This window comes from Paenibacillus sp. F024, assembly GCF_057814255.1.
In genome coordinates, this window is the sequence record NZ_JBVASZ010000001.1 from 460,618 (window position 1) to 515,512 (window position 54,895).

64 protein-coding genes, 4 tRNA genes and 1 pseudogene (2 of these 69 running past the window's edge) are annotated in these 54,895 nt (G+C 49.8%); 28 read left to right on the top strand and 41 right to left on the bottom strand.

All coding sequences use genetic code 11. From position 1 onward, the window contains the following. A protein-coding gene (locus ACZYR9_RS02285; RefSeq protein WP_488976821.1) for a rhodanese-like domain-containing protein crosses the window boundary here: on the top strand, positions 1-130 show its end. 164 nt of this gene lie to the left of the window's left edge; only the last 130 of its 294 coding nucleotides appear in the window; its start codon lies off the left edge, out of view; its stop codon occupies positions 128-130. On the opposite strand, the gene ACZYR9_RS02290 is transcribed toward ACZYR9_RS02285, so the two are convergent. Beyond that, entirely contained in the window at positions 127-633 is a 507-nt protein-coding gene (locus ACZYR9_RS02290) for a shikimate kinase (RefSeq protein WP_488976822.1), read from the bottom strand. The genes ACZYR9_RS02285 and ACZYR9_RS02290 overlap by 4 nt on opposite strands. Positions 634-800: 167 nt before the next feature. Between ACZYR9_RS02290 and ACZYR9_RS02295 the strand changes: the two genes are divergently transcribed. Continuing rightward, on the top strand, positions 801-1,160 hold the full coding sequence (locus tag ACZYR9_RS02295; protein WP_488976823.1) for a hypothetical protein: 360 nt from the start codon (positions 801-803) through the stop codon (positions 1,158-1,160). Here ACZYR9_RS02295 and gndA read toward each other — a convergent pair. The 7 genes from gndA to ACZYR9_RS02330 form a co-directional block, all read right to left on the bottom strand. After that, positions 1,157-2,569, bottom strand: a complete 1,413-nt coding sequence (gndA, locus tag ACZYR9_RS02300; RefSeq protein ID WP_488976824.1) for an NADP-dependent phosphogluconate dehydrogenase — start codon at positions 2,567-2,569, stop codon at positions 1,157-1,159. The two genes, ACZYR9_RS02295 and gndA, sit on opposite strands and share 4 nt — an antisense overlap. A gap of 68 nt (positions 2,570-2,637) precedes the next feature. Next, positions 2,638-3,405 (bottom strand): SDR family oxidoreductase, encoded by a 768-nt coding sequence (locus tag ACZYR9_RS02305; RefSeq protein WP_488977134.1) that lies wholly within the window; start codon positions 3,403-3,405, stop codon positions 2,638-2,640. An 18-nt stretch (positions 3,406-3,423) separates the two neighbouring features. Continuing rightward, a complete protein-coding gene (gntK, locus tag ACZYR9_RS02310) occupies positions 3,424-4,983 on the bottom strand; it encodes a gluconokinase (RefSeq protein WP_488976825.1) in 1,560 nt (519 codons plus the stop codon). Further along, positions 4,984-6,252: a nickel pincer cofactor-dependent isomerase, group 22 gene (locus tag ACZYR9_RS02315; RefSeq protein WP_488976826.1), complete on the bottom strand. Its 1,269-nt coding sequence runs from the start codon at positions 6,250-6,252 to the stop codon at positions 4,984-4,986. 4 nt (positions 6,253-6,256) lie between these two features. Then, positions 6,257-7,270 (bottom strand): LacI family DNA-binding transcriptional regulator, encoded by a 1,014-nt coding sequence (locus ACZYR9_RS02320; RefSeq protein WP_488976827.1) that lies wholly within the window; start codon positions 7,268-7,270, stop codon positions 6,257-6,259. Between the two features lie 187 nt (positions 7,271-7,457). After that, positions 7,458-8,054, bottom strand: coding sequence for a hypothetical protein (locus tag ACZYR9_RS02325; protein WP_488976828.1), 597 nt, complete (start codon positions 8,052-8,054; stop codon positions 7,458-7,460). A 426-nt stretch (positions 8,055-8,480) separates the two neighbouring features. Beyond that, on the bottom strand, positions 8,481-9,377 hold the full coding sequence (locus tag ACZYR9_RS02330) for a stalk domain-containing protein (protein WP_488976829.1): 897 nt from the start codon (positions 9,375-9,377) through the stop codon (positions 8,481-8,483). Between the two features lie 162 nt (positions 9,378-9,539). On the opposite strand from ACZYR9_RS02330, the gene ACZYR9_RS02335 reads away from it, so the two are divergent. The 3 genes from ACZYR9_RS02335 to ACZYR9_RS02345 are packed head-to-tail and all read left to right on the top strand — an operon-like array spanning position 9,540 to position 12,164. Continuing rightward, positions 9,540-10,379 carry an ABC transporter ATP-binding protein gene (locus tag ACZYR9_RS02335; protein WP_488976830.1) on the top strand — a complete coding sequence of 280 codons (840 nt, stop codon included), beginning with the start codon at positions 9,540-9,542 and terminating at the stop codon, positions 10,377-10,379. After that, positions 10,312-11,076 (top strand): ABC transporter permease, encoded by a 765-nt coding sequence (locus ACZYR9_RS02340; RefSeq protein WP_488976831.1) that lies wholly within the window; start codon positions 10,312-10,314, stop codon positions 11,074-11,076. The genes ACZYR9_RS02335 and ACZYR9_RS02340 overlap by 68 nt, the downstream gene beginning before the upstream one ends. Positions 11,077-11,117: 41 nt before the next feature. Beyond that, positions 11,118-12,164, top strand: coding sequence for an ABC transporter substrate-binding protein (locus ACZYR9_RS02345; protein WP_488976832.1), 1,047 nt, complete (start codon positions 11,118-11,120; stop codon positions 12,162-12,164). 116 nt (positions 12,165-12,280) lie between these two features. Here the strand turns inward: ACZYR9_RS02345 and ACZYR9_RS02350 are convergent, their stop codons facing one another. Then, positions 12,281-13,048, bottom strand: coding sequence for an SDR family NAD(P)-dependent oxidoreductase (locus ACZYR9_RS02350; protein WP_488976833.1), 768 nt, complete (start codon positions 13,046-13,048; stop codon positions 12,281-12,283). A gap of 235 nt (positions 13,049-13,283) precedes the next feature. On the opposite strand from ACZYR9_RS02350, the gene ACZYR9_RS02355 reads away from it, so the two are divergent. The 3 genes from ACZYR9_RS02355 (at position 13,284) to ACZYR9_RS02365 (ending at position 15,389) form a co-directional block, all read left to right on the top strand. Continuing rightward, a complete protein-coding gene (locus ACZYR9_RS02355) occupies positions 13,284-13,922 on the top strand; it encodes a YktB family protein (protein WP_488976834.1) in 639 nt (212 codons plus the stop codon). Positions 13,923-14,015: 93 nt separating this feature from the next. Next, on the top strand, positions 14,016-14,735 hold the full coding sequence (locus ACZYR9_RS02360) for a hypothetical protein (protein ID WP_488976835.1): 720 nt from the start codon (positions 14,016-14,018) through the stop codon (positions 14,733-14,735). 114 nt (positions 14,736-14,849) lie between these two features. Continuing rightward, on the top strand, positions 14,850-15,389 hold the full coding sequence (locus tag ACZYR9_RS02365; RefSeq protein ID WP_488976836.1) for a GNAT family N-acetyltransferase: 540 nt from the start codon (positions 14,850-14,852) through the stop codon (positions 15,387-15,389). 72 nt (positions 15,390-15,461) lie between these two features. On the opposite strand, the gene ACZYR9_RS02370 is transcribed toward ACZYR9_RS02365, so the two are convergent. Then, complete coding sequence (locus tag ACZYR9_RS02370) at positions 15,462-16,685, bottom strand: MFS transporter (RefSeq protein WP_488977135.1); 1,224 nt, start codon at positions 16,683-16,685, stop codon at positions 15,462-15,464. A 240-nt stretch (positions 16,686-16,925) separates the two neighbouring features. On the opposite strand from ACZYR9_RS02370, the gene ACZYR9_RS02375 reads away from it, so the two are divergent. Then, on the top strand, positions 16,926-18,395 hold the full coding sequence (locus ACZYR9_RS02375) for an aminotransferase class I/II-fold pyridoxal phosphate-dependent enzyme (RefSeq protein WP_488976837.1): 1,470 nt from the start codon (positions 16,926-16,928) through the stop codon (positions 18,393-18,395). 49 nt (positions 18,396-18,444) lie between these two features. Here ACZYR9_RS02375 and ACZYR9_RS02380 read toward each other — a convergent pair whose 3' ends face one another. Continuing rightward, complete coding sequence (locus tag ACZYR9_RS02380; protein WP_488976838.1) at positions 18,445-19,287, bottom strand: HAD family hydrolase; 843 nt, start codon at positions 19,285-19,287, stop codon at positions 18,445-18,447. Between the two features lie 146 nt (positions 19,288-19,433). Here ACZYR9_RS02380 and ACZYR9_RS02385 point away from each other — a divergent pair, with 146 nt between their 5' ends. Further along, complete coding sequence (locus ACZYR9_RS02385) at positions 19,434-19,853, top strand: DUF1885 family protein (protein WP_488976839.1); 420 nt, start codon at positions 19,434-19,436, stop codon at positions 19,851-19,853. Positions 19,854-19,998: 145 nt separating this feature from the next. On the opposite strand, the gene ACZYR9_RS02390 is transcribed toward ACZYR9_RS02385, so the two are convergent. The 3 genes from ACZYR9_RS02390 to ACZYR9_RS02400 form a co-directional block, all read right to left on the bottom strand. Next, a complete protein-coding gene (locus ACZYR9_RS02390; protein ID WP_488976840.1) occupies positions 19,999-20,298 on the bottom strand; it encodes a DUF1292 domain-containing protein in 300 nt (99 codons plus the stop codon). 218 nt (positions 20,299-20,516) lie between these two features. Beyond that, entirely contained in the window at positions 20,517-21,134 is a 618-nt protein-coding gene (locus ACZYR9_RS02395) for a stalk domain-containing protein (protein ID WP_488976841.1), read from the bottom strand. Positions 21,135-21,401: 267 nt separating this feature from the next. Next, positions 21,402-21,749, bottom strand: coding sequence for a YhjD family protein (locus tag ACZYR9_RS02400; protein ID WP_488976842.1), 348 nt, complete (start codon positions 21,747-21,749; stop codon positions 21,402-21,404). Between the two features lie 183 nt (positions 21,750-21,932). On the opposite strand from ACZYR9_RS02400, the gene ACZYR9_RS02405 reads away from it, so the two are divergent. Beyond that, positions 21,933-22,676: an MBL fold metallo-hydrolase gene (locus ACZYR9_RS02405; protein ID WP_488976843.1), complete on the top strand. Its 744-nt coding sequence runs from the start codon at positions 21,933-21,935 to the stop codon at positions 22,674-22,676. Between the two features lie 97 nt (positions 22,677-22,773). Here the strand turns inward: ACZYR9_RS02405 and pruA are convergent, their stop codons facing one another. Beyond that, positions 22,774-24,321, bottom strand: coding sequence for an L-glutamate gamma-semialdehyde dehydrogenase (gene pruA, locus ACZYR9_RS02410; protein ID WP_488976844.1), 1,548 nt, complete (start codon positions 24,319-24,321; stop codon positions 22,774-22,776). A 211-nt stretch (positions 24,322-24,532) separates the two neighbouring features. Between pruA and ACZYR9_RS02415 the strand changes: the two genes are divergently transcribed. The 5 genes from ACZYR9_RS02415 to ACZYR9_RS02435 all read left to right on the top strand — a co-directional run bounded on the left by ACZYR9_RS02415 (position 24,533) and on the right by ACZYR9_RS02435 (position 29,751). After that, on the top strand, positions 24,533-25,495 hold the full coding sequence (locus ACZYR9_RS02415) for a proline dehydrogenase family protein (protein WP_488976845.1): 963 nt from the start codon (positions 24,533-24,535) through the stop codon (positions 25,493-25,495). Positions 25,496-25,499: 4 nt separating this feature from the next. Next, positions 25,500-26,417 carry an arginase gene (gene rocF, locus ACZYR9_RS02420; protein WP_488976846.1) on the top strand — a complete coding sequence of 306 codons (918 nt, stop codon included), beginning with the start codon at positions 25,500-25,502 and terminating at the stop codon, positions 26,415-26,417. 11 nt (positions 26,418-26,428) lie between these two features. Beyond that, positions 26,429-27,622 (top strand): ornithine--oxo-acid transaminase, encoded by a 1,194-nt coding sequence (locus tag ACZYR9_RS02425; RefSeq protein ID WP_488976847.1) that lies wholly within the window; start codon positions 26,429-26,431, stop codon positions 27,620-27,622. 57 nt (positions 27,623-27,679) lie between these two features. Beyond that, complete coding sequence (locus ACZYR9_RS02430; protein WP_488976848.1) at positions 27,680-27,913, top strand: DUF3892 domain-containing protein; 234 nt, start codon at positions 27,680-27,682, stop codon at positions 27,911-27,913. 200 nt (positions 27,914-28,113) lie between these two features. After that, positions 28,114-29,751 carry an ATP-binding protein gene (locus ACZYR9_RS02435; RefSeq protein WP_488976849.1) on the top strand — a complete coding sequence of 546 codons (1,638 nt, stop codon included), beginning with the start codon at positions 28,114-28,116 and terminating at the stop codon, positions 29,749-29,751. Here the strand turns inward: ACZYR9_RS02435 and ACZYR9_RS02440 are convergent. Beyond that, positions 29,720-30,244 carry a divergent PAP2 family protein gene (locus ACZYR9_RS02440; protein ID WP_488976850.1) on the bottom strand — a complete coding sequence of 175 codons (525 nt, stop codon included), beginning with the start codon at positions 30,242-30,244 and terminating at the stop codon, positions 29,720-29,722. The two genes, ACZYR9_RS02435 and ACZYR9_RS02440, sit on opposite strands and share 32 nt — an antisense overlap. A gap of 93 nt (positions 30,245-30,337) precedes the next feature. After that, complete coding sequence (locus ACZYR9_RS02445) at positions 30,338-30,634, bottom strand: DUF1811 family protein (protein WP_488976851.1); 297 nt, start codon at positions 30,632-30,634, stop codon at positions 30,338-30,340. 240 nt (positions 30,635-30,874) lie between these two features. On the opposite strand from ACZYR9_RS02445, the gene ACZYR9_RS02450 reads away from it, so the two are divergent. Both ACZYR9_RS02450 and ACZYR9_RS02455 read left to right on the top strand, forming a co-directional pair. After that, positions 30,875-31,102, top strand: a complete 228-nt coding sequence (locus tag ACZYR9_RS02450) for a hypothetical protein (protein ID WP_488976852.1) — start codon at positions 30,875-30,877, stop codon at positions 31,100-31,102. A gap of 105 nt (positions 31,103-31,207) precedes the next feature. After that, positions 31,208-31,639: a PilZ domain-containing protein gene (locus tag ACZYR9_RS02455; protein ID WP_488976853.1), complete on the top strand. Its 432-nt coding sequence runs from the start codon at positions 31,208-31,210 to the stop codon at positions 31,637-31,639. On the opposite strand, the gene ACZYR9_RS02460 is transcribed toward ACZYR9_RS02455, so the two are convergent. After that, positions 31,634-32,575, bottom strand: coding sequence for a hypothetical protein (locus tag ACZYR9_RS02460; protein ID WP_488976854.1), 942 nt, complete (start codon positions 32,573-32,575; stop codon positions 31,634-31,636). The genes ACZYR9_RS02455 and ACZYR9_RS02460 overlap by 6 nt on opposite strands. Before the next feature lie 180 nt (positions 32,576-32,755). Between ACZYR9_RS02460 and bluB the strand changes: the two genes are divergently transcribed. Both bluB and ACZYR9_RS02470 read left to right on the top strand, forming a co-directional pair. Beyond that, positions 32,756-33,412, top strand: coding sequence for a 5,6-dimethylbenzimidazole synthase (gene bluB, locus ACZYR9_RS02465; RefSeq protein ID WP_488976855.1), 657 nt, complete (start codon positions 32,756-32,758; stop codon positions 33,410-33,412). 92 nt (positions 33,413-33,504) lie between these two features. Next, entirely contained in the window at positions 33,505-33,780 is a 276-nt protein-coding gene (locus ACZYR9_RS02470) for a hypothetical protein (protein WP_488976856.1), read from the top strand. An 84-nt stretch (positions 33,781-33,864) separates the two neighbouring features. On the opposite strand, the gene ACZYR9_RS02475 is transcribed toward ACZYR9_RS02470, so the two are convergent. After that, positions 33,865-34,293, bottom strand: coding sequence for a cell wall hydrolase (locus ACZYR9_RS02475; protein ID WP_488976857.1), 429 nt, complete (start codon positions 34,291-34,293; stop codon positions 33,865-33,867). Between the two features lie 203 nt (positions 34,294-34,496). Here ACZYR9_RS02475 and ACZYR9_RS02480 point away from each other — a divergent pair, with 203 nt between their 5' ends. Further along, the gene (locus ACZYR9_RS02480) at positions 34,497-35,201 is read left to right on the top strand and encodes a thermonuclease family protein (protein ID WP_488976858.1); all 705 of its coding nucleotides are present in this window, start codon (positions 34,497-34,499) and stop codon (positions 35,199-35,201) included. 242 nt (positions 35,202-35,443) lie between these two features. Here ACZYR9_RS02480 and ACZYR9_RS02485 read toward each other — a convergent pair whose 3' ends face one another. From ACZYR9_RS02485 to ACZYR9_RS02495, 3 genes and pseudogenes are all read right to left on the bottom strand, one after another. Further along, entirely contained in the window at positions 35,444-36,301 is an 858-nt protein-coding gene (locus tag ACZYR9_RS02485; RefSeq protein ID WP_488976859.1) for an ATP-dependent DNA ligase, read from the bottom strand. A 388-nt stretch (positions 36,302-36,689) separates the two neighbouring features. After that, on the bottom strand, positions 36,690-37,025 hold the full coding sequence (locus ACZYR9_RS02490; RefSeq protein WP_488976860.1) for a hypothetical protein: 336 nt from the start codon (positions 37,023-37,025) through the stop codon (positions 36,690-36,692). 92 nt (positions 37,026-37,117) lie between these two features. After that, positions 37,118-37,291, bottom strand: a pseudogene (locus tag ACZYR9_RS02495) (NlpC/P60 family protein); the annotation flags it as partial. A gap of 204 nt (positions 37,292-37,495) precedes the next feature. Here ACZYR9_RS02495 and ACZYR9_RS02500 point away from each other — a divergent pair. Beyond that, complete coding sequence (locus tag ACZYR9_RS02500; RefSeq protein ID WP_488976861.1) at positions 37,496-38,212, top strand: SDR family oxidoreductase; 717 nt, start codon at positions 37,496-37,498, stop codon at positions 38,210-38,212. 268 nt (positions 38,213-38,480) lie between these two features. On the opposite strand, the gene ACZYR9_RS02505 is transcribed toward ACZYR9_RS02500, so the two are convergent. Beyond that, positions 38,481-38,553: transfer RNA gene (locus ACZYR9_RS02505), tRNA-Val, on the bottom strand. Positions 38,554-38,780: 227 nt separating this feature from the next. On the opposite strand from ACZYR9_RS02505, the gene ACZYR9_RS02510 reads away from it, so the two are divergent. The 3 genes from ACZYR9_RS02510 to ACZYR9_RS02520 all read left to right on the top strand — a co-directional run bounded on the left by ACZYR9_RS02510 (position 38,781) and on the right by ACZYR9_RS02520 (position 39,740). Next, complete coding sequence (locus tag ACZYR9_RS02510; RefSeq protein ID WP_488976862.1) at positions 38,781-38,945, top strand: DUF3973 domain-containing protein; 165 nt, start codon at positions 38,781-38,783, stop codon at positions 38,943-38,945. A gap of 402 nt (positions 38,946-39,347) precedes the next feature. Then, positions 39,348-39,506 carry a hypothetical protein gene (locus ACZYR9_RS02515; RefSeq protein WP_488976863.1) on the top strand — a complete coding sequence of 53 codons (159 nt, stop codon included), beginning with the start codon at positions 39,348-39,350 and terminating at the stop codon, positions 39,504-39,506. 12 nt (positions 39,507-39,518) lie between these two features. Beyond that, positions 39,519-39,740 carry a DUF2905 domain-containing protein gene (locus ACZYR9_RS02520; protein WP_488976864.1) on the top strand — a complete coding sequence of 74 codons (222 nt, stop codon included), beginning with the start codon at positions 39,519-39,521 and terminating at the stop codon, positions 39,738-39,740. Between the two features lie 41 nt (positions 39,741-39,781). On the opposite strand, the gene ACZYR9_RS02525 is transcribed toward ACZYR9_RS02520, so the two are convergent. Next, a complete protein-coding gene (locus ACZYR9_RS02525; RefSeq protein WP_488976865.1) occupies positions 39,782-39,985 on the bottom strand; it encodes a hypothetical protein in 204 nt (67 codons plus the stop codon). Positions 39,986-40,198: 213 nt separating this feature from the next. Then, on the bottom strand, positions 40,199-40,594 hold the full coding sequence (locus tag ACZYR9_RS02530; protein WP_488976866.1) for a VOC family protein: 396 nt from the start codon (positions 40,592-40,594) through the stop codon (positions 40,199-40,201). Positions 40,595-40,745: 151 nt separating this feature from the next. Between ACZYR9_RS02530 and ACZYR9_RS02535 the strand changes: the two genes are divergently transcribed. Then, positions 40,746-40,985 carry a hypothetical protein gene (locus ACZYR9_RS02535; protein ID WP_488976867.1) on the top strand — a complete coding sequence of 80 codons (240 nt, stop codon included), beginning with the start codon at positions 40,746-40,748 and terminating at the stop codon, positions 40,983-40,985. Positions 40,986-41,027: 42 nt separating this feature from the next. Here the strand turns inward: ACZYR9_RS02535 and ACZYR9_RS02540 are convergent, their stop codons facing one another. From ACZYR9_RS02540 to ACZYR9_RS02560, 5 genes are read right to left on the bottom strand one after another with little or no spacing between them, the layout of a single operon-like run. Continuing rightward, complete coding sequence (locus ACZYR9_RS02540) at positions 41,028-41,414, bottom strand: spore germination protein GerPE (RefSeq protein ID WP_488976868.1); 387 nt, start codon at positions 41,412-41,414, stop codon at positions 41,028-41,030. A 2-nt stretch (positions 41,415-41,416) separates the two neighbouring features. After that, complete coding sequence (locus ACZYR9_RS02545) at positions 41,417-41,596, bottom strand: spore gernimation protein GerPD (protein ID WP_488976869.1); 180 nt, start codon at positions 41,594-41,596, stop codon at positions 41,417-41,419. Next, complete coding sequence (gene gerPC / locus ACZYR9_RS02550; protein WP_488976870.1) at positions 41,574-42,200, bottom strand: spore germination protein GerPC; 627 nt, start codon at positions 42,198-42,200, stop codon at positions 41,574-41,576. Before gerPC ends, ACZYR9_RS02545 begins: the two co-directional genes overlap by 23 nt. A 15-nt stretch (positions 42,201-42,215) precedes the next feature. Beyond that, a complete protein-coding gene (locus ACZYR9_RS02555) occupies positions 42,216-42,434 on the bottom strand; it encodes a spore germination protein GerPB (protein WP_488976871.1) in 219 nt (72 codons plus the stop codon). Positions 42,435-42,438: 4 nt separating this feature from the next. Beyond that, positions 42,439-42,675: a spore germination protein gene (locus ACZYR9_RS02560; RefSeq protein ID WP_488976872.1), complete on the bottom strand. Its 237-nt coding sequence runs from the start codon at positions 42,673-42,675 to the stop codon at positions 42,439-42,441. A gap of 137 nt (positions 42,676-42,812) precedes the next feature. On the opposite strand from ACZYR9_RS02560, the gene ACZYR9_RS02565 reads away from it, so the two are divergent. Then, positions 42,813-43,286, top strand: coding sequence for an Hsp20/alpha crystallin family protein (locus ACZYR9_RS02565; protein WP_488976873.1), 474 nt, complete (start codon positions 42,813-42,815; stop codon positions 43,284-43,286). Between the two features lie 90 nt (positions 43,287-43,376). On the opposite strand, the gene ACZYR9_RS02570 is transcribed toward ACZYR9_RS02565, so the two are convergent. From ACZYR9_RS02570 to ACZYR9_RS02590, 5 genes are all read right to left on the bottom strand, one after another. Then, a complete protein-coding gene (locus tag ACZYR9_RS02570) occupies positions 43,377-43,595 on the bottom strand; it encodes a spore germination protein (RefSeq protein ID WP_488976874.1) in 219 nt (72 codons plus the stop codon). A 142-nt stretch (positions 43,596-43,737) separates the two neighbouring features. After that, a tRNA-Leu gene (locus ACZYR9_RS02575) sits at positions 43,738-43,823 on the bottom strand. Between the two features lie 11 nt (positions 43,824-43,834). Then, positions 43,835-43,911 (bottom strand) — tRNA-Ile (locus tag ACZYR9_RS02580). A gap of 10 nt (positions 43,912-43,921) precedes the next feature. Further along, positions 43,922-43,998 (bottom strand) — tRNA-Met (locus ACZYR9_RS02585). Positions 43,999-44,074: 76 nt separating this feature from the next. After that, the gene (locus tag ACZYR9_RS02590) at positions 44,075-44,239 is read right to left on the bottom strand and encodes a hypothetical protein (protein WP_488976875.1); all 165 of its coding nucleotides are present in this window, start codon (positions 44,237-44,239) and stop codon (positions 44,075-44,077) included. Between the two features lie 326 nt (positions 44,240-44,565). Between ACZYR9_RS02590 and ACZYR9_RS02595 the strand changes: the two genes are divergently transcribed. Then, positions 44,566-45,558: a phosphatidylinositol-specific phospholipase C/glycerophosphodiester phosphodiesterase family protein gene (locus ACZYR9_RS02595; protein ID WP_488976876.1), complete on the top strand. Its 993-nt coding sequence runs from the start codon at positions 44,566-44,568 to the stop codon at positions 45,556-45,558. 60 nt (positions 45,559-45,618) lie between these two features. Here ACZYR9_RS02595 and ACZYR9_RS02600 read toward each other — a convergent pair whose 3' ends face one another. The 6 genes from ACZYR9_RS02600 to ACZYR9_RS02625 form a co-directional block, all read right to left on the bottom strand. Next, positions 45,619-47,346, bottom strand: a complete 1,728-nt coding sequence (locus tag ACZYR9_RS02600; protein WP_488976877.1) for a hypothetical protein — start codon at positions 47,344-47,346, stop codon at positions 45,619-45,621. 30 nt (positions 47,347-47,376) lie between these two features. Beyond that, a complete protein-coding gene (locus tag ACZYR9_RS02605) occupies positions 47,377-48,636 on the bottom strand; it encodes an efflux RND transporter periplasmic adaptor subunit (RefSeq protein WP_488976878.1) in 1,260 nt (419 codons plus the stop codon). A gap of 51 nt (positions 48,637-48,687) precedes the next feature. Further along, positions 48,688-51,798: an efflux RND transporter permease subunit gene (locus ACZYR9_RS02610; protein WP_488976879.1), complete on the bottom strand. Its 3,111-nt coding sequence runs from the start codon at positions 51,796-51,798 to the stop codon at positions 48,688-48,690. Between the two features lie 83 nt (positions 51,799-51,881). Further along, complete coding sequence (locus ACZYR9_RS02615) at positions 51,882-52,391, bottom strand: GbsR/MarR family transcriptional regulator (protein ID WP_488976880.1); 510 nt, start codon at positions 52,389-52,391, stop codon at positions 51,882-51,884. 209 nt (positions 52,392-52,600) lie between these two features. Beyond that, positions 52,601-54,769, bottom strand: coding sequence for a hypothetical protein (locus ACZYR9_RS02620; protein WP_488976881.1), 2,169 nt, complete (start codon positions 54,767-54,769; stop codon positions 52,601-52,603). 45 nt (positions 54,770-54,814) lie between these two features. After that, positions 54,815-54,895: the 3' end of an ABC transporter substrate-binding protein gene (locus ACZYR9_RS02625; protein WP_488976882.1), read on the bottom strand. It continues 1,386 nt past the right edge of the window; only the last 81 of its 1,467 coding nucleotides appear in the window; its start codon lies off the right edge, out of view — the gene reads right to left on this strand; the stop codon is at positions 54,815-54,817.

Genomic DNA, 54,895 nt, shown 5'->3' on the forward strand with positions numbered 1-54,895 from the left:
GGATGGAGAAACGATTCTAGTCTGCCGCAGCGGCAACCGGAGCAGCAGGGCCTATGAATACCTGGAAGCCCAAGGCTTTAAAGGACTTAAAAACATGACCGGAGGGATGCTGGAGTGGGAAGCGCTCTAAGCGTTCCCTGCTGCGCCGCATACGATCTCAACGATGCGGTCCACCGGTACGCCATCCGTATCCACCTTTAAATCGGCAAAGTCGTAAGCGTGCTTCCTGCTTTCCACAATGTGATTTACCCGTTCTTCTAAGTTCCCCTGAAGAAGCGGACGGTTTTGGTCCTCTCTGACACGCTCGATAATCGTCTCCACCGATGCACAGAGAGCAACGACAAAGCCGTTCTCCTTCATGGCAAGCCGGTTCTGCTCAAGCAGTACCGCTCCGCCGCCCGTAGAGATGACCTGTCCGCTTTGCTTCAATACATTACTTATGGTTTCGCTTTCCGCTTTCCGAAATGCCTCTTCGCCCAGCTCGGCAAACATTTCGCTGATGCTCATGCCTTGACTTCTTACGATCTCCGAATCCGTGTCGACATAAGTCCAGCCCAATTTGGCGGAAAGTGCCTGGCCTACCGTAGACTTTCCCGTTCCCATCAACCCGACCAGCACGATATTGCGGTTCATTCCCATGCTACACCTCTGGCAATTGTCTTTAAACTTACCCTATCATATCATAGCTTGTCCTAACGTGAATAGAAAGTTTAGTGAACACATATGATGGTTGTGAATAAATACCAGCTTAAACAGTCAAGCTGATAATGTTCCATAGATCTGAAAGGAGATCGCTTTATATGATACCCGACGCCCTCCCGAAACCGAAAGTTCCCGCCCCCCTTGCAGCGGATCTGAAGCTCCGGCAAATCTTGGACTCTTCCAAGCCGCTTTGCAAAGAAGATATTGTTTGGATGCTCGAATTTATTAAAAAAAAGGTGGCCGAGGAAGATCCCAATGTAAAGGATCTTTCCCAGCCACGGCTGCTTCAAAACTTTCGCTATTTTGCCGAAATCGCTTTGATGCTGATTCAACGGCGCAACGGATTCGATCAGGATGCCGACCGGCTGAAGCTTTGGCTGGCCGAGGCCTCTTACGGATTGCATCCGTTAAGAACCGACACGTTCCGGCAAGCCTCTCCATATGACGAGAAGGCTTAGTTTTCCATCCATTGGTAATGGAAGGTTCCTTCTTTATCCACGCGCTTAAACGTGTGCGCTCCGAAATAGTCACGCTGCGCTTGCAGCAGATTGGCCGGCAGACGCTCCGTCCGATAGCTGTCGTAATAAGCGAGCGCCGAAGCAAAGGCCGGAACCGGAATGCCGCGGGTAACGGCAGCCGATACGACAGTTCTCCATGCATCCTGATAGTTATCCACGATGCCCTTGAAATACTCGTCAAGCAGAAGGTTTTTAAGCTCCGGATTGCGGTCATACGCATCTTTGATATTTTGGAGAAAGCGGGCGCGGATAATGCAGCCGCCGCGGAAAATCATCGCGATGTTGCCGTATTCCAGATCCCAGCCGTATTCTTCGCTGGCCGCTCTCATTTGAGCGAAGCCCTGGGCATAGGAGCAAATTTTGCTCGCATACAGCGCTTTGCGTACGGCTTCGATGAAGGCTTTGCGGTCGCCGTCGAATGCAGCCGGTTTTGGACCGCCAAGCACTTTGCTTGCGGCCACTCTCTCTTCTTTCATTGCGGAAAGGAAGCGGGAGAAAACCGATTCGGTGATGATCGAAAGCGGCACGCCGAGATCAAGCGCGCTCTGGCTGGTCCATTTGCCGGTACCCTTCTGGCCGGCCGAATCGAGAATGACATCCACCATCGGTTTACCCGTTTCGTCATCATATTTGGTGAAAATGTCCGTCGTAATCTCGATCAGATAGCTGTCCAATTCACCTTTGTTCCAGTCGGCGAAAATTTCATGAAGCTCCTGTGTGTTAACTCCCAGAACGTCCTTCAGCAGCTGATAAGCTTCGCAAATCAACTGCATATCTCCATATTCAATTCCGTTGTGGACCATTTTAACATAATGGCCGGCACCGTCCGGACCGATGTATGTGCAGCAAGGATCCCCGTTTACTTTAGCGGAAATAGCTGTCAGAATCGGAGCCACCAGCTCGTAGGCATCCTTTTGACCGCCTGGCATAATCGCGGGTCCTTTCAAAGCGCCTTCTTCGCCGCCCGATACGCCGGTTCCGATAAAACGGAGGCCGTGAGCTTGCAATTCCTTGTTCCGGCGCTGCGTATCCGGGAAGAACGCGTTGCCGCCGTCAATGATGATATCCCCTTGTTCCAGATGGGGAACCAGTTGATTAATCGTATCGTCAGTCGCATGGCCTGCCTGAACCATGATCAAAATTTTACGCGGTTTCTCAAGCGAAGCGACGAATTCCTCGATGCTGTATGTACCGACCAATTGCTTGCCTGGCGATTCGGACAAAAGCGCATCGGTTTTCTCGCGGGACCGGTTATACACGGAAACGCTGAACCCTCTGCTTTCGATATTCAAAGCCAAATTTTTGCCCATGACTGCAAGCCCGATAACGCCTACCTGTTGTTTAGACATAAGTGACTCTCATCCTTCCTATCTTTATTTATTTATTGACGATTTCAAAAAGCATAGCGGCACGATCTTTAGATCGTCATCGCCCCGAAGCCCCCGTCCACTCGAAGAAGAGCGCCTGTTACAAAGCTGGACGCCTTCTCCGAAGCCAGATACACGGCAGCCCCCTGAAGCTCCTCCGCATTGCCGAACCGGTTCATCGGCGTATGCCTCATGATCGAATCCACCCGATCCTGGGACAGGATTTTGCGATTCTGCTCGGCCGGGAAGAAGCCCGGAATAATGGCATTCACGCGTACGCGCGCCGGAGCGAATTCGCGGGCCAAAAACTTCGTCACGTTGTTGACCGCCGCCTTCGAAGCCGAGTAAGTGAACACGCGGGAAAGCGGAGGCTCGGATGAAACCGAGGAGATATTGATGATGCTGCCTCCTTCACCTTTTTCAACCATATGCTTCCCAAAAATTTGACACGCCAACACTACACTCTTAAGATTTACTTCCATGATTGAATCCCATTCATCCATCTGCAGCTCGAAAAACGGCGTCGCGCTATTCTTTCCGGGACAGTTCATCAGCACGTCGCAGCGGCCTGTCCAAGCAAGAACCTGAGACAATACATGCTGCAAATCGTTCGCGCTTGTCGCATCGGCAGAGAAGCATCCGGCATTGCCTCCTGCTTCTTCTACACGCTTAGCTACTTCTTCGGATTTCTCCAGGTTGCGTCCTACAATCGCCACATCCGCGCCGTGACCGCCCAAGGCTACCGCCATGGCCCCGCCCAGCGTGCTGTTTCCTCCGATAATGACTGCCGTTTTTCCTGTAAGATCGAATAAGTTCATGGCCATGGTCTTTTCCTCCTAGGATTGCGTGTGTTTCAGTTGGAAAGCAGCAATGGCATCAAACTCGTCCTTCAACTGATGGTACACACGATTATAAATTTTTGTCAACTGTTGATATGTTTCATGGTTCTGCTCACTGGCATGGAGCGACTGCTCCACCTGCATCCAATCGTGTACGCTGGAGAAGTCATCGATCTCTCCAAGCGCCAGCATTCCCAATTGGGCCGCCCCGAGGCCGGAGCTTTCAATGGTATTCGGAACGGCGACGGGTGTACCCAGCACGTCGGCCATCATTTGCAGCCAGAAAGGCGACCTTGCAAACCCGCCCGAAGCGCGTATTTCCTTGGTCGGACCGGCAAGCTCCTCCAGCGCCGTCACGACGGAGTGAATCCGATACATAACCCCTTCGAGCACGGAACGAATCATATGTTTCTTTTGATGATATAAGGATAATCCGAAAAAGACCCCGCGGGCATTTGCATTCCAGTACGGCGCACGTTCTCCGGACAGCAGCGGAAGGAAGATCAATCCGTCCGAGCCCGGGGACACTTCACGCGCCAGCTCGGTTAAGTAATCGTACGGGTCCATTCCGCGGCGCCGGCCTTCTTCCGCTTCCGCCGTGGCCAATTGGTCGCGGACCCACCGGAACATGATGCCGCCGTTGTTGATCGCCCCTCCCACAACCCAGAAGTCCTCTTTTAAGGCGTAACAGAACAGCCGGCCTTGCGGATCCGTCACCGGCTCACGCATGACGCCTCTTACAGCGCCGCTTGTTCCTATGGTCACGGCATACACTCCCTGTTCCAAGGCTCCTACGCCAAGGTTCGCCAGAACGCCGTCGGAAGCCCCGACAACAAAAGGGGTATCTGCCGCGAGTCCCAGCGAAACGGCAGCATCCGTGCTTAGACCCTGCAAAAAGTGGGTTGTCGACACCGGATCGGACAGCTGTTCACGCCGAACACCGCAAGCCGCAAGCGCTTCTTCATCCCACTTCAGCTTGCGTAAATTGAACAACCCTGTAGCACTCGCTATGGAATAATCAATGACCAGCTTGCCGAACAGCTTGGCAAATACATATTCTTTAATCCCGATAAATTTGTACGCCTGCTCAAACAGATCCGGCCGGTGGTCGCGGATCCACATCAGCTTAAGCAGCGGGGACATCGGATGAATCGGGGTTCCCGTTTTACGGTATATTTCAAGTCCGTTGTGTTCTTCCTTCAGCACCTTCACATATTCGGCGCTGCGGTTATCCGCCCAAGTGATACAGCGGGTAAGCGGCTGCAGCTCCTTATCCACCGCAATCAGGCTGTGCATCGCCGAGCTGAAGGATACACAGAGCACTTGACCCGGCAGAATGGCGGCTTTGCTGACTACCGTCCGGATGGCTGTGAGCACCGCTTGGAAGATTTCATTGGGATCCTGCTCAGCCATATCCGGCTTGGGCGTGAACAAAGGATATTCGACGGAGTGAGAAGCAAGCACTCTGCCGCTCCGGTCAATCACAAGCGTTTTGGTGCTGGTGGTACCGATATCGGCTGAAATGATATAAGGCTTTTGTACGGACGAACCCATCATTTATATCAAGTTCCCTTCATTGTTGAATGACAAGTCGTATGGCTCGGTTAAAATTTCGATGTCCGGATGCAGTTTGGCTTCCTCCAGCAAATTCACGGAAATCTCGATTTCACCCAAGTGCAGCGTATCCTGAATCCGCACCAGGCGGCATCGGGTGTAATCCAAAATATTGCACGTTTTGACCGCGGCTTTGATGGCATAATAATCGTTTTCGAGCGTGGTCGCAATCTTAGTCGGTGCACAGACGGTAGACGTGAGGCCATTCGCATAAGTAGCAACCAGGTCCATCTTATCCACCAAACGTTGGGTTGTGAAATCGGCCGTTCCCACTCCATTTGCGTTACCTTTCGTCTCCGGCGTTGTATCGAGGACAACCATTTTGGATACTTCCGGACCGCCATGCGCATAAGGCGTAGGATAACGGCCGGTCACGTTCGGATCCATGCCGTCGCCGCTGATATTTTTCCCGATAAAATCAATGACCAGCACATCGATTTGATCAAACAAGATTTTAGGCAGCCTTGCTTTGGCGATCTCCAGCAGTTCCATCTCGCGCGCTTCGATTTGCTCCGCAGGCAGAACCTCTACGATACATGTTTCGTCATAGGCGTTTTCAACCAGCGCAATTCCGAATACGATGGGAAGCTTGTCCAGCATGAGCCGCGCCATAGCAGGGACGTTCTCCGCCATATATTTAAAACCCAGCTGATGGCACGCTTCCGCCCCCTTTTGTTTACCGAGCCCGATAGAAATCATTTTCATAATTCCGCTTTCGATAGGCCCGCGGAAGGCGGTATGCGGTTTCACACGGTTAATGACGATAATCGCGTCCGCTTCCGAAGCGTATTTGTCCACATAAACCGGCAGACCGTTTGAAAGCTGGTCAATCTTTACCACTTCCATGGACGATCGGATCGGCGCGCCCATCGCTTCCTCGGTTACGCCGAGATGATGGAGCACCTCCTTCTGTCCCTCGGCCGTCGCTCCTCCGTGGCTTCCCATGCACGGTACAATAAAAGGGTGCGCTCCTGCCTGTTTAATCGCTTCGATTGTCGTTTTGGTCAACGCAGCGATATTGGCCACGCCCCGGCTGCCTACGGCCACGGCAACCTGCTGCCCCGGCTTGATCCGGTCAATCCCGCCCGGCTTTCCCAGCTCCTTGGCCAGCTCTTCAACCGGATTCTCCAGTTTATCCCCATTAAATTTCTGGCGGATCTTAACGACTTGGGGAATTGGAATGTCTTGAAGCAGTTCCCTTAATATGCTCATTGCCTTATTGGCCTCCTGTGATGGTTTTGACGGAATCCCGAATGACGAGCTCCGTATGGAAATAGACGGTCTTATTTTCCAATTGCTTGCTCTCGATAAAAGAGAGCAGCTTTTCCGCCCCGGCCCGGCTCATCTCTTCGATCGGTCTGCGGACGGTCGTTAAAGCAGGTGTCATAAAAGCGGAAAACAAATGATCGTCGAAACCGACGACCGACAGATCATCCGGCACCGTAAGCCTTCGTTCGGTCACGGCTTTCACGGCACCGAGCGCCATATCGTCGTTGCAGCAAAATACAGCCGTGGGACGCTCGGACAGATCCAGCAGCCGGTTCATCGCGGCATAGCCGCTTTCCAGATCGTAATTTCCCTTGACGGATAAGTCTTCTGAAATCTTTACGTTATATTTCTTCAGCGCTTCAAGATAACCATCCCGCCGGGATTGGGTAGATTTGAAGCCTTCCTTGCCTTCAATGATTGCAATTCTGCGGTGCCCCTGCTCAATAAGATGCTCCGTCATCCGAAAGGCTCCGCTCTGATCGTCCGGAACAAAATTCATGACCTGAACATGCTCGATTTCTCGGTTTAATACAACAAGCGGTATGCCTTTATCCGCCGCGTGCTCAATGAACGGCTGGTCGCTTGCGCTTTGACTCATTACAAGAATGCCGTCAAAGCTTTTCCGGTTCACCTGATGAAAGCTTTTGTAGTCGTCAATCCCGCGAACGATCAAATTATATTCATCTTTAATGATGTCATTCACGCCTTTGATCGCCTCGTACAAAAAACCTGCGGAAGTCCCTGTATGCAGAGTTGAAAAAAACAGCCCCAGGTTGTATGATCGATCCAGCACCAGGCTGCGGGCGCTGTAATTGGGAGTGTACTGCAAGCTTCCCGCAATCGCTTTGATCCGTTCCTTCGTTTCCGGGTTAATCAGCGGACTATCGTTCAGTGCCCGGGAAACGGTTGTGTGCGATACGCCGGCCAGCTTGGCGATGTCTTTGATTGTGACGCTGCTCATATTCAAAACCACCTCATCTTGTATCATAACATAGATTTGCACACGTTAACAATGCTATTTTTGCAGCTTGTTTTCAGTTCAAGAGCCTCTGTTTCCGGTGCTTTTCGGCGCATGTCGGCCACACGTGATTTAGGGATAACATACGAAACGGCCTGCGCGGATACACAGGCCGTTTCACATTTCGTATTCACATTTCAAGCAGTAGCATTTCATGCCTTAGCTCCTTCAGTCTTTCTTTACAAGCCTCTGCCGTTTCGAGGTCTCCGGCCTGCATCGCTTCGTACAGCACGGCCAGTTCGTAATCGAGCTCGAGCCTCAGTACCGGAATGCGCTCATCCGGACGTCTCGAACGAAACGCCTGCATCATTTCTTCCACTGTTATCACAGGTTCTTTTTGGAATAGCACTTTATGCTCCACCCCCGAGATTTCGACCATACGAATAATTTCACCGAACATGATGTTTTCGATCAAAATTTGCCGGTCTTTGAACCGTTTGACAACAGCATGCCCCCGTGTGTCTCCAATCATTTTTTCCATGAGCTCTGCCAGCTTCTCGTCCTTAAAGGAATAATTACCGACAATCTTATACAGTTCGCCTATCCGTTGGAATTTTAATTTCACCAGCTTACGGCCGGTCCGGATGGAAACGATAAACTGTTGATCACTTTCATTCCAATACAAGGAGTATCCTTCTTGTATAAGTGTTTTGATGAAGTTACGGATTAGCCGACGATCAAATCGTAACTCAAGGTTGCAATATTCTACTTCATGACTTTTACTCACGGCAATCCCTCCTCAGGTAGAATAGCAAGATCAAAGCTTTGTCACTTGCGTTGAACACTGCTGCGACAGGCTGCGTTTATGACAACGACGACTAGCGAGTGCAAAATGCTATCTTTGATAGAATTTTCTGACTATTCTGTTTCTTACTTCTATCTTATTATGAATCATATGTTTTAGCAACTTGGATTATTGTCTTTTTTTTACGAAATCCGAACCTATTTTTTGAATGGCCTGGCTGAAGACGGCCAAGCCCATGGCTGGAGGGCAATCCAAGCGAAAAGCCGATGCCGGTCCAATAGCAAAGCGCGTGTGCAAAAAAATCGCCCGGGTACTGTTTCCCAGGCGATACGATGAGGCGCAATTTACATTTCGGCACTCGATAAGCGGTCCTAAACACCATACGCGGTTATTTCTCAAACGAGAAACTTAGGGATTTTCCCGTTTTACCGCTTCGGACTCCAGATCCGTCTTCGTGTAAATATTCACGGTATAGCTTGTATTCAGCCAGTCGCTGTTTTTGGTCACCTTAAGCCGGTCTTTCCAATAGCGCTCGAACACATAGCCGTTTTGCGCACGCACATTTTCCAGATAGTAATAATCGTACATATCTTCTTCCCCTGCAACTTTATCGATGATGATCGGCTTTTTAGTCGTGTAGATGTTGTCGTAATTGTTGATGAGCGTGTTTGCAACATGACTCCGGAGCATTTTCAGCTTCTCGGGATGAAGCTCCCCGTTAATGACGTAGGATGTGTAATCGGCAGAATACACCTCTTCAGGGGTTTGGCGCAGCCTTTTTTTCAATTCGCTCTCGCTAATGAACAAAGAGCCGGTCAAGCGTTCCTTCGCCTTATTAAGACCGTTCGTGTCCACCCCCATGCGCTTGACGTCCGACTCCCGGTAGTATGGGGCGAAGTTGGTTGAACTATTGTTGTATGTGATCAGCATCGGGTATTCCGCCCCGAGATATTTCAGTGTGATGGAATAGGGATTATAGAGCTCGATCGATTCATAATTCGGATTCGGAATCTCCGTCGGCTGCTCCGGATTAATGCGGCTGTTAATATAGATGGTCTTCGTCTCGCCTCTCCACAAGATATTCGCCCCCATCAAGCGTCCCAGCTCAGCTAACGGCAAATAGCTTTTGTCCTCATAAATAAGCGGAGGGCCAGACAATTGGACGGGCTTGCCGTCGAGCACCAGCTGAAAATCCGGACGCAAATACGCCTCCACCTTCTGCAGCACGTCTTGTGCATATACCCCTGCGGTAAAGGTACTCCCAAGTAAAGCGGTCATCCAAAAAACGCGTTTGATCCGATTCATTGTCATTCAAACCTTTCTTTTAGGAAGGAAAATTATGGACACAATATACAATATTTCGACATATATTGAACGAAATCCTGCAAAATTTGTAGTTGACAAGACTTTTAATTCAAATAAAATTAGTGGGTAATGATTGTTTTCACATCAAGGAGAGTGACCCCGTTGATTGAAATTAAGGATGTCAGCAAAACGTTTCATCAGCGTACCGGCGGCACCTTCACGGCCATAGACAACGTATCGCTTACGATCAACAAAGGCGAATTCGTTTCTCTGCTCGGACCTTCCGGCTGCGGCAAATCGACTCTGCTGAATCTTGTGGCAGGGCTAGAGCAAGCCGAACAAGGATCGATCACCGTGAATGGGAAGCCATGCAGTACTCCCGGTCCCGACCGTGTCGTCGTATTTCAGGAGCATGCGCTGTTCCCATGGCTGACTGTTCTCGATAACGTAGCCTTCGGATTAAAACAGAAAGGCATCGGTAAAAAAGAGCGTGAAGCGATGGCCATGGAGCAGATTAAAGCGGTGCACCTCAGCAAGTTCGCCGACCGCTATCCTCACGAGCTGTCCGGCGGAATGAAGCAAAGGGCGGCTATTGCCCGCGCGCTGGCCATGGACCCGGAAATTTTACTGATGGACGAGCCTTTTGCAGCGCTGGACGAGCAGACCAGACTAATTTTGCATAAAGAATTAGAGGAAATCTGGATGCGCACGCGCAAGACGATTCTATTTATTACGCATAATATCCGGGAAGCCGTTGTCCTCTCGGACCGTGTACTCGTCATGTCGACCCGCCCGGGTACGATCAAGAAGGAGTTCGCCGTGAAGGCGGCCCGCCCCCGGGATACCTCCGATTCCGTCTTGCACCACGTGGAAGCCAGCATTATGGAAGCGCTGGCCGATGAGCTGGAAAAAGTGGTAAAGGAGGAGATGGGCGATGAGTACAGCATTAAGAAGAAGCCTCTTTCTGATTCTTCTGCTGATAGCGTGGGAAGCGGGATATAGAATTTTCGACTGGGGCTGGAAGTTTCCTTCCGTGCTTCAAACCTTCCAGGCTTTCTATGACGGATTGGTTCACGGTCAGCTGCTGGAAGCCACCTATCAAAGTATGAAGAGACTTTTGATGGCCTTCATTCTCGCGATTGTGGTAGGTACCGCGCTCGGCTTTTTGTTCGCACGCTATCGTTTTATTGACGACACCATTGGCTTTCTAGTCGTTGCGTTGCAGACAATACCAAGTATCGCCTGGCTCCCGTTTGCGATTATCTGGTTTGGGATGAGCGATTTTGCCGTTATCTTCATCACTACGCTCGGGGCCACTTGGACGATGGCTATGGCGAGCCGGACCGGGATTAAAAACATCCCGACCATTTACATTAAGGCGGCACAAACGATGGGCACCGGAAACGGGCTGAAGATGTTCTATCAGGTGATGGTTCCCGCCGCATTCCCGCATATGATGACCGGCGTGCGCGTGGCCTGGGCATTCGCTTGGCGGGCGCTGGTTGCCGGCGAGCTGATCGCCAAAGGCGTAGGCCTCGGCCAATTGCTGCAGGACGGACGAAACCTGGCGGATACGGCGCTGATGCTTTGTATCGTAATGATCATCGCTGTCCTAGGAACACTATCCGACCACTTTTGCTTCAAACGCCTGGAGGATAAACTGTTGGTACGTTACGGCTTGGTCAGCACCAAAAAATAAGGATCTCATAACCGGCATACAACAAAGGAGAGAAACTACAGATGAAGAAAAAATCGGCACTACTCGCTTTAGCGCTGTCCGGCGTGCTGGCACTAACGGCATGCGGCGGTAAAACAGAAGCACCTAATAATGCCGGCGGCGATGCTGCGGCGGCGAAGACGGTTCGCCTTGGCATTTTCAAGAATGTGACGCATGCACCAGGATATGTAGCTCTGGAGCAAGGCTTGTTCCAAAAGCATTGGGGAGATAACGTCAAAATCGAGGTTCAAGCCTTCGACAACGGCTCCGACTTCTCCACCGCTTTGGCAACCGATCAAATCGACCTTGGCTTCGTAGGTCCAGGTCCTGCCACAAACCAATATGTTAAAAGCAAAAACTTCCGCATTATCTCCGGCTCCAATAACGGAGGCGCCGTACTGGTAGCAGGTAAGGATTCAGGGATCAACAGCGTGAAAGACCTGGTCGGAAAGACTATTGCCATTCCAACCAAGGGCAGCACGAACGAAATTTCGCTGCGCCTGCTGCTCGAGCAGAACAACCTGAAAGTCACGACGGATACAACCGGCGTTCAAATTATTGCCCGCGCTCCGGCAGACACGCTCATCGCCATGCGTCAAAAGGAAATCGAAGCTACGCTGATTCCTGAGCCGTGGGGAACGCAAATGGAGCAGGAAGGCATCGGTAAGGTCATTGTGCCTTGGGACCAAATTCCTCCGAACAACGGGAATTATCCGCTCACCCTTCTCGTTGCGAGCGATAAATTCCTGAAGGAAAACCGCGAAATGGCAAAGCAGGCGATCAAAGCCAACGCTGAAGCGATCGAATTTATTAAAAGCAACCCCGACAAATCCTATGAACTGATCAATAACCGATTGAAGGAGCTCAGCGGGAAAGGAATGGACGTCAACCTGATCAAGGCGGCGCTCTCCCACCTGAATCTGACGACAGACGTGAGCAAGGACGCGATTGAAGAAATGGCACGCGTCTCCATCGATGCCGGCTACATCAAAGATGTGAAAAAGGAAGAGCTCAACTTGAGCGATTTCCTCGATCTTTCATTATTGGATGAAGTAAAGCAAGGGAAGTAAAATGAAAGGGACCTGCACGGCGCGCAGGTCCCTCATTTTTTGCACTATATGCTAATAAGCCCTAGCTTCATTTGGCACACAGCGGCAAATCCCTTTCCGAAACCCGCCCCACCTCATCATCTCATGAGCATCCCCCCGTTGATTTCGATTGTCTCTCCCGTCACATAGGAAGCCAGATCAGAAACGAGATACAGCACGGCGCCAGCGACATCCTCAGGTGTTCCCTCACGCTTTAGCGGGATACCGCTCACTGTGGCCTTACGCGCTTCGTCCGTGGTAAAGGTAGCATGAAACATCGTATTTCCGATAAACCCGGGAGAAACATTATTGACTGTAATTCCACTGTAGGCCACTTCTTTTGCCAAGCCTTTGGAATAGGTCATGATTGCTGCTTTGCTTGCCGCATACAGGCTTGCCCCGGGTCCGCCGCCGTTATGCGCGGCAACGGATGTCATGTTGATAATCCGTCCCGCTCCCTTCGCTTTCATACCGGCAAGAACCCGTTTACACATGAATACCGTACTCTTCAGATTTACATTCATGATTTTCTCGTAAAGCTCTTCGGTCATCTCGGCATTATCCAACCGCTGCACCAAGTGACCTGTGTTATTAACCAATATGTCAATCGTTCCTCCAAACGCCCGTTCGACCTCGTTTACCAAGCGATCGATATGCTCTTGATCGGTTACATCCGCCTGAACCAGCACCGCTTCTCCCCCGGCAGCCCGAATGGCACCCGCCGTTTCCTCTCCCTGGTCTACATTGCGCAAGCAGTTAACGCCCACCTTCGCGCCGTTTTTGGCTAATGCAATGGCAATGGCGCGGCCAATCCCTGCATTAGAGCCTGTGACCAAAGCTATTTTCCCTGTCAAGTCAATATTCATAATTATTTCCTCCCAAGTTTATGTGCGACGCTCCTCTCCTTAATTAAACTGCAAATTCCACTTCCTGTAAATTATTTCTGATTCAAGGATAACCCCCACGGCTGGAAGTCCGTGAGAAGTGGGGGATGACTGTTGTGAATGTCGATTACCGTCGAACATTGCTGTCATTTCGTGGTCTTCTATCCTTTATTGTGTTATATTGTTTGAAGAAAAAGGAAGCATGGAGGGAAGCTGCATGACAACGTTCAAAGGTTTTAAGCAAGAGGATTTTGATACGTTTACCATTGATGGACTGGAAGCAAGGATGAAGGCCATTCAAACCCGTATCCAGCCCAAATTTCAAGCGCTCAGCGAGGATATGTTACAATCTCTTTCCGTCCGCTCCGGACAGGAGATGTTCCTACATATTGCAAAGCATGCCCGCAGGAAAGTGAATCCGCCTGTAGACACCTGGATGGCTATTGCCAATAATAAACGCGGCTATAAACAGCATCCGCATTTTCAGATCGGACTGTTCGACGACCGGGTTTTCATCTGGCTTGCATTCATCTACGAGCTTCCGAACAAAAAGGATATTGCGGAGAAGTTTTTGAAGCAGGCCTCCGAGATCAAACGGCGTTTACCGGACGATATGATGCTGTCGTTCGATCACATGAAAAAGGATGCGCTGAAGCTGTCCGATATGGATGAAGACCAGTGGAAGCAGGGGCTTGAGCGGTTTCGCGATGTGAAAAAGGCGGAGCTGCTGATCGGACGCAATTTGATGAAAGACGACCCTGTATTGCAAAACGGGGAGAAGTTCGTGGAGCTCACCAACGAAACCTTTGATCAATTACTGCCCTTATACCAATTATCGCTGGGAATGAAAATTTAATTTTATCCTAAGCTTGCTTTAAAGTAGGGTTAATCTTGCCTGCATATCCTAAAGTTGGTGAAAACCAATATCGACTTAAGGAAGGTGCATCGCATGAAGCAGACCTATGCCAAAAAAATGATCGTCTCCTCTCTGGCGCTTGCCCTGCTGCTCGGCGGCGGAGCGCTGTACGGCACGAAGCAATTCGTTCATGCCGAGTCATCGCCGGATGCGGCCGTTTCGCAGCAAAGCACTGCGGATAAACCGGCGGAAGGCAAGGAATGGGCTAACAAAGGCGTTAAATCCTACGGATTGCATGGCAAATCAATGCCGATCTTCGAGGAAGCCGCTGCTATTTTGGGCATGGATAAGGAAACGCTAAAGCAGTCGCTGAAGGACAAGACGCTGGTTCAGCTCGCCGCGGAGAAACAAATCAGTGAAGCCGATCTGATCGCCAAGCTTCAAGCCGAGCGGACGAAGAAAATCGACGAAGCCGCAGCCTCAGGCAAGCTGACCGCGGACAAAGCGGAGAAGCTGAAGCAAAATATGGGAGAACACCTGAAATTCATGGTGAACCATAAGATGAATGGCGAAGGAAAGAAACGAATGAGCGGAGCCAAGCATCAGATGATGATGCCAGCCAAGGACAAGCTGGCCGGCATTCTCGGCATCTCGGAGGACGAGTTGAAGGCGCAGCTGCAGGCGGGTAAATCGTTGACGGAGATTGCTCAAAGCAAGGGTATGACTAAAGATCAGCTCATCGGTAAAATTAAAGACGAAATGACGCCGTGGATCGAGAAAATGGTCGACCGCAAGCATGCTTCCGAAGACTAGAAGACAGAATAAACATAGCTGTTCAACAACATTCAAGGCGGGGGTTTCCCCCGTCTTTTGTTGTGCCTCATTCAAGCCTGCACCAGAACCTTACCTGAAAGGAAATGATCCTGTATGCACATACGCGGCGACCGAATCGAGATTCGAATTCTGACACTGCTCGATGCTGAGCAGCTGCACCGTTACCGGCTGGAGAACAAAGCATTCCTGCAGCCGTTCGAGCCGCTTCAGCCGGAGGAATACTATACGTTTGAGGGTGTACGGGACTCCATCATTCAAATGAAGGACGAACAAAAGCGCGGAAACAGCTATGCCTTCGGGATTTTTCTGACGGATGAATTGATCGGACGAATCCGTCTGTCGTCCATCGCTCGCGGTCCTTGGCAGAACGCAAATCTCGGCTACGCGATGTCGGAGAAGCACAACGGGCAAGGCTACATGACCGAAGCGGTCAGACTAGCTTTGGGATTCGCTTTCCTGGAGGCGGGACTGCACCGGGCTCAAGCGGCGGTCATGCCGCGGAATCTCGCCTCTCTTAGGGTCGCGGAAAAAACCGGGCTGCGCTTGGAAGGCTTGGCACAGCGCTATTTAAACATCAATGGCGTGTGGGAGGATCATGCGATCTACGCCATCACCGCTGAAGAATGGAAGTAGTGCGCCTGAATACGCGGACAACAAATAAGCTGCCGCAGCGAAAAATTCGATAGCGGCAGCTTATTGGTTCGGTTAAAGAGGCTGGCTTGATGCCCGGCTCCCGATCCGGTCCAATACCATGAAGCGGTACAGCAAATAGAGGGCGCCTACGGACAGCACGGCACCGGTAAGGAACGGCAAGCTGTTGCTGTAATCATAGATGCCGGCTCCCAGCAGCGGACCTAAGATGCGTCCCAGACTATCCATCGACGAGCTCAAGCCGGACGCTACGCCCTGTCCAACCGGGGTCTTCTGCGTAATAAGCGAAGTGACGCACGGACGTATCAGCGCATTGCCTGCGGCAAAAACGCTCAAATAGATCGATGCTGTAAGCAGGTTCGACGAGAATAAAATGAGTATGAAGCCCAGCGCCGAAAGCACAAGGCCGATACCGACAACACGGGCCTCTTGTCCTTTTTTGATGAGGCGCCTTACGACACCGCCTTGAATCAATGCCCCAACAATGCCGCTGACCGCAAACATAATCCCAAGCTGTGCCGGCGTTGCGCCGATCTGATCCCTCTGGAACAAAAGCAGCGTCGCTTCAAGTCCAGCGAGCGAAAAAGATACGAAAAACGACAGCACATACAAATACTTGAGCGGTCCTACAAACGCGCTCCAACGCGAAGCTTTGGCTTCCTGCGGTTTACGCCGCTTCTCCTCTGTCAACGATTCCGGCAGCCTGAAGTAAGCGAACAAGAAGGTACAAAAGGCAAGCGCGGAGGCCACAAAGAACGGTACTTGAAGCCCCCAATGACTGAGTATGCCGCCGATCGCAGGTCCGAAAATAAATCCCAAACCGATCGACATGCCCACAAGGCCCATTCCTTTAGTCCGCTCCTCATCCGATGTGATATCGGCAACATAGGCAACGGCACAAGCGGTGGCCGCTCCGGAAAACAGCCCCCCTAATATGCGCGAAACGTACATAAGCCAAAGGCTTTCCAAGGCAAGACCAAAAAGAAGGAAGCTGATGCTGAATCCGAGTGCGCCGATGATAATGAGCGGACGCCGCCCGATCCGATCGGACAGCCCTCCCCACACCGGAGACATCAGGAAAGACGCCAGTGAGTAAACCGAGAGCAGCATACCCAAATGAAAATTTTCCGCTCCCGATCCTGTCACCGCGTCGGGAAGTACCGGGATGATGATGCCGAAGCCGATAAAAATCGTCATCAGCAGCACCATGATGATGGCCAGCTGTTTATTCATGTGGTAATGGGTTCCTCCCGATTGCGTTAATTTTCTTTTCTTTATCGTACCACATCTTTTTTGCCGATGGAAACGAACCCGTACAAGATTAACAAAATAGACAAACCCCCGATTAATTTACTTGCAAAATTATCAAACTATCAAGGATGTGACGCAATTTGTCGAGATAAATTTTGATTTACTTGCAAAAACCGCTTGCATCCTTGTCGCATTTTGCTATACTCATTTTGTTTGCTTATTTTGGCTTTATTATGATAAATCGATCAAGAAGGGAAGGGATGAGCCGTGGATCAAACGAAAACTCCCTTGTTTACCGCACTGAAGGAGCATGCCGGACGTAATCCGGTGCAGTTTCACATTCCAGGACATAAGAAAGGGGTCGGGATGGACCCGGAATTCCGAGAGTTTATCGGTGATAACGCGCTGTCCATCGACCTGATTAATATAGCTCCACTCGACGATCTGCATCAGCCCACCGGTGTCATTGAAGAGTCGCAGAAGCTCGCTGCTGAAGCTTTTGGTGCCGATCATACCTTCTTTTCCGTACAGGGGACAAGCGGTGCGATCATGACCATGATCTTAACCGTTTGCTCGGAGGGTGACAAAATCATCGTCCCGCGCAATGTGCACAAATCGATTTTGGCAGCTATTATTTTCGCCGGGGCCAAGCCTGTCTTCCTTAAACCGGTACGGGACGAATCCCTGGGTATCGACCACGGCGTAACGACCAAGTCGGTACGCCGTGCGCTCGAAATTCATCCGGATGCCAAGGCCGTGCTGATCATCAATCCGACCTATTACGGCGTCTGCGCCAATCTGAAGGAAATCGTGGACATCGTTCACAGCTATAATATTCCGGTGCTGGTGGATGAAGCACATGGCGTGCTGATCCATTTCAACGACAAGCTGCCGATGTCGGCCATGCAGGCAGGCGCGGATATGGCGGCCACGAGCGTTCACAAGCTCGGCGGCTCGATGACGCAAAGCTCCGTGCTTAACATCCGCGAGGGCCGTGTCAACGTCATGCGCGCCAAGACGATTATCAGTATGCTCACGACGACCTCCACCTCGTACATTTTGCTGGGCTCTCTCGACTGCGCAAGACGCTATCTGGCTCTGAACGGCAAGGAGCTTGCCGACCGCGCGCTTGAGCTGGCTTCCTACGCAAGAGAGGAAATCAATCGTATTCCGGGGCTTTATTGCTTTGGAGAAGAAATATTAGGCAAGGAAGCAACCTACGATTACGATCCGACAAAGGTCAGCATCCACGTGCGTCATCTGGGCATTACCGGGTACGATGCGGAAAATTGGCTGCGGGAGCAGTACAATATCGAAGTCGAGCTTAGCGATATGTATAACATTTTGTGCCTGGTTACGCCTGGAGATACGCGTGAGAACATCGACATTCTTCTCACCGCGCTGCGCAGACTCTCCCAGGAAAACTACTCGATCCGCCAAGCGAATGAGCTGGTGATCAAAATACCGAAAATTCCGCAGCTTACCTTGTCTCCGCGCGACGCCTTCTACGGGGATACCGAAATTATTCCGTTCAAGGAATCGGCCGATCGCATTATCGCGGAATTCATTTACGTGTATCCGCCGGGCATTCCGATTCTGCTGCCGGGTGAAGTCATCTCCCAAGATCTGATCGACTACATTACGGAGCATATTGAAGTAGGCCTGCCTGTAAAGGGACCCGAAGACCGCAGCATTGAAAAAGTCAAAGTCATTGTAGAAACGCCGGCGATTTTTTAACCGCGTGATATACAGCAAGGCCAGCCCGATCGGGCTGGCCTTGCTGTATTTACAAGCTTCCTTGTTTAATTTGCTCCTCCAGCCAGGCAATGACATCGGCGACCGCATGCTCGTTATGATGCTTGCAGGAACGCACGGCAGCCTGCAGCAGCTCCGGATGGGCGTTGGCAACGGCGATACCTATACCGGCCCGACGGATCATCTCCAGATCGTTCAAATGATCCCCCATAGCGATACAGCGCTCGATCGGAATACCAACATGCATGCAGAGCTGCTCCAGCGCATGGCCCTTGGTCGCCCCTTGCGGCAGCATCTCCAAATACTTATCGTCCGAGCGTACCCAGACGATCTCCGCATTCCCCGTTAGCTCGAACACGGCCGCGGCAACTTCATCCAGCCGGGCCGGTTCCCAGGCAAATAATATTTTGACCCAAGGCTCAGCCAGCTCATCGGTTACCTGAAGCGTCTGAAGGGCAAAGCCCTCAATCCGCCGGTGCCGCTCCGTGGTTTCGTTGTCCCGCAGAGTATAAGGCTCATTCCCATCCTTGACGTATAGCTCAACACCCAGCTCCGGAAACCGTTCCATGACCCGCTCCAGCACACTCCTGCAGGAAGCAGGCAGCGTTTTTACCCATAGCGTTTCTTCACGATCGTAATTATAAATGACAGCTCCGTTGCTTAAAATCACCGGCGCGTTTACCGGCAGCCGATTCGCATACCGCCTGACGGAAGACGCTATACGCCCCGTAGCCAGAGTAAACCGTCCGCCATGCTCCGTAAACCGTTTTATAGCGGCAAGATTGTCCGGGCTAATGTCCTTTACGCTGTTGAGCAATGTTCCGTCCATATCCGTAACCAGCAAAACATTGCTGAAGAATTGGCTTTGGTTCATCGTTAACCTCTTTTCTGCCTGTCCGCTCAGCTGTCCGCAAAAGCCTTAAGCAAGTATTGTATTTGGTTTTTCTTAATGCTATGATGGTCATGTTGCTTGACACAAGAAAACCTTTCCAGTCCATTATATAGGCAGGTGCATTCATCATGGCGCAAAGCGCTTATATTAAGTTCGTCGAAGGGTCCGCCGTTTCCTCGTTAACGCTGGATGAACTGAAGAATCAGCTTGTGCATTACCGGGACCAGCTGACACTCACAGGCCGTCAGCTCGAATGGGAATACGATGATGCCGGGTTTCCATACACGCTGGAAACCAAGCCCGAAGCAGAGGGCCAATGGTTTTATTTAAAGGGAAAAAAACCGCTCTACAAATATATTGTCATGGGTGTCGGATCCCAAACGCAGGCCGATACAGAGCGCCATTACGTACAGGTCGTCCTGCCGGATGATAGTACACATGGAGATAAAGCAAAGGGCAATGAGTTTTGCAAATATTTAGCGAAGCTGTGGAAAGCCGAACTCCATTTATTTAACGGGCGTATCATGTACTTCAATCCGCGAAAATAGGTCTTCACTGCTCCCGCCGATAGGAGCCGCTCATTTCGATGCTGCAGCTAACAAAAGGCAACACAAGATTCGTCCTCTTACTTACATATCCGTGTTCAAACGAAGAACCCTTCTTGAGTACAAGAAGGGTTCTTCGTTTGGGAGGTTATGGCTGCTGACCTTGCTGTTCTTCGATAATCTCGTTGTATATCTGTACAACGCGATCCCACTCTTCCTCATCTTCGATACTGGCCAGGAAGGCTTCTCCGTCCTCTTCTTCAATACGGAAAATCACGCCGTCGGCCTCTACGTCATTCCGGTCGAGAAGCACGGCATAGGCCTGATCACTTGCTTCAAAGGTGTACACCATAACCATCTCATGCTCAACGCCGTCTTGATCGGTTACTATAAAAATATCATCTTCATGATCATGGTCGCAGGAAGCGTCATGAATGTGTTCGCTCATGGAAAAAACCTCGTTTCGTCGTATAAGTAATGGTCCCCCCGTATCGTAACACGCTTATGGAGCCCAAGTCAATGAACGGAAAACCGCTGTCAAGGTCTCTCTGACCTTGAGCAGCCGGGCGTTTCGCGCAGGCCTATGCTCTCCAACGGCCGCATATTACGAAAGTTCTCCTTAACATACAGAAAAAGGACAGCGATAAACGCTATCCTTATCCGATATCAATCTCCAGAGACGATCAATTTCTCCGAGACAACGGTATAATTGCCCGTTTCGCTGTCTTTAATGGAGAACTTCACTACATATTTGCCGGATTCGTCAAACGAAACGTTAAACGGCCACGGATACCAGAAGCTTTCCCTTTGACCGCCGACGACCTTCTCATGAGCCGCCACTTCCTCACCGCTAGGCGATAGGATGGAAATCTTAAAGGAGTGGATCGGTATGGTCAGGCTGTCCACTTGGGCAAATACCGCAAAATCCAACCGGTCGCCCTTTTTGACTCCGCCAAACGGCTGACTGATGGAATAATCGTCATTCACTTTCTTCGCTACAAACATATGTACGTTCGGTTTGTAGATGGATACTGTCTTCGAGGCATCGTCCCATTTCACCAGAGCTTGCAGAGATTCGGAAAGGGCTCGAACGGGAAGCACGGTGCTACCTTTAATAATAAAAGCGGGCGTTTCACCGTCATTGAACGGCCTTTCCGCATTGTTAATCAGCACTTTTGTTTTGACATAGCCTTCAAATTCGCCCCACATGGAACTGGCGTAGACCCCCGTCGTCCCGAACAGGGAAAGCGACAGCATCAGCGTCAGTAATCGCGGCACCCTCATTTCAAGCAACCTCCATCGTGTTCTTGGTTTGTTATCTTATACTCCGATGGCTCGCAAGAGTTGCGGTGTTTTGTGAGAAAAGCACATTTTTTTTTGGAATTCACCTATATCTAGTTATTCATAAGGGATTTCACTTATCATTCATACAAAATATGCCAATAATTAGGCGGACGCCACCGTCGAATGATCATTTGTCTTTTTGCCGAACCGTGGCGTTTCCTGCGCTTGCCCGGGAAATTCTCCGGTCTTCTCTCTATTGTGCAAGGCTTACTCCGTTGCCCCGAGCATCTCCTTTAGTTTCTCCTCGCACTTGCCCCTGAGCACGAACGGCATGATGGAACAATGAAATTCATAGCCCTGAAACACATACATGACGTGATAATTCCGTTCCGGAGTGATTTCTTCCAACACGATGCGGCAGCCGCTCTTGCGCAGCCGCTGCTTTATACCGACATGTTCCCTCTCCACCCGTATCGATAGCCGTTCGAACAAATCATTCCAAATCCGCGACAGCTTCATCGCTTCGGCATGTCTGCGGTCCAATTCCAGCGCTTTAAGCAGATGCAAAGTCACTATATATTGATGAACCCAAGGTTCTACCGTACTATTCCGCATGTTTAACCACCCGAAACCTTTAGTTTTCCCCTCATTATACAGAACACATGTTCGTTTTTCAACCGTTTTATCCCTCTGCATGAAGGCCAAAATCTGACAACCCGAGCTTGAATGTTTCATGAGAACCATGGTAGATTAAATAAAGATTCGGCTTGTAAGCCAATGGCGAGTGGAGGGTCGCGAGTGAGCCTGCAAATTCAAATGATCGGTACGGGAAGCGCATTTGCCAAAACCTTTTACAACAACAATGCATTGATCTATACGGAAGGCTTCACATTATTAGTAGACTGCGGAATTACCGCTCCAAGAGCGTTATACGAACTCGGAATCCCGCTCGATCGGATCGATGCGGTGCTCATCTCTCATGTCCATGCGGATCATGTAGGCGGGCTTGAAGAACTTGCTTTTCAATATATGTATGTGTTCAAACGCAAAATCAAACTGCTGGTTCCGGCTTCGTTGGAAACCGTCCTGTGGGAACATACGCTTCGGGGAGGGCTTGAGAATAAGGCGGAAGGCCTGACCGGTCTGAACGATTATTTCAACGTGCTTCCTTTGGCGGAACGAACGCCGGCTTCCCTCCATCCGGGATTGACCGTAGAGCTTCTTCCGACCGATCATATTCCCGGTAAGGCGAGCTACTCGCTGCTGCTCAACGGCAAGGTATTTTACAGCGCAGACATGAAGTTTAGCGCGCCGCTTCTGCTTAAGCTGCATGAGCAAGGCTGTGAAGTCTTTCTGCATGACTGCCAATTGTTCTGTCCCGGAGCCGTGCACGCTTGTCTTGACGAGCTGCTGACCTTGCCCGAGAAAGTGCAGGAAAAGATTCTGCTTATGCACTACGGTGACAACATGTCTGAATTTATCGGCAAAACGGGACGCATGACCTTCATGGAACAATTCAAAACGTATTCCTTGCCGTCGTAAGCCTAATCGCTCCGCACTTCCGGCCACATCTTACGTACGGAATATATTTCAAAACCTGACCTGCAAGGGTCAGGTTTTGGTTATAAATGTGATCCTGTCAAAACCTTTCGGAGACAACCTTGGCTTGGGTAAACTGAAGCAGGTAATCTCGTCCGCCCGCTTTCGAGTCCGTTCCCGACATGTTGAAGCCTCCAAATGGATGGACTCCCACCAGCGCTCCCGTACATTTGCGGTTGAAATACAGATTGCCGACATGAAACTCGGTACGGGCCCGCTCCAGGTGTGCCCTATTCCTCGTAATGACCGCCCCGGTCAACCCATACTCCGTATCATTGGCCAGCTCAAGCGCTTGGTCGAACGAAGCCGCTTTGATGAATGCAACCACCGGCCCGAAAATTTCCTCCTGCGCGATCCGCGCTCTGGAATCCACATCGGCAATTACGGTCGGCTCGATATAATACCCCTTGGCGTTGCCCGCTCCGCCCCCGCACACTACCCGGCCTTCCGTGCTACCGATCTCCAGATATTCGAGAATTTTGAGGTGAGCCTTGGCATCGATGACCGGGCCCACATCGACCTCAGGATCGGAGGGATCGCCTACGCGCAGACGGCTTGCGCGATCCACCACCCTGCGAAGCACCTCATCATACACACTCTCATGCACGATGGCACGGGAGCAGGCAGAGCACTTTTGTCCGGCAAACCCGAAGGCCGATGCGGTAATGGCCTCCGCAGCCAGCTCCAGATCGCTGTCGCTGTCGACAATGATCGCGTCCTTGCCGCCCATTTCGGCGATGACCCGCTTGATCCAACGTTGACCCGGTGCGGTCCTGGCAGCCAGCTCATTGATCCGCAGCCCGACCTCACGGGATCCCGTGAAGCTGATAAAGCGGGTCAGCGGATGCTCCACCAGGTAATCTCCCACCTCCTGGCCGGAACCCGGCAGATAGTTGACCACACCATCCGGCAGGCCGGCCGTTTGAAGCAGCTCTACAAACTTGGCGGCCACAACCGGAGTGGCGCTGGCCGGCTTGAGCACTACCGTGTTGCCCGCCGCCACGGCCGCCGACGTCATGCCCGCCATGATGGCTAGCGGAAAATTCCATGGAGGAATGACGACACCGACACCAAGAGGAATATAGGTAAGCTCGTTGTCCTCGCCCGGAATGCTCGTAAGCGGCTGACGTTCACCAAAACGCTCCGTTTCCCGGCCGTAAAACTCGAGAAAATCAATCGCCTCTGCGGTATCCGCATCCGCCTCCCCCCAGCTCTTCCCCGCTTCCAGCACCATCCAGGCGGAGAACTCCGCTTTGCGGCGGCGCAGCAGTGCCGCGGTCTTGTATAAATAGCGTGCCCGTGCCGCTGGAGGCACCGCTTTCCATGAGGCAAACGCATGCGCCGCGCTGCGGATCGCCTGATCCGCCAGCGCCCGGTCCGCTTGGCATACGGTTCCGATCACCCGCGTCGGATCGGCAGGACTGACGGATACTGCCTTACGGTCCGTGAGCAGCCTCTGACCGCCGATCAGCAGCCCGTATTCATGTCCAAGCTGCGATTCGACTCTCTCCAACGCAGCTGCGTACGCAGCCCTGTTCCCCGTCAAAGTAAAATCCGTGAATGGCTCGTTACGAAAAGGCTCAACCATCCTCATCCCTCCTATGCATATTACCATGCTATGAAAAATCTCTATCTTCATTTCAAGTCTCATTTCGGGGGCTTGCAGAATAAAATGGATTAGCACGACAACCAGCGTCGCCGGCTTGACACTCCCAAAGCACAACGCTGCCGTACCTCTGCTACATATGTATGCCGCCGCGCCGCGCACAAGAAGCAAATCGGAAAGAGGGTGTTCGCGTTTGGATATCGGTACCAAACTTTTCCGTTCCGCTCTGCTTACACTCGCCGGAAACCAAGCCGTCGAGAAGATGGCTCAACGGTACGGAATGAAGCTCGGGGCAGGCCGGTTCGTCGCGGGAGAAACCGCTGATGAAGCGCTGCTGCAAATTCATCGTTTGAATGACATGGGAATCGCCGCCACCCTGGACGTGCTTGGCGAGGGGATTCGCGATTTAACCGAAGCAGACCGGTTTAAGAGGGAATATATTACGCTGCTTGAAAGGATTCACCGCGAGGCATTGGATTCTAACGTCTCCTTGAAGCCGACCCAGATGGGCTTGGCTTTGGATCCGGCGGCAAGCTACATCCATATCCGGGACATCGTCGAGAAGGCTCAACAGCTCGCAAGCTTCGTCCGGATCGATATGGAAAATTCGCCGTATACCGATGATACCCTTGCCATGGTGCACCGACTTCATGCCGAGGGCTTAACCTGCGTCGGCACCGTCATACAAGCCTACTTATACCGGAGTAGGGACGACGTTCGGCAGCTGACAAAAGCGAAGGTGAACCTGCGGCTGGTCAAAGGCGCCTATCGCGAGCCGGGCCATCTCGCTTACCGGAGCGTGAGCGATGTGAACGCCAACATGAAGCAGTTGATTCAGGTTCGTCTGGATGCCGGCGTCTACACCGCTGTAGCGACCCACGATGAACAAATCATCGCCTGGACAAAAGCATACGCGAAGAGAAATGCCATTCCGAAAAGCCGCTATGAATTTCAAATGCTGTACGGAGTGCGAATGCCGCTGCAGGAGCGACTTGCCCGGGAGGGCTACAAGGTGCGCTGCTACGTACCTTATGGACGGATGTGGTATCCGTATTTCGTCCGGCGCCTGGCCGAACGTCCGGCCAATCTGTGGTTTGTGCTGAAAAATTGGCGGGACCGCCCGCCGGCACCGCATCAGAAGGCAGAGGAGGAATAGGACGATGACAAGCAAACCGGTTATATCTATCCTGCAGGTGCCGTTCGATTTGGGTGCCGGGCGCAAAGGCGTAAGGAAAGGGCCGGCTGCCATCCTTCAGGCCGGCCTGGAGAGGAAGCTGCGGCAGCTGGGCCGCACCTTCGAGCTTGTAGATCCGGTCTCTGCCCCATCAGCCGCCAAGCCGGACAGCAGCGTCTTCACGCCTCATGCGGCGATCAGACACCTGGATGAAGTTGTGGAGGTGAATCAGGCTCTCGCTTTACAAATGAAGGCCGTACTGGATCGCGGATGCTTCCCGCTTGTGCTCGGCGGAGACCACAGCATCGCCATCGGCACGCTGGCCGGACTCGCGCAGCATTATGGGAGCGTCGGCGTGATCTGGTTTGACGCCCATTCGGATTTGAATACGCCGGACACCAGTCCCTCCGGCAACATTCACGGCATGTCCCTTGCGGTGTCGCTTGGCAAAGGACATGAACGGCTGACGCGGCTCGGCGGTTTTCTCCCGAAAATATTGCCGCAGCATACGGTCATTGTCGGTGCCAGACAGCTTGACCCGGGAGAAAAAGAGCTTATCCGCACTGAAGGCATAACTTGCTTTACCATGCATGATGTCGACCGCATGGGAATCGCAAAGGTGATGGAAGAAGCGATACGTATAGCAAGCACGGGTACAGACGGCCTGCATGTCAGCTTTGACATCGACAGCCTCGATCCGTTGGAGGCGCCAGGCACAGGAACGCCGGTTAAAGGCGGCTTTAGCTATCGCGAAGCGCATTTGGCGCTGGAGCTGCTGTATGAAGCCGGTGTTGTAGTCTCGGCGGAGATGGTAGAGGTCAATCCGGCAATGGAACGCGATAACCAAACGGCAAGGCTGGCGGCGGAGCTGATTCTCTCTCTGCTGGGGCAGCGTATTTTATAGGAGGCGGCACCATGAAACCGACATCGGAAGATATCATTCAACGCACGAACCGGTATGGGGCGCGGAATTACCAGCCGCTTCCCGTAGTGATATCCAAAGCGGAGGGGGTGTGGGTTTATGACCCGGAGGGACGGAGATATCTTGATATGCTCAGTGCCTACTCGGCGCTCAATCAGGGGCACCGCCATCCCCGGATCATTCGTGCTCTGAAGGATCAAGCGGACTCCGTTACCTTAACCTCGCGTGCGTTTCACAATGACCGGCTGGGCGAGTTCTATGAACGGTTGTCGGAATATACCGGCAAACCGGTGATCCTGCCGATGAATACCGGTGCCGAAGCCGTGGAAACGGCGATCAAAGCGGCCCGCCGCTGGGCTTACACGCATAAAAACATCAGCGAAAATCTGGCGGAAATCATCGTCTGCGAAGGAAATTTCCATGGCCGAACGATAACCGTGACCTCCTGCTCCTCGAACGCGGAGTACAAACGCGGCTTCGGGCCCTTCACCCCCGGATTTACCGTGATACCTTACGGGGATGCGGAGGCCTTGGAACGCGCCATCTCCCCGAAAACGGCCGCCTTCCTTGTAGAGCCGATTCAGGGAGAGGCAGGGATCGTGCTCCCTCCGGCAGGTTACTTGAGGCAGGCTGCAGCCATTTGTAAGCGGCAGCAAGTGCTGCTGCTCGCTGACGAAATTCAGACGGGCTTCGGAAGAACAGGCTTCCGCTTCGCCTGCGATGCGGAGGCCGTGGAGCCCGATGTCTATATCCTCGGCAAGGCACTGGGAGGAGGCGTCCTTCCCATCTCCGCCGTGGCGGCGGACCGCGAGGTGCTGGAGGTGTTCGAGCCAGGTTCCCACGGTTCGACCTTCGGAGGCAATCCGCTCGCCTGTGCTGTGGCGTCAGCCGCCCTGCAGGTCGTGCAGGATGAGAAGCTGGCCGAACGCTCTTTGGAGCTCGGAGAGTATTTTATCGGCCTTCTTCGCAAGCTTGCCCATCCGCTGATCCGCGACATTCGCGGGCGCGGACTGTTCATCGGCGTGGAGCTGGCCGAACCGGCCAGAGCCCATTGCGAGAAGCTTCAAAGCAAGGGGGTATTGTGCAAGGAGACCCACGACAACGTTATTCGTTTGGCCCCCCCGCTGACCATCGCCAAATCCGAGCTGGATTGGGCCTACAGCCGCATTGCTGAGGTCCTCGGGTGAGGGCAGGCATCATTCGCCTCCATTCTGAGCATGCTACGAATAAGGAGGCGATCAACGATGGATCATCCTAAACGGCATGTCGTTGCCGTGCGCAAGAACGGCGACGGAGATATCGTGGATTTAAAGCTGTCATCCGGCGAAGTCGTGGATTACTTGGAGGCTCAACAGCTTGCCAAAGACGGCCAGCTGGAGAATGTCAATGTGTTTCGCGGCCGGGGCGGGGATGAGCATTTGCGTTCCAATGCGGACGGCGACCCGACCAATAATCTCGATAATCTTCCCGGGTTTTGATGTAACCTGTAATCTAAGCCGGTACGGTCATCCGTCCGGCTTAGATCATACTTATGGCCATACGCAGAAAATACAAACGATAACGAAAGATGCAATAAACAGCCGGCACCTAAAAAAAGATGGCAAACCAGCAGGAATTACTTTACAGATACAGAATCCATATATTATCATTCGATTTCGTCGGGAGTTGGAGTTTCATTATGAACGGTAGCCTAATCTTCCTCATCTATGCTGGTTTTATCTGTGCTTCCTCCCTATATTTCCAGCAAACCGAAAGCCCTCTATTGCTGATCTGCATAACATTGGCCTATATGTTATCCCATACAGCCCGCAAAATCATTCTCATTCCTCATGCCGTTCAACTGGCACTTTTGATTGCGCTTCATGTCGTCAGCGCCACCCATTGGATCCTGCCCCTATATTTGCTGCACATGGGCATCATCTTTTATAAGGTACCTTCTTTTATATCGGCATTAACCTATAATTTAGCAATGATGCTGGCCTTTTCTTTTGCTGTAATGACTTACAACACCATAACCTTATATTTAGTAGTTGATCTTGCTTTCACAATGGGAAGCTGTTTGCTTATCGCTTATCTGTTCCGAAAATATATGTACGCTAGCGAGCAGCAAAAGCAATTGCTGACAAACGAAAAAAAACACCTGAGCACCCATGATTCACTTACAGGTCTATACAACTTTCAGGAGTTCCACCGGCAGATGGGGATCTTCGTAGAACAAAAAGAAAGCAGCATTCTTGTATTGATTGATTGCAAAAATTTAAAGTCGCTGAATACAACAAACGGTTTTCAGGGTGTCAACCAAATTTTAAAGCAAGCCGCAGAGCTGCTTCGTATCATGTTTCCCGACGCTTCCCTGATTGCCCGTTACGGTGGCGATGAGTTTGCCATAGTAGTTGAGGCGAACGACCCGAAGAAAACAATAAACACGACGACACAGCTGCTCGCATTCGAATTTCCCAAGCTGACCGGCATCGAAATCAACTTCGGTATAGCATGCTATCCTGAGGATGGTCGGAACAAGGACGATCTGATTCTCGTAGCGGAACATAACTTGTATATGATGAAGCGGGAAAGTTGGCTGAAGCGTGAGGAGCATATGCTTCGATCCGAAAAGCTTCGCGTCGTTGGCGAGCTGGCTTCCGGCATGGCGCACGAAATTCGAAATCCGTTGACGACAGTCAAGGGATTTTTGCAGCTGTCCAGAGCGGGGAACTATAATATCGAGCCTTGGTATGATCTGATTATGGACGAAATTAACCGGATGAGCATGCTGACCGCCGAATTTTTGCAATTTTCGAAGCCGCATGTCACCCAGTTTAAAATTCAAACGATTGAAGCCTGCATAAACCGTGTTATTTCATTGCTTGATTCGGAGGTTACACGACTAGGCCATCAAATCCATTTTAAGGATGAGGGCTATGGAGTAAGTATGTTTATGGATCAAGACAAGATGCTGCAGCTGCTGCTTAACTTGGTTAAAAACGCTCTAGAGGCTATGCCTGATCAAGGAATAGTATATATTCACCTTTATTTGCAGCAGAACAATCATGCCGTTATTGAAGTTGCCGATACTGGTAAAGGCATTCCGGAATCGGAGCTCGATCAAATTTTCATCCCGTTTTACACGACCAAGGAATCCGGAACCGGACTTGGGCTATCGATCTGCCACAAGATCGTACAAGACCATGAAGGGACGATCGAGGTGGAAAGCGTACCGAATTTGGGCACCAAATTCACCCTTACACTGCCGACGGTTACTGCGGCGGAAGCTGCTGAAAGAAAGATCAAATCACACCGGACAAGGATTTACGTATGAGATGAAGCCCTGCCTTCTCCATCAGCCCTGTCCCTTCACGCTCCGTGGCATAACTTAGCCAACCCACCAGGATACCAAGGACCGCTCCGCCCAGCACTTCCTCGGGAAGATGTCCCAGCCGTTCCTCAAGGTCTTCTTCCCGCTGCTGGTATAATGCATAAAAAGAATGCTGCTCCGTCAGCTTGACTACGGTTTCCTCCAAACGATTCACTACCATGGCAATAAGTCCTGCTTGACGACGTATACCCATCGCATCATACATCACAATCAGACTAAACAGCGACGCCAGTGCGAACGAAATGGAGGACCCGCCCTTTTTCAAACCGATGTAAGCAGCTAATGCAGCGGCTCCGGCGGAGTGAGAGCTTGGCATACCTCCTGTGCGGAAAAGGTCTGCCCATGTCCAATGCCCCTTCTCCCGGATTTTTCCCGGTATTTTCAGCGCCTGAGCCGTACCTATAGCTGCAATGGACGTCCATAACGCCCGGTTCATAGCCATCACCTCAAGCTTAGCATCTAGAGGTTTGGTGGTTTCTATACCTCGTGACCGTGAATTTTTCTTAACTATCTCCGGTGAACGGCATGGTTAGGAAAGACGGGTCAGCATAGAGATCGGAAAGCTGGCATCGGGTTCTTGCCCCAATTTTCCCCAAGCCATAATCCCATTGATATAATGAACCTCAAACGGCAACTGTACCCCTTCCACTTTATATAAGCCAGGGGGGAAATCGGTCGGTTTAAGCGTATATGCCTTTGCCGCAAAATACTTGCGCTCAACTACTGAGCGCTGACTCGGAAACTCTGCCCGCTGCATCTCTTCTTGAAGCAGCCTCATTTCCGCTTGAAGCTCTTCCGGCGTCATTTGACTATACAGCTTTTTCATAGTGTACGGACTCCCTTAATATGCATATTTAAACTCCATATCGTTCACTTGATCATGGCAATCTGCGTTTTCTTTACAAAACATTCACATAAAACGACGGAATTCGCCTATATGGCGAAACATTCATGTCAAAATAACCATATGCGATGTCAGCATTTGTTACAAATTCCTCATCGATTTTTGGTATGAATCCTGTATAATAAAAATATACCATTTGAAGAAAGGGAGGAATTATAACAAATGACAACGGAATTACATTTTCATAATCGTAAGATACCGGTAAGCTTCATTTCAAGCGATCAAAAGGCGATTCCTCAACTACTCAACGTATTAGAGCGCAAGACAACCCACTCTTCTTTGACCGGCACACCCTCGTTGAACGATATTGATCGAATAGAAATTATAGGCAACAGCGCGTTTTTGCATAATACAAAAGAAAAGAACAGCATTGAACTGCCGCTCTATTGAGGAGCGGTTATTTTGTTGCCGATGCCGCTTGCTACGAACAAACCCCTTACGGTATAGTAAAAGATAATTAAGGTATGTATACACTTTGTAAAGGACTGTCGCGATATGCGTAGCGATAACAAACGAAACTTTTTTCGCTTAACGTTCCAGCATCCGTTGTGTGCCGAATTGAAAATGATCGATTACAATGAAATCCTGCCCGAATCCAGAATGATCAAAGCCGCGCTGCTTGACCTGAGCGCCGGCGGAGCCCGTTTCTATACCTCAGCTCCGCTGCCGGAAGACGACAGCCTTCTCATTGAGCTGAAATTTACCGCCATGGGCAGAGAATTCAAACCGATCGGCATCATTGTTCGTTCCATGGCTTCAAATGAAAACCAATATGAATACAGCGTTCAATTTTCATTGAATGAGTCGGATACCGCCTCCCTGACCGGCGTATTGAACCAAATGTCCGTAAAGCTTCGGAAAAACCCAATCCTAGTCGGATGCAGCTTTTGTACAGAAGAAGATCTGCTTGAATGCAAGCTCTTATGAACGGGGACGGCCTGACAATCCGGCAACAAGGTACACCTTGCCTGTTTCCGTATGCCATACCCAGCTTCGAAACAGAAGCTGTTCAGGCCGGAGCCGATCATGAAGGTCCTTCAATCCGATAACCGCTGATTCCATCCCGTATTTGCCAAACGCTTCGAACAGAAAGCTTACCCGCTCCCGATCTCCCCGAGGCTGGCTTAATTCCTCGACAATCCACGTCTTGTCCTCATCCAGCAAAATCATATCCGTCCACGCCGCTACTCTTCCATCCGGTTTCACCAGCGATAGAAGCAGCCCGTTATAGTCGGTCATCAAGCTGTTGCGCAAGTAACCGAGCGCCTCGGCCATCTGACGGATGTCCTGCTCGCCATACCGCTGCATATGACTGTATAGCTGCGTCAGCGCATCAATGTAAAACAACTGGGTATGGACGCCCGAGGAAACGACAAGCGAGAAGGTTTTATTTAAATGAGGCAATACTTCGTAACGCCGCACCTCGAATGCACAATCCCGAAGGTACCCCGCAATCTCCGAACCGGAAGCCCCGTTTATGAGCAGCTCCTCAAACTTTTCGTAAAACGAGATGTGATCCAAGCACGTATAATCGACCCTGGTGAGCGATTTTAGCCGGCTTAACGCAAGCCCCCCCGTTTCTTGCAGCCATTCTTCCAGCATGTTGTCTTCCGTATCAAGCACGGTCACCTGTTGGAAATAACTAGCCAAGCCCGGCAGATCCACATCGCCGTGATTGCCTGCTCCAAGCACCGCGACCTTCTCAGGCTTAGCAAGCAGTTGAACGGACTCCCGGATCAAGCTCCGCACATGAAACCGATGGGTTCCCCACTCCTGCTCGCCCCAATCCAGAGCTCCAACGCCCTCTCCCTGCCCTTGCGTATCCTCGAACCGCATCCGCATCATTCCGGGAAAATCTCTCATGACAACCCCTCTTTCTAAAGCTTGTCTTCTGTTGTCATTATAGCATAAGCCTTGTCTGAAACCCATGGCATACCGGTGAAACAATAAGTCCTAACTGCCGATTTACAATCGACACGTTTCCTTGCTAATATTATAAAACAGCAAAGAAAAACGATATCCGTCAGAACGGGGTGAGTGGGGATGTTTTCCAATCTCGAAAAAGAAGCTTTATACAAAATTATTTATACCCGAAGGGATGTACGCACATTTCTTTCCGATCCGATACCCGATGAATTGGTCATGAAGCTGCTGCTTGCAGCGCATCACGGTCCTTCCGTAGGATTTATGCAGCCCTGGAATTTTATTTTGGTATCTTCCAAAGAGGTGAAAGAGCAATTAGCCTGGGCTGCGGATAAAGAAAGACGCGCATTAGCCATCCACTACGAAGAGAACCGACAAGACCGATTTTTGAGTCTCAAAATCGAAGGAATTAAGGAAGCTCCTCTGACCATCTGCATTACGTGCGATCCCACACGCGGCGGTTCACACGTACTTGGGCGCAATTCCATTCCCGAAACCGATATCATGTCAACGGCTTGCGCCATTCAAAATATGTGGCTGGCCGCTTGCGCCGAAGGTTTGGCCATGGGCTGGGTCAGCTTTTATAAAAAGAATGACGTCCGCGACATCCTGGACATTCCGCCTCATATCGATCCCATCGCATTGATTTCGATTGGATATACGGATGAATATCCGTCCATGCCTATATTAGAATCCGCCAATTGGGAGAAAAGAAGATCTCTACAGGATCTTATCTTTAATGAAGCTTGGGGAAAGCAAATAAATACCCACACCTAACGGCTTTAAAAAACTAGAAAAGCAGGCGAATGAACAAGCGGTATCCCCTTCAGCTACGTATACTGTGGCAAACATGAAAGGAGTGATATCCAATGACTCATAAAGGAATCTGCTGCCCGCCTGCAGACCCCATCGTCACAAGACCTACTCAAATCGTTAGGGATTTTTATCATCCGCAGCTTGTGCAGGTGATACACCCCATTGAAGTGATTAATCGCCATCACTGCGTCCCCGTTTATAACCATGTTTACACTTATGTCGAGAGAAATGTGGGACCTCTTGCGGGACCTGCTGCCGCTCCTGCAGCTCTTTCACCTTACGCCCATTATGGAGCGGCGGTTGCCAGCGCAAAAAGACGCAAAAAATAACCCGATCGATTCCATGAATATATCTCCAGCAGCTATTTGCTGGAGATTTTTGCATTAAAAAAGAGCCTTTCGGCTCCAAAACCATTAATACGTATTATATATATTTTCACATTCGCCCCCTGTCGGTTCATAAAAGCAATGCTTCTTGTAGCGGCCGACAAAAGGCTGATTATACCATGTCGGAGGACAGTCTCCCGGCGGTCTGAAATACCACAAGCTGAATTTTCCCGGCCAGAGCCTTTCTCCGTTAACGGACCTGCGGGCCAAGCGTTTTTCCCGATCCCTGGCTTTTTGATAAAAATATCCGTGAATTACAGCTTCAAACGCATGAGGTTGATATATCATTTGCGGAATGGTGCGAATCCCTTTAAAATCGGAGCAATTCGCACGGATACGATTAATCCCTACATTACCGACAAGCAGCATGCCCTGCTCGCCTTCTCCTTCCGCCTCGGCGCGAAGCAGCCTTGCGAGGAGCGTAATATCTTGGTCCCTAGCTTTAACAACAGCCATCAGGTTCACCTCTTCACTGTGTTATAACCTTAGAATATTGTGAAATGAACCAATAGGTGACTATCATTATTTATTCATTCGTTTATTGACCCGTTTGGTTATTCGTGGTAATTTATACATGACCGTAAACACGGGCAAGGCCCCTTGAGGAAGCACCTCAGGGGCTTTGCTTATTTCGTATTTTATTTAAGGAGGAGCTTGATTTGAAAAAGTGGTCCGGAATATCAGCCATGGTGTTAGCAGCTGCGATTATGATTTCAGGATGCGGCCAGCTGCAGGCCGCCTCTACTCCTTCCGCACCAGTAGAGAACCCTATGGTATCCACCGCAAAAGTAACCGCGGTTGTCGATGGAGATACAATCAAGGTCGAGTTAGCGGGCAAAGAAGAAACGGTCCGGATGATTTTAGTCGATACACCTGAAACCGTCCATCCGAACAAACCCAAACAGCCGTTCGGACCCGAAGCCTCCGCCCTCACCAAAAAAACGCTGGAAGGCAAGGAGGTCAAGCTCCAACGCGATGTTTCCCAACGTGACCGGTACGGACGTATTCTGGCCTACGTCTATGTGGACGATCAAATGTTCAATGAAATCCTTCTCGAAAAAGGATTAGCCAGAGTCTCCGTCTTCCCTCCGGATGTCAAATATGTGGATCGCTTCAGGGAGATCCAAAAAAAGGCCCAAGAGGCCAAGCTGGGCATCTGGAGCATCGAAGACTATGCCACGGATAAAGGCTATGATGACAGCAAGGCCCAGGTTCCGGCCGAACCTCAGCCATCCCGCAATGAGGAGGTCTACTACGCCAAATGCGCAGATGTCCGTGCCGCCGGAACAGCACCTCTTCACCGCGGGGACCCCGGATACCGCGGCGGGTTGGACAAAGATGGCGACGGGATCGCATGTGAATAACGAACTGAACACGCAGGTATGAAATTTTGGGGTTCTTGCAGTTAAAAATGTAACCTTTTTAAGGCGGCATACGATCGTCTATTTGGTCATTCGAAACGATTGAACCCTTGAATGCAAAAAAATCCCCGCCACGTCGATGGCTGCGACAGCGGGGATTTAAGAAATATATATAAAAGATGGGGTACGTTATTCATTATGGCCGGTAATCATGAAAAGAATCTTTAAAATAGATGAAAAAAACATTAAAATTGGATTTCAACCAAGGATGGCTTCCTGAGAAAACCGTGGCGTGTCCAATGCTGAAATTTCACTTTGGCCTTGATCACAGGATGAATATAAACAAATTGGTGGTCCTCGCCTGTAATCAGCTGTCGACTGACATCATAAAACTCCTTCTTCTGGAAAGGTGCTATACCGGATTGAATTATCCCCGCCGGACGCTTTCGCCCACAGGCTTCAACCTGTGCCAACCAGCCGAGGCCCTCCTTTTGATATCCTGTAATCCACACATCCTCGTATTGATAATTCATAATCTTCAGCCAGTCATGAGAACGCCTGGCGACGTACGGACTGTCTTTTTTCTTGGCAATCATCCCCTGCATGGATTGTTCAACCAACAAACGATAAAGCTCCTCGCCTTTCTCTTCGACTTGAGGTATAAGTCGAAAGTGCTCATTGACCCCCATTACCGACTCAAGGATAGACCTTCTCTTCATTAATGGAAGCTTTCGTAAGTCACGGCCTTTGAAATGAAGAATATCCCAGACCACAAAATGTACCGGACGCTGCTTGGCGAAGGATTGGATTCTCTCCCGCTTTGTCAGCTGCAGCCGCTGTGCGACAAGCTCAAAATCCGAAGCTCCCGTATCCGGATCGGTACAACAGACCTCTCCGTCAAGAATAACGTCTCCATCCACAGGAACATCATAAAGCTCGGGATACTGGCGTGTACATTCCTTTTGGTTTTTTGTGAACAGCCTTATTTCCGCTCCTCTTTTGATCAAGAGCAACCGATGCCCATCCATCTTCGGTTCAAAGATATAGGCCGAATCTGAGAAGGGGGTATCATGGGACTCAAGGAGCATAGGATGAATCAACATATGCATCACCTGAGTCCATTTTAACATGAGGGATTCATTGAATTAAGCAGGGAAATGAAGGAGAAATCCCACAGGAAAAAGGACCCCTTACGGAGTCCTTTCCAACGGTGAACATTTGGTATTTTGCCTTGAATCTTTCCATTAGCTCGGGTTTCAGACCTCATTCACATCTTGCAGTACGTGTACTACAGCAACGTGTCTTTGGCACACACCTCCGCTTCTATCTTGATTCAACAACAACTTCCACGGTATTGCTCGTTAGATAGACCAACGGAACCACACCTCTCTTGTCACCGTTAATAGTATGATGTCCAAATCGTCGAGCTTTATGCAATTTTTTTATATTTATTTCCGCGGCCACGACCGAAGCCTCCATCGTGTTGCTTTCTCATGCTCCAAAATAGGCCTGCAGTTTTTCTTTAATCAGCCTCATGCCTTCCTTAACCGCTCTCTGAATAAGCAAATTGGTTTTGTGCGCTTCATAGTCCTCCTGCTCATATTGGACCCTGATCTCCGCATGGTCATTCTTGATCAGGCCGATAATGACCGATACCACTTCCCCGTTCTTATCCGGCCCGCCCCGGTGTTTATGCACGCCGCGGTCCTCCCCATCTATTACGGATTCCCATGCCAGAACATCTATGCTGCATTTGTAATCATAATCCGGATGCTCGGAATAGGATTTGATGGTATCGGCCAGCTTCACCTCCATCCAGGTTTTCATCCTGTCCCCCTTCAGCCATTTATCAAGCTAACATAGTTAAGCAACACGCTTGGCAAACAAAAAACGATGTTTCCAGTATGTATTAAAATCCGTTAACGTAACCCCCGGATCGCCGTAGGTATGAATGATTTGTCCGTTGCCCGCATAGATCCCCGCCGCTGGTCGACGGATACGCTGTGTCCAATCTGCGCTTGAGAACCTGAAGACCTCGGAAGCTTGATTCCGAAGTGGTCATATACATCCTGTACGAAGGAAGAGCAGTCGAACGTATGCGTACTTTCGTAAGGTCCTGCGGCTTGAGATAGTAAGGGCTTGCATACTTAACATACCGGCATCCATTATAACACAATCCTTACTAACCTGCTGAACTGGCTAGGCAAACAAGGCCTTCATTCTTTTTTGCCCGCCCACTTTATTTTACACTAGTATTTGGTTAAACTAGAACTAAATGGGCTAAGGGGGTTATCGCGTTGTCATTAAAAGGAATCCGTGTAGTCGTTGTCGGAGGCACTTCCGGTATTGGCTTGTCCACAGCAAAAGCATTTCTTGACGAATCCGCTCAGGTGATTATCGCCAGCCGGTCGGCTGCCAAGCTTACCGAGGCGAAACAAGCACTAGGGGGCGGTATCGAAGCATATGAGCTCGATTTTCGCAGCGATGAGAAGACCGCCGAATTTTTCAGCAAGGTTGGGCATTTCGACCACCTGGCCATCACTGCGGGAGAAGCCGCGATGGGTCCTTTTAAAGACCTGCCCGTATCCGCTGCAAAAGAAGCGTTCGACAGCAAGTTCTGGGGACAATATATGACCGCCAGAGCGGCGATCCCTTACTTGAATCCCGGCGGCTCCATCACGCTCACCTCCGGGTTATACGGAAGACGGCCTCCGCAAGGCGCCTCAACCTTAGCAGCAATCAACTCGGCGGTCGAAGGCTTGGTGCGCGGACTTGCGGTAGACTTGGCTCCCATCAGGGTAAACGTGGTTTCACCAGGTATTGTGGATACCCCGATCTACGCCGGAATGCCGGAAGAGCAGCGTCAGTCCATGTTCTCGGCCATTGGAAGGCAATTGCCCGTTGGGCGTATCGCACAGCCCGAAGACATCGCCCAGTCCTACGTCTACTTGGCGAAAAACGGCTTTACGACAGGTACTGTCGTTCTGATCGACGGGGGAGGCCACCTAGTGTAGCTTATAGCATATAGCAGAAGGGCCGCCAGCCTATACGTTCAAGGTAAGCGGTCCTTCTTTTCATTTTTATTTGGCAAACTTGGCTTTGATTTGATCAATCCATTCTTTGGCGCCGGGCACTCTGGCTTCGCATCCGTTCCCTAATATGCTAGAGGAAGCAGCGCATGAGCTCAGCAAAATGCTACGAATCAAAATCACGATGAAAGCATGTGTCAAAACGGCAGATAAAAAGAAAAAAAAGCCCTTGCTACACAAGGACTTTTCGGTATGACCTGTAGTGGGCTCGAACCACTGACCCCCACCCTGTCAAGATGGTGCTCTCCCAGCTGAGCTAACAAGTCATGATCGTATTAACTTTTATGGTAATTATAATACCAATCTCCATAATAAAAGTCAAGAATTTTATTCAAAAAGAACGCTTCACCTACCCCATACTTGCCTCTTCATTCATCATTTTCGAATTCTAAAAAAAACTTTAGAAATTATTTAGAAAAAATGTGTCTTTTAACACATTTTTGGGCATATAATATGTCTATAATTGTCACACGGGCTCGAAAGGAGGTCCATTATGTACTATTGCATTGCTTGTAATAAAGTGCATCCTCCCTTATCAACGAAGAATGAAGTTATTTTTAAGACCGGCTTCCATTATATAAATTCTACGATGTATAGCGCCGGAATATGCAAAGCTGCTGCCATACCGAAAGAACTGCAAAAAACAGCAACTGCCTAAACCCGACATGTCATTCGTTGACGGGAGTCTTCCCGTCTTTTTTTCTGTTAGCCCTCCATATACGCAAGGTCAATACAATAGTTAAGAAAATGATCCCCGCGAACAATACAATACCTGTAGATACATATAACCAGTCGGCAAGGGTTCTCTGCGGATCCTCACCTGCACATGCGCAAGCCAACGACCCATTTACATCGAACATCCCTAACCATAGCAAGGGCAGTAAAAACAGGAACACTTTACCCATATGTCTTTTTTGTCACCTCATCTCTTGAATCGCTATCCGGCTTCTACACATTAGACGACAGAAGTCTAACGAATGTTCCGTATGCAAAAGAAGGTGTTTTTCACCATCCCTTTTAGTGTAAAATAAGCTTATACCGTTTATAGGAGGCGATTCCTATGAAAATTATGATTTCTGCATCCGAAGCAATGGAAAAGGGAGTATGGATTGAACTGCTCAAGCTTTTCGGCAGAGATAAGGATGAGGATTTCTTGCCTAATGAGGAATTCATCTTAACAGAAGAACAAGCGGTGCAGTTGAAGCTGATTACAACTTAAGGAGCGGCAGATATGGATTCGATTCCCAAGCTTTTAATCTGGGGCGGAGTGGCCATGATCGTCATCGGACTTCTGTGGTCCGTGGGCGGAAAATTTCTGAATCTCGGGCGGCTTCCCGGCGACATTGTCGTGGAGAAGGAGAATGTAAAATTTTATTTCCCGATTGTAACATGTATTGTGATTAGTGTCGTCTTATCGCTCGGTATGGCTTTGATCCGCTGGTTTACAAAATAAGGCATCCTGCAACGGATGCCTTGTTTTTTCATAAAGACATGCTATTTCCGCTTCCCTCTCCTTGAACTCCAATCGATGGAGATATCCTTCGGTTCCGTAATGTTGATGTTTTCATTGCGTACCATCTGCGATAGGTCAGCGATCGTTTGATCGAGTAGTTCACCCTTGTGCTTGGAAAACATCCGGCGTCTTTCTTTAAGCAAAATTTCCAATATCAGTTTTTTTTGACTCTTGCTGAACAGCATAACCACAATCACCCGCAGCACTAATTATTTTTTCTCATAAGCCAAGCACGGCTTTCCTGAAGACCGCTTTACCAATGCCGAAGGCAGGTCGCTCGTCTTGAATCCATAAAGTCGGCAGCCCCTGGGAAAGCTCGGGTCCCATGTTACATAGAAATGCTTGCACATAAAGCAATTGACTCTCTCTTGACCGGCAGAATTACCGTTCTTCATGCGTCAGCTCGACCGAGTGGTTTGAAAAAATTCGATCCATTCTCCATCCGGTCCGTAGAAGAAGAAATACCTGGAGCCGTTGGGCAGCGTCGTAATTTCTTGATCAATGAGCTTCACGTCCATCTTGCCAATACGAGCCCATTCCCCTTCGATATCATCCACTGTGAATGCAATGTGATGGACCTTGCCTTCTTGCGGTAGTCCGTCGTTATAGCCTTGAATCAGCTCCAGCTCCGTTTCATCTGCCTGTCCGAAGCCGAGGAAAGCAAGCTTGATCACACCGTTCGAATGATCGAGCGTATCTTTCAGCTCCAATCCTACTACCTCTTTATAAAATCGTACCGATGTATCGATGTCCTTCACCATCACACCTACATGCTCTATTTTTTTTCGTGCCACTGCCCGTACACTCCTTTCTCGATCCACTCTATTCCATTGTATTATATCATAAATCAAAATTGGGCTGGAGCCTTGGGGCATTTGACCCGTAGGCGAATATAGTATGGATGTAAGCGAGACTGACTTTGATTTCGAAAAGGAGTGACTGAGATTGGATCGGGACTACGTATTGAGAACGGTTATGCCGGCAGTGAACCACAGCTTGTACGAGGCACCTAAAACTTCGGTGCATCACGCCATATACGAGGCTGCGGCCATCAGCTATTTAATGGGATGCGGATACGATTTCCATACGGCTAAATGTATTGTTGAATCCTGGGAGGTGGGGGAAGCGTTCCCTCCTTACCAAACCCATACGATGTACCCTGCTTACTATCCTCACTTATTCTAAGGTGTCACTAACCAAAGAGACCCCGGCCAGGGGTCTCTAATTTTACTTCGGCGGCAAACCTCTGAGCAGCTGCCGGATATGCTTGATTCGGGACTCCGCACGCGTCGAGGTAACCGATCCGATCTGGACTGACGAGGAAGTGGAAACAGCCAATACTTCCACATGCTGAACCTGGATAAACGGTGAAGCTTGATATGTGGACATACAAACTTCACTCGTTTGTTTCGGGACTGGTATTGGAATGGTAAATAACGGGTATGCGCGGAGGTTGCCTTCCTTCCCGTAATAAACCGGAATTTCCCGTTGAACCGCTAAAGCGAGAGTTACCGGAGAGAAATCTCCTACATCCCCGACATTGAAGATGGAAGCGTAACCGACATTGTGAATCATGACTTGGTGGACTACCGACGTCCGAACCGGAAGCGCCATGCTTATTCCTCGAAAGGCAGCGGCTCGATCGGTCCGATAATCAGCGACTCCGGCGGGGTATCGAACACGCTGGACAAATAGATGACCTGCGTATCGCCAATGAGTAAGACGGACGAACTGGCCACACCAGTGATCTTCACACTTCCGACGTTCAGCTCCTTATTTACCACCTTGAGCATCATCTCCACCGCCTCCTTCTTGATTCATCTTCATTACATATTGCTCCATAGCCAAACGGATATCTCCAATGACTTTGTCCGTGATGATCTGCTCCTGCTCCTGTGTAACGACCGCCTGCTTCGGGTCCATCATCGAATCCAAATAATACTCAACCCTTTGTGCCGCCTGCCCTTTTAAATCCCCGATGACAAATTCCGAAAAATCCGGACCCAGCTCCACCCCATACGTCGCTTCGAGATCGGCAAGCTCTTCCGGACCGGATTGCTGCAAGTAATCATAGACCTGATTCTGGATACGGGCAAAGGATTCCGATCTGGCTGTATTGGTTCTGATGACTTGACCGCCTACCGTTGCATCATCCAATGATTGGGCGCCAAGACCGGCGGGAGACAAACCTACGTTTAATGTGCCTTGCAGCGTCTCCACTTTTAATTGGTCGAAATTATACTCGATTCTCTCGATCGTAACGCCGCGCTGCTTTTTGAGCGATTCCAGTTCCCTAGTTATAAGCTCAATTCGTCCCTCCAAATAACGAATGCGTTCCGTCTGCCACCTTAAATATTCGTTCAGCTGATGGAAGTATGATTCAGGGTAGGATGAATTCATCAAATATTCCTCCGTTTAGCGGGAAGGTGTAGGAAGCGGCACGAAAGGTACGGCAGACGGAACGGCAATCGTTTCCCCCAAGGTAGGAGCCGGTCCGGTGAAGCCTCCCGTATTGTACAAATTGGCTAAAGAGCGAATGGACCCGGCTGTTCCGATCTGCACTACGGAAGAATTCGTCACTGCGCCGATTTTGAGCTGGTGGATGATAATATTCTGATGAATGGTTAACGGCATAGAATTAAATAACACCTGCCTTATCCGCTGAGGCAATGTTGGAATCAGCCACGTCATTATCATAGGTATTGGTCGTACTGATTACGTTGTAAGTTCTTACACTATCCCCCGTATTAAAAGAACCCGCCCCTGCATAAGTTTTGGCTATCGTCTTGGGAGCCAATTGGATGGCGTCGCCGATGTGGACTACGGAGCCTGTGCCTACAGTCAATATCTTGATTGCACCCACGATAGCCGGCATGGCAGCAACACCTTACCCGTTATGGATTTGCTACATTATATGTTCAAACCACAGAAAGTATGTGTTTTGCCGCCTTATCCGGGGTTATGCATTGCGTTTCACGTTCATATACTAAAGCAGTAAGGAGTGGATGAATCATGGACGGAAATAAAAACAATAATAACTTCTTCGATATGAATTGGAAAAATTTTGAGCGTTTTTTTGGAGGGAAGCTGCCTTTTGCAGGGCCATTGAACCTGGGCAAAGATAATGAACCGATGGCATGGGTAGAAAACTATGTAAAGAATGTTATGAAGCAAGCGCTGCCAAACATGGACTCCCCCTCGCTCGATCATCATTTTCATTCCGAGGTCTTCGACACCCACAACAATGTCATCGTCAAAATTCATGTCCCGGAAAAAGCACAAGCGCGCAAGCTGAGGGTGATGTTAAACGTGAGCCAAATCCGCCTGGAAGGATTGCCCGACAACAATACACAGACGATCCGGCTGGCGAGTCTGGTCGTGCCCTCGAGCTGTAAAGCGGTTTACCGAAATGGCATTTTGCAGCTCCATATACGAAAGCAAAGCACAGAGAATCCTTATCAGGAAATCGATGTCCGGTTTATGTAACAAGGCAAACAAATCAGGCGCATCCCCCTTCCATTCGGAGCGGAAGGGATGCGCCTTGCTTAAGGCTGCATGGTTGACTGAATATGTAGCCTAATTGTTGGCTGCATTATTCGAATCGGCTACATCGGGATCGAAGGTATTCGTGAGACTGACGACCGTCAACGTAGTAGCAAAATCACCGGTATTGCTTCCTCCGGATCCTGCGTTTGCTTTGGAAGTGCTTTTAGGGGTAATTTGCAGTACGTCACCAAATACCAGTTCTCCTGAGTTGCCGGTCACTTTGATGGGCGCCAAAATAATCGCAGGCATAAAATGGTACCCCTCCTCTTTCATGTGATTATATAAGTATATGGAGTAATGGGATAAAAAAACACTCCAATTGGGAAAAATACGAATAAAGGGTTTTGCTTTGACATGTCAAAGCAAAACCCTTTATCAAATTCGTAAGAACTGCCGAAGACCGGACTCGAACCGGTACGGTAGTCACCTACCGCAGGATTTTAAGTCCTGTGCGTCTGCCAATTCCGCCACTCCGGCATGATCTTATATGGTGGGCCCTGAGGGACTCGAACCCCCGACCAATCGGTTATGAGCCGACCGCTCTAACCAACTGAGCTAAGGGCCCTGGTGCGTTTTGGTTGCGGGGGCAGGATTTGAACCTGCGGCCTTCGGGTTATGAGCCCGACGAGCTACCGGGCTGCTCCACCCCGCGTTAGTGTTTCGCTTACACTTACGATAGCGACAAAAATAAATATACACCAAACAAAACACGGAAGTCAAGCATAAAATTATACCGTGTATCTTACGCCAAATCGGCCTTTCTTAGATCGAAAAACCTCAACCTCTGAGGGACATTCATACCCGTAAATCCACCAGTCTTCTTCCATCCGTCTGGCCAAGCAGCCGGCCTGAAATTTACTATCGTACAGCTTAACCCAATAAATCCAGTTCATTGTTCTCACTCCGCTTGGTATAGATGACGATAAAGTTCTGTTCATAGCTTAACCAAAAAAAGCTCCCTTATTTATAAAGGAAGCTTCTCCAATTTATAACAGGTATCGCAGAGTACGACCTAAGACATAATTACTTAGCTGGCCTGTTTTCCGATTCGGATTTGGGGATATAAGGCACGACGTATTCTCATTTGTTTTTTTAACGTTCTTTCCCCCATGCGAATTTCTCTTGGAAAGTTACTGTTTCCACATTTTTGAATAAAAAAGTGTTACACCCCCCTCCCTCCGGTTTATATAAGAAGAAAAAGATAGAGGGAGATGAAGCAATGCTTACCTTAAAGCGATGCAGGGGTTGGATCGTTGGCTTGAGCGTAATGATCTGCCTTCTGCTTATTCCCGGGAGCCTGATGCACGCGCAAGCCGCTTGGACCGATTATCGTTTGATCGCCCACGGGCTTGGTGAAATATCTTCTGTGGCCGTCAGCAATTCACGTGAAGCTTTTATTACCAGCTACAACAAAGGCCACCGTTTATTCGAGGCCGACTTAATCCTGACGCAGGACGGTCACTTGGTAGCCCGCCATGATTGGTCCGATTATTTATCCGGCTTGTTAAAGCAACCGTTGACGAATCAACAAAAAAATCAGCCTATGACGCTTCAAGCCTTCCAAAATACGAAAATACTAGTAAAATACAAGCCTTTAACCTATAAAGATCTGGTCCTGCTGCTTAAAGAATATCCTGACGCTTACCTGCTTACCGATACGAAGGAAACCGATCCCCGGTTGATTGAGAAGCAGTTCCGGCAAATCATCGAGATAACACACTCCGTAGATCCTTCGATCATAAACCGGATTATTCCGGAGCTGTATTCACCGGAAATGATTATGCAGGTACAGCAAATCTATCCTTTCCCTACATATGTTTTTTCACTCTACTTATCCGGCCTGCCTGAACAACAGGTTGTCGATTATGTAAAGAAAAATCAGGTCAAGGTCATAGCCATGCCGCTTGAGAGAGCGAATAAAGCCTATGTACGCAGCCTTAATCAAGCGGGAGCCTTCATCTATGTACATACGACGAATGATCCGGCAGAGATTGACCAGTTCAAGCAAAGGGGTGTACACGGATTTTTCACGGACCGGCTGGACTACCGCCAAGCGGGCATATCTGCACCGGCTGCCGGAACAAAGATTGCGGCAGGCTCGGAAACACAGTCCCAGAACGTTAGCTCTCCGAATCTGCAGTCCGAACTGTTCCAACGATGGCTTTCCAAGCTGCTCGAGTTATTTGGGGTCGCTTCGGAGATAGAGAAATGAGTTTAAAAATGAAAGGCGGCCTTCAGCAGGCCGCCTTTCATTGAATCGCGAGGATTAGGATTATTGCTTGTATACGCCCACCAGACGCTTGCCTTCCGCGCCTGTTTCCGTGTTAAACACTTCGTAGATACGAACGGATAACGGATATCCGAACTGCTCGGAAGTTCCGTTGAAGCTAAAGTTATTTTCTCCGGATACGATCCGGTTCGAACCGATAAAGGAAGCCGTCGACGTGCCGAGCAAACGGTCCGCTTTATCGTAAAGCTCAAATTGCAGATGAGAGAAGCTCGGATCCACCTGGACCTGCTGCTGACGCTCGATATCAAAGAAAAACTTGGCTTTGTAGGAATGCGTGAGCGTCGCCATATTATATTGCGTACCGATCGTCCAGCTCGTCACCTTTACATCAAACGGATAAATGCTGAAATGGTTTTGCTCGTTCTCCGGCTGAAGCGTGACGTTATAGGCTGCAATCGTTGTTTTAAACGGTGCAGCGGACTGGGCGTCCAAGACCTTGAGAGCAAGTCCTTTTCCCGTTTCAGAGAATGGCACCGTATACTGGAAGCTCACCGTAATCGATGAATTCGGCAGTACCGAAGGCGTGCTGATGCTCTGCTTGCTGCCGCTGTATTGGTATCCGTCCGCACTCATAATTTCCGATTGGAAATTCGGTACGGCAATCGGACGATCGCTCTTGTTGGTTAGCTTGAATTTAGCCGTAACATTCTTGGAGCCTTCTTCTTTGTTCTCATGCATGTTCAACTCAACGACAGATACGTCCATATTCGGGTGAATCAAGGTGCTCAGGCTGTCAAATTTCATCGGCGCACCTAGAGTGTAAGCCGCATAGTTATTGATGTTACCTTGTGCCGGAAGCAATATGTTCAGGCGTCCGACGTTATAGGTAATTCTCTCCCCTTGTCCGCCTGTTCCTCCCTGAGCAAACGTTTCTGGCGTAAGCAGGTTTAAGCTGGTGAGTACGGCATCCTGATCTACAGGAATGGAATAATGGATATATTTTTTTTCTTTCGCTTCCAATGCGACGATACGTTGTTCCACCCGGTTTCCGGAGTAAATCTTGCCGTCCGTTTTGCCATCTACTATGAAGCTGGGAACAATCTCTCTTTTGTCCGCCGGATTGTAGGCCAAAAGCTGTACGACGTAGAAGCTGCCATCCTTGGTCGACTCTTTATTAATGCCCACCGGCGTATATTGAATCGGAGAAATCAGCGACGGGATAACAAAGGAGTCCGACCATTTCTTGAGGGCCGTCGGATCCGTAATCGGCGTATCGCTTCCTTTCCACGCTTCCCCTTGAATCGGTGCCGCTAAGATCAGCGTCTCCTTCTTAGGATAGACATACACGTCGACGTCCGTCCAGTTGACCTCGGTTAAGCTTACGCTATCGGTACGGTCGATGACCGTCATATAGCTTAGCTCGGTATTGGCTTTGGGTTGAATCGCTTTGGCATTGGAGGCGCTGGGCTGAAGCGTATATTGAATTCCTTCACTCGTCTTTACGCGCAGCTCATAATCCGGAACTCGGGTTACGGTATTGCCGTTGTTTTTCATCCGGATAACCACGCCCAGACGCGTTCCTTCCAGTATAGGTTCATTTAATACGCTTGTGACCTCAACATCCAAAGCCTGGGTCAATTTGTAGGTGACGGCCGCCTGCGCGCTGATGGCGGGCTCTGCAGCCTCAGCTGCAAATGCGGAGTAACCTGTACTCATGATCGAGGCGGTAATGACAACAGATGCTACGGTTTTCTTCAGCTTGTGGTTCACTTGGGTATCCTCCTGTCGGTCTACTGTCGGTTATTGGGCCAGCTGCACTTTTTCTTGGTCTTTCAATTGGTTTTGTCCGGAAACGACTAGTTGTTCGCCTTCATTGACGCCGGAGAGGACTTCCTGGAAGGTCTCGTTCACGCGTCCAAGCGTAACCTTCCGTTTCTCCACCTGATCGCCTTTGAGAATAAACACAAAGGTTTCTCCACCTTCACGCACAACACTGAGTGAAGGTACGGTTACCACCATTTGGTCGCTTTCCTCCGTGAGTAAAATTTGCGCCTTCATTCCCGGTCTCAGCTTGCGGTCGCCATTAGGAACCTCCAATTCCAGCGTATATGACTTCGATTGAGAGCTCATCACGTCGGCCAAGTAGCTTACCTTAGCTTTGGTATGATCTAATGTGCCGGGAATATAGAAGGTCAGCTCCGTCTTGCCTCTGACCAGCTTCGCCATTTCTTCTGTCAGCTCCGCTTTAATCTTGATCGGGTCAAGCTGCTGCACCTGAGCCGCACGGAACCCGCCGTTCAAATACATGCCGACCTCAATAGGAAGCTCTGTCAAGACACCGCTGACGGTGGCCTTCACTTCCATATTTTCAAGGGTTCGGTCGATCTCGCGAATGGATACACTGGAGGTTTGGACTGCTTGTTCCAGCTGAGCCAACGAATTCGTGCTTTCCAGTGTTTTCAGCTTACTGTGACTGCTTTCCAGATCCAAGCGCAGGTTCTTAAGCTGCGACTCCATTTGTTCCAGCTGGAACTTGGTCACAAGACCCATATCGTAATCGTTGCGCATCTTGTTATAATCTTTTTCCATGTCTTTTATAGACGTTTCGAGCTTCGTAATGCCGTTTTGCAGGTCCTGCTTGGAATTGGCCAGATCCTGACGGGATTTGGTTATTTGCTCTTGAGCCGAGGCCAAAGCTATTTGCGCCTTTTCCTTCTGAATCAATACATCCGTAGGATCCTGACGGAAGATAACCTCGCCTTTTTCCACCATGTCGCCGCGTTTTTTCAAAATCTCCCGAACATCGCCTCCCGCCTTGGTGACAATATCTAATTGTATGGAAGAAATGACATCTGCCACCTGTTCTATAGGCTCACTGATTATTTTCTTCTCAATCGGCTGTGCCCTTACGGTTTTCAATTGGGGTTGAGATTCCGCCGCGCTTACCGTAGATTCCGTTGATGGCTGGGACGAACAGCCCGTTAGGAGAGCTGCGCCGATCACGACAGCCCCCACAATTTTGGTACTGTGTTTCACTGAGTTGTTCAATGTCCGATTCATTTTTGCCGATTCTCCTTTTCCATTATCTATCTATACTGACCACAGGTTAGTTTAAGGTGCGACAGGCTCCGCCTTCACCGCGGCGGCCTTTTCCTTTTTCCGCTTGAACCATCGGCTAACCCGCTGCTGGGCTCCATAAACCAGCTCATACATGACAGGCACAACCACCAAAGTAAGGATGGTAGACGTTGTCAGACCCCCAATCACGACAACGGACAGCCCTTTGGATATGAGACCTCCCTCAGCTGCTCCAAAGGCCATAGGCAGCATGGCCATAATCGTAGCTCCCGCCGTCATAATGATCGGGCGGAAACGGCTTATTCCACCTTCAATCAAAGAATCGCGGATGGAATGCCCTGCCTCTACATTCTGCTGAACGCGGTCGACCAATACGATCGCATTCGTTACCACTACCCCGATCAGCATAAGGAAACCGATCAAAGACGTGATATTAATCGTTTCTCCCGTCACCAATAAGGCTACGAATCCGCCGATCGCGGCGAGCGGTAGGGAAAATAGAATGACGAACGGCGCGCTTGCATTACCAAAGGCAATAACCATGATCAGATAAACGATACCAATGGCGGCGGCCATGGCTACAACCATGTCTCTAATCGTGTTTTGAATATCGTCGCTAACCCCTTGAACCTCCGTCCGGACCCCTCCGGGAAGCTCAACCGATTTCAGCGCCTCACTTACTTTGTTACTAACTCCGCCCTTGTCCTTACTATCGATCGTTGCCGTGATTCTAACATACTGTTCCTGATTTTCGCGGGTAATGTTAGCCGGGGAATCGATTTGACGGACCTGAGCCACTTCACTTAAATAGACCGTTGAACCCTTCGGCGTTTTCAACTGAAGCTGGGCTATTTTATCCGCGGAGTCTTTAAAATCGTCATCGAGCATAATCTTCGTATTAAAAATGACGTTATCGAAACGAAGATCACCAATACTATCTTTAGACAACCAGCTTCGGATACTTTCGAGAATTTGTCCGGAAGACAAGTCGTACAAACGCGCTTTGTTTTGATCGACTCTAATTTCCAGCTCCGTCTTTTGCTCGTTTAAGCTGTCCTTGACGTCAGTCAGCTCCGGAAACTCCTTCATCTTCTCTCTGATCAAACCGGCACCGATCATCAGCTGATCAAGGTCCTCGCCTTTGAGCATATAGATAAAATCCGAGCCTCCTCCTGGAGCGCCGCCTGATGAAGTCAAGTTGCCGGTAACCTCCGAGCCGGTCGGCATCATTTCGGAGATTTTGGCTTTCATTTCTTCAATAATCTGTTTGGTATCGGTCGCATCGGATACCGCAGCCATAATTGAGGTTTTATAAGCGATGCGTTCCTCTCCGTAGTCAAAACCGACCATGGTATTCACATAGGTAAAGGCAGGCTCGTTCTTCGGATCTTTGACAGACAGAAGCATCGTCTCTACTTCTTTAGCCTTAAGATCCATGGTTTCAAAGGACGTTTCGCGCGGCATTTTCATCGAAAATTGAACTTCCCGTGCGGTTTTGCTTTCCGGCATAAACTCATATCCCATAAATGGAACCGTTCCGCCTAGCGTCAGGACAAATAAAAGGAAGGATGCAAGAATCGTTTTCTTAGGATTATCAAGGGACCAGGAAAGCACCTTTTTATAACTTGTCATAAATTTCCCGTTGTTCGGCTCCTCATGGTGTTTAAGCTTTTTATGGTTCAATACCAGCAGCTTAGCCAGCATGGGAATGACAGTCAACGCGACAACCAGCGAAGACAGCAGTGCGGCCGCGATCGTAATGGCAAACGGTCTGAACACTTCGCCTACAATCCCGCCTACAAACGCTACGGGAACAAAGACGCCGGCCGTCGCCAAAGTGGATGAGGTGATCGCAGAAGATACTTGGGACGTCGCAAGCTTAATAACCGATTCGTTGCGCTCTTGAGTCTTCACCAGCTCACTGTAGATATTCTCGATGACAACAATACTATCGTCCACTACCCGTCCTATCGCAATCGTTAGCCCGCCTAGCGTCATGATGTTCAATGTAATATCCAAAGGCACCATAATTAAGAGGGTAATTAAAATAGATAATGGAATAGAGACTAAAACAATGATGGTCATACGAATATTTCTTAAAAAGAGCAGAATCATGATCGAGGCAAAGAGCGCCCCTAAAATCCCTTTTTCCAGCATGCCGTTAATCGACTTTTTGACTTCCTTGGCCTGGTTCATGATCGGGGTGAACTTCACGTTAGGAAATTCCTTTTCCCAGTTGGCTACCAGTGCCTCGACTTTGCTCACAAATTCGACGGTATTCGCGTCTTTAGCCTTATAGAGCGTCAAGCCGATCGAAGGCTCGCCGTTTAATCTGGAAAAGAAGGTCGATTCGGAAATGGCTTCGACTTTGGCTATGTCCTTCAGCAGGACCGTATTGCCCCCCGCCGTATTGATTTTCATGTTTTCGAGAGCGTAGATCGAATTCATATCGCTCCGCACGCGAACCATTTGCGTATTGCCGTTAATATCAACGGAGCCGGCAGGGCTTGTCGTAAGAGCGGCTCTGATGCTTTGCGATACCTGCGCCGGAGTCAAGCCGTAATTAATGAGCGCATTCATATTCAATTTCATATTCAGGGTAGCTTCCTGATTGCCCACCGCATCCAAGCGATCGATTCCATCAAGTGTGCTCAAAGTAGGCTCAATGATGTCCTTATAAATCCGGTCGAGATCGGACTGATTCACACCGTTCTGCCCGCTCATAGCCAGGAAGTAGACAGGGATCGAGCTGAAGCCGAATTTGGCGACCTTGGGTTCGGAAGCGCCTTGCGGAAGGTGGACATTGGAAAGCATGCCTTCGATATCCCTCTTGGCCTCATCGGGATCCCGGCCGTTCTCCAATTCGACTTGAATGGTCGAAAAGTTGTCTGCGGAGGTCGAACTGATTTTTTTGAGTCCTTCCAAACCGACGATGGCCTTCTCCAAAGGCTTGGTTACATCCTCCATAACGTCTCGGGGAGGTGCTACATACGTCGTGCTGACAAAAACCATAGGCAGCGAGATATCCGGCATCGTTTCCTGATTAATGGTTGTTGCGGCATATCCGCCCCCTGCGAATAACATCGCGCATATGATGATGACAGCTGCGACGTTCTTCATGGAAAAATTCGCTAAATGATTCATCTCTCTACTCCTCCATAACTTGCTGACTGCTAGACGAGGTTTTTTCTGTATTCCTTTTTGATTTAAAGCCTCTTTTTTTCATTTCACAGCTGCTCCCTCAGGCGCTCCCATTCTTCCTCAATCCCTTCAAGTCGCGACATGACCAGCCGATACATCGCCGCGCTCTCGATAAAACGGCGTTTGGTGACTTTAAAAGAGGCCATCTCTTCCTCCTTCACATGATCGATTTGGGATAAAATCGCAAGCGTCTCATCGACCTGTTTGGTGATCGATTCCACTTTTTGCCGCATCGCACGCAGGGAGATCATGCTAAAATCATCGGCGATGTGGTAGTAATCCCTGCGGTCGTTGCCGGTAGGGATTTTTTGACACATACAGTGCTTCTCCAAAGCGCGTACCTGGACGCTGACGGCGGCCTTCGTCACTCCGAGCTCATCGGCCATTTCCTGCAGGCTCAAAGGCTCGGGAGCAAAAAGCAGAAGTGCAAAAATTCTCCCGACCAGAGGGCTAAAGCCATCTGTTTCAAAGGAAAGAGACAGGTAGTTGCTTGCGGCCTGTTTGAGCTCAGAAAAGCTTTGCGGCTTAGAATTCATGGTAATCTCCTCGGTTATCTATGTAATTATCGTTAAGAATGTTGTTAACGATATAAACATAAGGCATCCTGAAAAAACTGTCAATCCTTCCAAAACAAAATTAACCAAACGTTCATAATTACCCTGTTTCACCATAAATAACCGTCTCTGAACATCCGCTGCGGCTGTATCAGAGACGGCTTTGATCCTTTTTTATCCATGAGGACCGTTTATTTTATCGTTTCAAACCATTGGACCTGCTTTGATGCCAGCAGTTTTTTCTGACCCTGAAAGGAATCATAGATGTTAAGTTTGTATCCCTTCAGCAATTGGACCAGATAAATGATTTCACTGTCCGACTTCTTAACCTCAATATTCGTATGCTTACCGAGAAGAAGCTTGTCTGCAGACGTGTTTGAAGCGCCGCCTTCTGCCGCTCCTTCAAATGTGAACTCCTTGGTGAAGTCGAGTTTATCCTCATTGTCCTTGATTTCAATGACTAATTTGCGGTCTTCCATGTTCGAGACGAGCAGCAAATCCTTGGACATCTCATAATCGAACTTCAGCGTCAGCCCCGATGGGTCGATGGACGGCTTGATATTGCTGAGCGACAGCTTATAAGGGGCAAGATCGATGTCTTTAAAATGCTCCAGAACCGTTTGATTTTCCTGAGGCAGCCAGAAAGCCGCCGCATTGACGTAGGCATCCGGCGTTTTGCCGATCTCCGTGAGCTTATCCTCTGTAACCGCATCGCCGATCACCACGTGCGTACCGGAGATCGGGAACGTTTTGGGAACAATGCCTGATAGCATCAAAAGCGCCGTACCTCCCGGATTGACCTTCGTCTTGATCTCCGCAACGGCTGCCGGATAAACGGTTCCGTCTACCGTTTTGAAATGGGCCACCATCCGGGTAACGTCGGAGAAACGCTTCTCCAGGTTCTTGGCTTCGAGCATGACCGTAAACATATTCGACATATCCCCGGTATAGGTTCTGACTTCCCGGACTTTATAGCTTGCGCTTCTCCCTACACTTGTCACGCTATAAGTTTCGCCTATATTGTTATACGCAATATTCATCAGCTCCGCACGATGTACGAACTCCAGCAGATCGTCAGTCTCACCCGATCCTCCGTTTTGGGAACCGTCCCCGGAAGTTTTTTCCTGAAGTATCAGCCTCACCTCGCCAAATTCGTAGGCATAAGGGACCTTGCCGATAAATTGAAATTGCGCCGACGCTCCCGGTGCCAGACCAATCACTTTATCCGTTCGGATCAGCTTCGCCTCCACCTTTACCGCATCATCAAGCTTAAAGTACCCCGTTAAATCAGGGATCGGCAGTGATACCGGTCCGTTGTTGGCGAGCGTAAATCCGGCGGTCAGAATGTCCTGATCCTCCCAAGGCAAACGCTGGACGGTATTCAGCCGGGCCGTATAGGTTCCCTCCTTGTTCGAGAAATTGTACGCTTTGCCCGTATCCACAAGATCCGATTCCGACACCGGAGGAATCGCAAAATACGCGATCGGCAGGTTCAGCTTTACATCGGTTGCATTCTGAATGATCACAAGCTGCCAGCCCTCCAGCTTTACGGAAACGGGAACGGAGCCGGAAAGCATAATCTCTTTGTCCACTTGTGGATTAATCGTCAGATCCTTCATTCCTTTGGCATCCAACGGGTACATGTACCCTTCGCTTGTGCGAAGCAAATACTGATATCCGGGAACAACCGCGCTGCGAGCCCCGATATTTTCCATATTCAGTTCAATGGTGGGTGTGTAGTTTTTTTCATTTTTGCCTAGCAGCACTTTCTTAACCGACGTTTTGACCGGGTTGCCGGCAATCTCGATCGTATGCGCATCTCCAGCCGCCGTTACGATGCTGTAGTTTTCCGGTACGGCCACTTCGCCGATTTTGCGTTCAAAGTCGGCCTGTGAGAAATCCCATTTAATAAACTCAAAAATAAGGTCCTTCAGCTCTGTCGTTTTATTCACGCTGGTATAAAAGCTTATATCCTGGCTCGATTTGGGTGTGATCCGGTTCTTGTCTTGATCCTGCGGAAGCACGCGAACCGAGATTCGGCTGCCGGTTTTCGTTTTTAGCCGAACCCAGTAATCGATAAATAACAGGTCATTTGTCCCTGTGTTGTTGACCGTAACCGTAAATGTAACGGTTTTGCTCCCCTGCTCCGGCAGCAGCATCACATTTTTCAATTCAAAAAAGTTATTGCCGCCGATGGCAACCTTTCCCAGCACCGGTGCGCTTCCGATGGATATCGGGGCGCTGCTTGAGGGAGGCGGAGTACCGCCGTCCGCCGCAAAAGCGGGAACGGCGGAGCTGAGCATAAGTACGGTCGCCAGAAGTAGCAGGCATGCTTTCGTTCGATTGGATTTCGTTTTCATCGGCCGGTAACCTCCTTCTTGATTTCTGCTTCAATTCACAATGGATTATCCCAACGGTTTCGGCCCGGGCACATCCGGTTGGGCGTCCGGATTCTCTTTGAACTTTTGAATCATGGCGTCCCCTTC

Coding starts and splice junctions, on each gene's coding strand:
- rocF (WP_488976846.1), top strand. CDS start 25,500: ATGACAAGCAAACCGGTTATATCTATCCTGCAGGTGCCGTTCGATTTG.
- ACZYR9_RS02545 (WP_488976869.1), bottom strand. CDS start 41,596: ATGATGCTCAAGGTGGTAAATAAGGAGCTGAACGTCGGAAGTGTGAAG.
- ACZYR9_RS02460 (WP_488976854.1), bottom strand. CDS start 32,575: ATGAGAGATTTTCCCGGAATGATGCGGATGCGGTTCGAGGATACGCAA.
- ACZYR9_RS02395 (WP_488976841.1), bottom strand. CDS start 21,134: ATGAGGGTGCCGCGATTACTGACGCTGATGCTGTCGCTTTCCCTGTTC.
- ACZYR9_RS02515 (WP_488976863.1), top strand. CDS start 39,348: ATGAAAATTATGATTTCTGCATCCGAAGCAATGGAAAAGGGAGTATGG.
- ACZYR9_RS02290 (WP_488976822.1), bottom strand. CDS start 633: ATGAACCGCAATATCGTGCTGGTCGGGTTGATGGGAACGGGAAAGTCT.
- ACZYR9_RS02435 (WP_488976849.1), top strand. CDS start 28,114: ATGAACGGTAGCCTAATCTTCCTCATCTATGCTGGTTTTATCTGTGCT.
- ACZYR9_RS02425 (WP_488976847.1), top strand. CDS start 26,429: ATGAAACCGACATCGGAAGATATCATTCAACGCACGAACCGGTATGGG.
- ACZYR9_RS02390 (WP_488976840.1), bottom strand. CDS start 20,298: ATGAGCGAACACATTCATGACGCTTCCTGCGACCATGATCATGAAGAT.
- ACZYR9_RS02295 (WP_488976823.1), top strand. CDS start 801: ATGATACCCGACGCCCTCCCGAAACCGAAAGTTCCCGCCCCCCTTGCA.
- gntK (WP_488976825.1), bottom strand. CDS start 4,983: ATGATGGGTTCGTCCGTACAAAAGCCTTATATCATTTCAGCCGATATC.
- ACZYR9_RS02330 (WP_488976829.1), bottom strand. CDS start 9,377: ATGAATCGGATCAAACGCGTTTTTTGGATGACCGCTTTACTTGGGAGT.
- ACZYR9_RS02610 (WP_488976879.1), bottom strand. CDS start 51,798: ATGAATCATTTAGCGAATTTTTCCATGAAGAACGTCGCAGCTGTCATC.
- gndA (WP_488976824.1), bottom strand. CDS start 2,569: ATGTCTAAACAACAGGTAGGCGTTATCGGGCTTGCAGTCATGGGCAAA.
- ACZYR9_RS02340 (WP_488976831.1), top strand. CDS start 10,312: ATGAGTACAGCATTAAGAAGAAGCCTCTTTCTGATTCTTCTGCTGATA.
- ACZYR9_RS02385 (WP_488976839.1), top strand. CDS start 19,434: ATGGCGCAAAGCGCTTATATTAAGTTCGTCGAAGGGTCCGCCGTTTCC.
- ACZYR9_RS02525 (WP_488976865.1), bottom strand. CDS start 39,985: ATGCTGTTCAGCAAGAGTCAAAAAAAACTGATATTGGAAATTTTGCTT.
- ACZYR9_RS02605 (WP_488976878.1), bottom strand. CDS start 48,636: ATGAATCGGACATTGAACAACTCAGTGAAACACAGTACCAAAATTGTG.
- ACZYR9_RS02570 (WP_488976874.1), bottom strand. CDS start 43,595: ATGCCTGCGATTATTTTGGCGCCCATCAAAGTGACCGGCAACTCAGGA.
- ACZYR9_RS02320 (WP_488976827.1), bottom strand. CDS start 7,270: ATGAGCAGCGTCACAATCAAAGACATCGCCAAGCTGGCCGGCGTATCG.
- ACZYR9_RS02490 (WP_488976860.1), bottom strand. CDS start 37,025: ATGAAAACCTGGATGGAGGTGAAGCTGGCCGATACCATCAAATCCTAT.
- ACZYR9_RS02440 (WP_488976850.1), bottom strand. CDS start 30,244: ATGAACCGGGCGTTATGGACGTCCATTGCAGCTATAGGTACGGCTCAG.
- ACZYR9_RS02590 (WP_488976875.1), bottom strand. CDS start 44,239: ATGAACTGGATTTATTGGGTTAAGCTGTACGATAGTAAATTTCAGGCC.
- ACZYR9_RS02360 (WP_488976835.1), top strand. CDS start 14,016: ATGAAGCAGACCTATGCCAAAAAAATGATCGTCTCCTCTCTGGCGCTT.
- ACZYR9_RS02520 (WP_488976864.1), top strand. CDS start 39,519: ATGGATTCGATTCCCAAGCTTTTAATCTGGGGCGGAGTGGCCATGATC.
- ACZYR9_RS02475 (WP_488976857.1), bottom strand. CDS start 34,293: ATGGCTGTTGTTAAAGCTAGGGACCAAGATATTACGCTCCTCGCAAGG.
- ACZYR9_RS02485 (WP_488976859.1), bottom strand. CDS start 36,301: ATGTTGATTCATCCTATGCTCCTTGAGTCCCATGATACCCCCTTCTCA.
- ACZYR9_RS02565 (WP_488976873.1), top strand. CDS start 42,813: ATGGACGGAAATAAAAACAATAATAACTTCTTCGATATGAATTGGAAA.
- ACZYR9_RS02430 (WP_488976848.1), top strand. CDS start 27,680: ATGGATCATCCTAAACGGCATGTCGTTGCCGTGCGCAAGAACGGCGAC.
- ACZYR9_RS02450 (WP_488976852.1), top strand. CDS start 30,875: ATGACAACGGAATTACATTTTCATAATCGTAAGATACCGGTAAGCTTC.
- ACZYR9_RS02365 (WP_488976836.1), top strand. CDS start 14,850: ATGCACATACGCGGCGACCGAATCGAGATTCGAATTCTGACACTGCTC.
- ACZYR9_RS02540 (WP_488976868.1), bottom strand. CDS start 41,414: ATGGCGCTTCCGGTTCGGACGTCGGTAGTCCACCAAGTCATGATTCAC.
- ACZYR9_RS02595 (WP_488976876.1), top strand. CDS start 44,566: ATGCTTACCTTAAAGCGATGCAGGGGTTGGATCGTTGGCTTGAGCGTA.
- ACZYR9_RS02350 (WP_488976833.1), bottom strand. CDS start 13,048: ATGAATATTGACTTGACAGGGAAAATAGCTTTGGTCACAGGCTCTAAT.
- bluB (WP_488976855.1), top strand. CDS start 32,756: ATGTTTTCCAATCTCGAAAAAGAAGCTTTATACAAAATTATTTATACC.
- ACZYR9_RS02315 (WP_488976826.1), bottom strand. CDS start 6,252: ATGAGCATATTAAGGGAACTGCTTCAAGACATTCCAATTCCCCAAGTC.
- ACZYR9_RS02455 (WP_488976853.1), top strand. CDS start 31,208: ATGCGTAGCGATAACAAACGAAACTTTTTTCGCTTAACGTTCCAGCAT.
- pruA (WP_488976844.1), bottom strand. CDS start 24,321: ATGGTTGAGCCTTTTCGTAACGAGCCATTCACGGATTTTACTTTGACG.
- ACZYR9_RS02355 (WP_488976834.1), top strand. CDS start 13,284: ATGACAACGTTCAAAGGTTTTAAGCAAGAGGATTTTGATACGTTTACC.
- ACZYR9_RS02400 (WP_488976842.1), bottom strand. CDS start 21,749: ATGCGGAATAGTACGGTAGAACCTTGGGTTCATCAATATATAGTGACT.
- ACZYR9_RS02380 (WP_488976838.1), bottom strand. CDS start 19,287: ATGAACCAAAGCCAATTCTTCAGCAATGTTTTGCTGGTTACGGATATG.
- ACZYR9_RS02615 (WP_488976880.1), bottom strand. CDS start 52,391: ATGAATTCTAAGCCGCAAAGCTTTTCTGAGCTCAAACAGGCCGCAAGC.
- gerPC (WP_488976870.1), bottom strand. CDS start 42,200: ATGAATTCATCCTACCCTGAATCATACTTCCATCAGCTGAACGAATAT.
- ACZYR9_RS02345 (WP_488976832.1), top strand. CDS start 11,118: ATGAAGAAAAAATCGGCACTACTCGCTTTAGCGCTGTCCGGCGTGCTG.
- ACZYR9_RS02305 (WP_488977134.1), bottom strand. CDS start 3,405: ATGAACTTATTCGATCTTACAGGAAAAACGGCAGTCATTATCGGAGGA.
- ACZYR9_RS02510 (WP_488976862.1), top strand. CDS start 38,781: ATGTACTATTGCATTGCTTGTAATAAAGTGCATCCTCCCTTATCAACG.
- ACZYR9_RS02555 (WP_488976871.1), bottom strand. CDS start 42,434: ATGCCGTTAACCATTCATCAGAATATTATCATCCACCAGCTCAAAATC.
- ACZYR9_RS02620 (WP_488976881.1), bottom strand. CDS start 54,769: ATGAAAACGAAATCCAATCGAACGAAAGCATGCCTGCTACTTCTGGCG.
- ACZYR9_RS02560 (WP_488976872.1), bottom strand. CDS start 42,675: ATGCCGGCTATCGTGGGTGCAATCAAGATATTGACTGTAGGCACAGGC.
- ACZYR9_RS02470 (WP_488976856.1), top strand. CDS start 33,505: ATGACTCATAAAGGAATCTGCTGCCCGCCTGCAGACCCCATCGTCACA.
- ACZYR9_RS02445 (WP_488976851.1), bottom strand. CDS start 30,634: ATGAAAAAGCTGTATAGTCAAATGACGCCGGAAGAGCTTCAAGCGGAA.